The organism is Anabaena sp. WFMT, assembly GCF_051781005.1.
Lineage (GTDB): Bacteria > Cyanobacteriota > Cyanobacteriia > Cyanobacteriales > Nostocaceae > Anabaena.
Genome location: NZ_JBPWOA010000006.1, coordinates 1 through 57,671 on the forward strand (window position 1 = coordinate 1; position 57,671 = coordinate 57,671).

A 57,671-nucleotide genomic window follows, 5' to 3' on the forward strand; every position below is an offset into this window, starting at 1 on the left:
TGTCATCCCGTCAGCTAATAACTAGTTAAATAAGCAAGATAAAAATATGGATTCCGAACTTTATAAACAATCAATACAATACGAAAAATTAACTCAAATTGTCTACCAACAAATCTTAAAAAAAGAAGGTGTAAATACCGTAGAAGTAGAACATAATATAAATCTTATTGGACGTTCAGGTGTTGAGCATCAAATTGATATACTTTGGAGATTTAAACAGGCAGGAATTGAGCATAAAGTCTTAATAGAGTGTAAAAATTATGCTTCCGCTATTAGCCTAGAAAAAGTGAGAAACTTTTTCGCAGTTATGCATGACATTGGTAACTGTGTTGGTCTAATGGTTACGAAAAGTGGTTATCAAAGTGGTACAGTACAATTCGCTAAGTTTTATGGTATTGAGTTAAAACTTCTGAACAAGCCAAATGATAATGACTGGAAAGGCAGAATCAAGGATATAGAGACAATTCCTACCATGAAATTCATAGTTAACACACCAGAACAACCAATAAAGTTGGAACTCTATATAGAACCCATTTGACATCTTATAAGGTTCTGAATTAAGGTACTCCTGAGCATCTACAATTCAATGCTAATGGCGTATTCCAGCAACCTCACTGATGCAGAATGGGAAATTTTTGAACCCTTACTGCTTGAAATATTACCGACTAAGAAGCAGACTCGACCGAGCAACTGGACAAAGCGAGAGATATTCAATGGAATTCTCTATCAAATGAAAAATGGGTGCAATTGGCAAGACTTACCCAAAGACTTCCCACCTTATTCCACCGTCTATTGGCACTACAAAGAGTGGCGAGCGGCTGGGGTATTTGAGGAATTGATGAGTGTCTTACATGGAAAAGTGCGTGAACAGGTAAAAAAAAACCGCAGTGGACGACGTTGATCATCATTGACTCCCAAGCAGTGAAAAATACCTGCAATGCCAGTGTAGAGTCGAAAGGTTTTTGTTTCTACAAAGCTACCAACGGTATTAAAAGGCATCTGGCTATTGACACCCTTGGGTTTCCCTTTTTTACCCACTGCACTCGCGCCAATGTCTCGGATGATGCCGGATTAATTGAGATGTTTACTCTCAACATCAACTACTTCAAGTCAAAACCTCTCGATATTCCCAAGATCACTATCCTCCTAGATCATGGGTATCACCCAGAATATTTGACTCAGGAACTAGAGCGGATTTACCCAGAGATCATGACCAAAATCCAGTTTCAACTTTCTACGAAACCCTCAAAACAAGAGAAAGCAGCACAAGGGAAATCTGGAGAGAGTTCCCGCAATCGCCAGATGGGTGATCGAACGCTCCAATGCTTGGATGGAGCGTTGTAAAATTCTGGTTAAGAACTTTGAACGAACCCTCGCTGGTGCCGCTGCCAAACTTAACCTCTGCTTTATCAGGTTAATGATTAAGAGGCTTGCAGTCCCTTCCTAAGATGTCAAATGGGTTCTATAAACCAATACCTTAGCCAAAAAAAGAGTATGAAGAGAGAGGGCTGATGTAGTAGAGTTATTGTCTTCCACAACGACAACTCAAAAGCCACATACAGCCCATGTTCGACATCCTAACACTGTTGCAATGCCTGCTACCAGAAATAAAAGTGACGACAATGCGTCAGTTGAGTCAGATCATCATGGCCATGTTAGCCATGAGCGGGCGAGTCACAATGTTGGGAATATCCCGTTGGGCAGGAACTGGTGGTAGTTATCGGACGGTGATAAGATTTTTTCAGACAGTCATACCCTGGGCAACAGTATTCTGGGTATTTTTTCGTCGGCATTTGTTTTGTCCAAAAGATGTTTATCTGTTGGCAGGAGATGAAGTAGTAATAAGCAAAGCCGGGAAAAAAACATATGGATTAGATAGGTTCTTTTCCAGTCTAGTGAGCAAACCGATATCTGGACTATCTTTTTTTACTTTATCATTAGTAAGTGTGGAAAAAAGACAGTCATTTCCAATTCAGATAGAACAGGTAATAAAGAGCAATGTAGAAAAAAGTAGTGTATCACCAAGCCCAGAAATAAAATCTCCAGAAAAACGGGGAAGAGGACGACCAAAAGGGAGTAAGAATAAAAACAAAAAAGAGGTAATTTTCACATCTGAATTACTAAGAATTAAGAAGATGATTAATGAGCTATTCAAGTTAATAGCTAACTTTATTCCCCTCACTTACTTAGTATTAGATGGTCATTTTGGAAACAATAATGCCTTGCAAATGGCGCGGCAGGTTAACTTGCACATAATTTCCAAGTTACGCCATGATACAGCATTATATATACCTTACCACAATCCTGACCCTAATCATCGTTCACGTCGTAAATACGGAGAGAAGTTGGACTGGCGTAATATTCCTGGGGCATATTTGCTTCAAAGTAGTCTTGAAGAAGATATTAAAACCGATACTTATCAAGTGACTCTACTGCACAAAGAGTTTGCTCAGTCCCTAAACGTAGTTATTTTGGTAAAAACTAATATCAAGACCAATGCTCGTAGTCATATGATTCTATTTTCTAGTGACCTAGATTTGTCGTATGAGAAGATAATTGACTACTACAAACTGCGTTTTCAAATCGAGTTTAATTTTCGTGATGCCAAGCAATTTTGGGGATTAGAAGATTTTATGAATCAAAGTCAAATTACGGTGACTAATGCGGCTAATCTTTCTTTTTTCATGGTCAACTTATCCCATTATCTTTTAGCTCAGTTCCGTCAAGATAATCCTGGTTCTGGCATTGTTGATTTGAAGGCTTACTACCGTGGTTTTCGTTATGTTCGTGAAATGTTAAAAATGCTTCCAGAATAACCAGAGCCTATTTTATTAGCCCAGATTTTTGCCCAGCTTACTTCTCTTGGTCGTATTCACAATACTTCTACAGCCGTTGAACCCTCGTAATTTGGCTAAGGTATTGATAAACCCAACTGATGAGCAAAATAAACGTCTAGATGTACTTGAAAAGTCAGATTTATTGCACATACCATCAGATTCAAATTTCTGTCTTCTAGACAAAGATGGAGCAGTATGTACAGAACAAATGCAATGGTGGCTACCCAAAAATTTGGATTTGCTAGAGAAAGAGGATGGTCGTATTTATGAAGAAATCATCCCCTTAAAAGAGAAATATGTTTTAGTTAATGGACAAGAGCTAGTTAAGATTAATGAAATCAAAGTTTCTTATTATGTTCACTCATTAAGTGACGAAATAATAATACATGGAAAAGAAGTGATAGAGGCTGTATTAAAAGATTTTGGCACAGATGAAGCTGAATACTTTAAGCGTATAGATGATTAATGCTATCTCTCATTTCAGTAGTCTAGGTTAGCCTTAATAACACAGCAAAAATTTAATTTTTAAACTTGTGAGGTGATTAAAATAAATAATCTTCCCAAACGTACAAAGATAACAACCTATTTGAAGAAAAATCTAATTTTTTAGTCTTAACAGTTATAAAACAACCACTGCCTCAAATTTCCTTGCCTATCAACGATGTGTAAACGCTTTTTTCTCTGTTAGTGCCTTTCCTAAAATGGCAGCAGCTTCAAAAGAATCATATAAGCCTTAACTTGCTACTTTGTTATGAGTATCTAATGGGACTAAACCTGATTTCTTCAAAAATTCAGATACTATAAAATCTAGTAGTAATAGTTGGTCAGAATGAGATAATTCCTTAAGCAAGGGGACAGATTCAGTAAGCGGCATAAATGTAGAGGTTTAATGAATTTGAGTTACATCTATTTTAAATTATGCGTAATTCCTAACTCAACAATAAAAATATGGAACTATACTTAATTCGTCATGGTATCGCCGAAGAGCATCAATTAGGGCTAAAAGATGAAGAGCGTAAGCTAACCAAGGAAGGAAGACAAAAAACTGAAAAAGTAGCCCAAAGATTAGTAAAACTAGATTTACACTTTGATTTAATCCTTAGCAGTCCCCTCGTCCGCGCCCAGCAAACCGCAGAAATCCTCATTACGGCTGGACTGAGTTCACAGTTAGAAGAATCGCACCACCTCAGCCCAGAAGGTAACATTAACAATTGGCTAAAAGAATGGTTTGAACCGAGAAATTATACTCACTCAACCCGACTAGCATTGGTGGGACATGAGCCTAATTTGAGCAATTGGGCAGAAAATCTGCTTTGGGGAGAAGCAAAAGAGCGCCTCGTCCTGAAAAAAGCAGGTATGATTGGGATAAAACTACCAGAAATAGGATCTCCTCTGGGTTGTAGTCAGTTGTTCTTGTTGATACCACCCAAGTACCTGCCATAACAGTTTTTCAACCTTTCGCATAGAATAGTTGTTAGATCGGCAACTGTTACGGTGAAAATAACCTCTGGTAAGTTAGCGTGATCAGATATTTCACAAAGCAAATGGTGTTGCCATGACGGTGTGCGAATACAAGCCTGGTTTAGAAGGTATTCCCGCAGCCCAATCGAGTATCAGTTATGTAGATGGGCAAAAAGGAATACTAGAATATCGTGGCATTCGGATTGAGGAATTAGCAGAAAAAAGTACGTTCATAGAAACTGCTTATCTCTTAATCTGGGGTGAATTGCCAAGCAAAGAAGAATTGGAAGCGTTTGAGCATGAAATTCGCTACCACAGACGAATTAAATATCGCATTCGGGACATGATGAAATGCTTTCCTGAAAGCGGTCATCCAATGGATGCGTTGCAAGCTTCTGCTGCTGCATTAGGGTTATTTTATTCTCGACGTGACTTACATAATCCAGTTTACATTCGAGATGCTGTAGTGCGCTTAATGGCAACTATTCCCACAATGGTAGCAGCGTTCCAGTTAATGCGACAAGGTAATGATCCAGTTAAGCCTCGCGATGACTTGGATTATTCTGCCAACTTCTTGTATATGCTCAATGAGAAAGAGCCAGATCCTTTAGCTGCAAGGATTTTTGACATCTGCTTGATTCTGCACGTCGAGCATACAATGAATGCTTCTACCTTCAGTGCCAGGGTGACAGCTTCTACCTTAACTGACCCCTATGCGGTGGTTGCTAGTGCGGTGGGTACTTTAGGCGGCCCCCTGCATGGTGGAGCTAACGAAGAAGTAATTCAGATGTTGGAAGAAATTGGTTGTGTGGATAATGTCCGTCCTTATGTAGATGATCTTCTGCAACGTAAAGCGAAGATTATGGGCTTTGGCCATCGTGTCTACAAAGTGAAAGATCCACGGGCGACAATCTTGCAAAACTTGGCGGAGCAGTTGTTTGATAAATTTGGCTACGACAAGTACTATGAAGTTGCCCAAGAAATGGAACGGGTAATGGCCGAAAAGGTTGGCAGCAAAGGGGTTTATCCCAATGTTGACTTTTATTCTGGTTTGGTGTACCGAAAAATGGGGATTCCTACGGACTTGTTTACACCTGTTTTTGCGATTGCACGTGTGGCTGGTTGGTTAGCACACTGGAAAGAACAACTCGCAGAAAACCGGATTTTCCGTCCTACTCAAATTTACAACGGTCGTCACGAAGTTCCTTACCTTCCCATGGATCAACGTTAACTAAGAAACCAATTTTAGATTTTGGATTTGGGATTCATGCCAATAGATGGACAGATTCATAACTGTCATCTGTCTTATCTATTAGGCTTGCAGTCAAAAATCTCAAATCGAGAATCTTAAATTGGCATTGTCATCACATCCCCCAGTGATGGAAAATCAGACAATTTCCATAGATTAGAAACCCGTTACCAAAAGGGAAGCGGCTAATTTGTATTGTCTGGGGAGGCAGGTGACAGGGAATAGGGAACAGCAAAATGGCAAGAAGAACAGAAATCTTAATCCCAGTCCTCAATTCCTAGTATTAGCCAAATTCAATCCCAACCATAAGTAGAAGTTGTCTCTTGGTTCACAGGGCAAAAACCATCCAAGGATATACTAAACATGGGAATTGGCAACAAATCTACAATCAGGCATCATCTCAACAGAGATTATCAACCAGTGAATCTAGAGTTATTAACTCAACTAATAGTTAAAATTCACCGTGACTTGACGACTTAAAGAGTAGCAAAAATGAATGCAGGAATTGACCTCCAAGGAACTTTTATTCAATCTGTCCGGGATTTAGGAATACCACCAGGGGCGGCCAAAGCGATTTGGATGCCGTTACCAATGATCCTGATGCTGATTGGTGCAACAGTAGGAGTACTGGTTGCTACCTGGTTAGAACGGAAAATTTCTGCTGCTGCACAGCAACGGATTGGCCCAGAATTCCAAGGGCCTTTTGGGTTGCTTGTACCTGTAGCGGATGGTCTGAAGCTAATCTTTAAAGAAGATATCGTCCCCGCCAAAGCAGACCGCTGGCTGTTTACCCTCGGACCGATAATTGTAGTAATTCCGGTATTTTTGTCATTTCTGATTGTTCCCTTTGGGGAAAATATCGTCATTACCAACGTGGGAATGGGGGTATTTTTGTGGATTGCTTTGTCTAGTATTCAGCCCATTGGCTTATTAATGGCTGGCTACGCATCTAATAATAAATACTCCCTATTGGGGGGTTTGCGGGCAGCAGCGCAGTCAATCAGTTATGAAATTCCTTTGGCGTTGAGTGTATTAGCGATCGCAATGATGTCTAATAGCCTCAGCACAGTTGATATCGTCAACCAGCAATCTCATTTTGGCATTTTGGGTTGGAACATTTGGCGACAACCACTTGGTTTCATCATCTTTTGGATTGCAGCCCTAGCTGAATGTGAACGCTTACCCTTTGACTTACCCGAAGCAGAAGAAGAACTAGTAGCAGGGTATCAGACTGAATACTCCGGGATGAAATTCGGTCTATTTTACTTAGGTTCTTACATTAACTTGATACTTTCTTCCCTCCTAGTAGCAATTTTGTATCTAGGTGGTTGGCATTTTCCTATTCCCGTCAGCCTCATAGGTGATTGGCTGGGAGTCAGTGACACAAACCCTGTTTTACAGGTAGTAACTGCCTCTTTAGGTATCACTATGACCGTACTCAAAGCTTACTTCCTGGTATTTATCGCCATCCTCATCCGTTGGACACTACCACGGGTACGGATTGACCAATTGTTAGATTTAGGATGGAAATTCTTGCTGCCAGTTGGTTTGGTTAATCTCCTATTAACCGCCGCCCTGAAATTAGCCTTTCCTGTCGCCTTCGGTGGATAAGGAAATTTTAGATTTTAGATTTTGGATTGAATCTTAAATCTAAAATCCAAAATCCAAAATTGAAAAGAGTGAGAGACACAAACAATGCTAAAGTTCCTCAAACAAGTTGGTGATTACGCCAAAGAAGCAGTACAATCGGCTCGTTATATTGGTCAGGGGCTTTCTGTCACCTTTGACCACATGCAGCGCCGTCCAGTCACCGTCCAGTATCCCTACGAAAAATTGATTCCAGGGGAAAGGTTTCGCGGTAGAATTCACTACGAATTTGACAAGTGTATCGCTTGTGAAGTTTGTGTTCGCGTCTGTCCCATTAACCTTCCTGTAGTCGATTGGGAATTTGACAAAGCTACCAAGAAGAAAAAGCTCAATCACTACAGTATTGACTTTGGAGTTTGTATCTTCTGCGGTAACTGTGTGGAATACTGCCCAACAAACTGTTTATCCATGACAGAAGAATATGAACTTGCTACGTATGATCGCCACGAATTAAACTATGACAGCGTAGCATTAGGACGACTGCCTTACAAAGTTACAGACGATCCAATGGTGACACCACTGCGCGAACTAGTTTACCTACCTAAAGGCGTTATGGAACCCCACGGTGTACCCGCAGATGCACCTCGTGCTGGTTCTCGTCCAGAAGACCTTGTAGAAAATGGTAATGGGTAATAGGTAATAGGTAATGGGTAATCAAGATTTTTTCCAATTACCTGTTACCAGTGAGCATTTATCAAACATCAAAAGGATCAAAAAAAGTGAATCTAGCGGAAGGAGTACAGGTTGTTTCATTTGGCATACTGGCTGTGATGATGATTGGTGCAGCACTAGGTGTAGTGCTGTTTTCTAACATCGTCTATTCTGCCTTTTTGCTGGGGGGTGTATTCATCAGTATGTCAGGACTCTATCTGTTGCTAAATGGTGATTTTGTAGCATCAGCACAGATTCTGATTTATGTTGGTGCGATTAACGTGCTGATTTTGTTTGCCATTATGTTGGTTAACAAACGCCAAGATTTCTCACCTTTACCCAGTGCTGGGTTGCGGAAAGTAGTCACAGGTATTGTAAGTATAGGATTATTTGCCCTATTGAGTACGATGGTACTGGCAACTCCTTGGGCTTATTCCTCTGTTCCTGTGGCTGGTGAAAGTTCTATAGTTGTGATTGGTGAACATTTTTTCACTGACTTTTTGCTACCCTTTGAGTTGGCTTCTATTTTGTTGTTAATGGCAATGGTAGGAGCAATTATTTTGGCACGTCGGGAATATTTACCAGACGAATCAGACTCTTCTCAACTACAACAATCTATCTTAACTTTGCCAGAACGCCCCAGAGAACTGGTATCAACCAGTACTGGAACTGAGGACTAGGGATTGGGGACTGGGGACTGGGGACTGGGAAGATGAATGACCCATAACCCATAACCCATAACCCATAACCCATTACCAATCACCAATTACCAATTACCAATCACCAATCATGCAACTTCAGTACTTTTTATTACTAGCAGCAGCTTTATTTTGCATTGGCATCTATGGCTTAATTACTAGCCGTAACGCGGTGCGGGTGCTGATGTCAATAGAGTTGTTGCTGAATGCTGTTAATTTGAATTTAATGGCATTTTCCAACTTTCTCGACTCAACATTAATTAAAGGTCAGGTTTTCACAGTTTTTGTGATTACCGTGGCAGCTGCTGAAGCGGCGGTTGGTTTAGCGATCGTGCTGGCCATTTATCGCAACCGTGATACCGTCGATATGGAGCAGTTTAATCTCCTGAAGTGGTAACAGTGCGTGCAACTCAAGCAGGTAATCATTGCTTATAAAGCGCGAGACTCCCAGAGTAAACGCTGGGCAGAACTCTGTGCTAAACAACTAGAGGAACGTCAGTGCCAAGTATTGGTAGGGCCTAGCGGACCAAAAGATAACCCCTATCCGGTATTCTTAGCATCCGCCACTCAACCAATAGACCTAGCTTTAGTACTTGGTGGTGACGGTACTGTTTTAACAAGTGCTAGACATTTAGCCCCAGCTGGCATCCCCATTCTGGGAGTGAATGTCGGAGGTCATTTGGGGTTTTTAACTGAGTCTGTGGAAGAATTTCAAGAACCAGAACGAGTGTGGGATCGTCTGTTTGAGGATCGCTATGCTATCCAGCGGCGGATGATGTTGCAAGCGGCAGTATATGAAGGTCATCGGACAAATTTAGAACCAGTGACTGAACATTACCTGGCTTTGAACGAGTTTTGTGTAAAACCTGCTTCTGCTGACAGAATGATCACTTCTATTCTGGAAATGGAAATTGACGGGGAGGTTGTTGATCAATATGTAGGAGATGGGTTAATTGTTTCTACTCCCACTGGTTCTACTGGTTACACAGTTTCTGCCAGTGGACCGATCATGCATGATGGGATGGAGGCAATTACGATCACACCCATTTGTCCAATGAGTCTTTCTAGTCGTCCCCTAATTTTACCGCCTGGTTCTGTGGTCAGTATTTGGCCGTTGGGGGATTACGATTTAAGTACTAAATTGTGGATGGATGGAGTGTTATCTACTTCAATTTGGCCAGGCCATCGTGTTGATGTGCGGATGGCTGATTGTCTAGCTAAATTTATTGTTTTACGGGATAATAATTCATATTATCAGACGCTGCGGGAAAAGTTACTTTGGGCAGGTACTAGAGTTCGCTACAACAATAATCACCGCAATTGATTGCAATGTTTTTCCCCAAGAATTTTATCGCAGTTTACTGGTAAATTATTCTAGCCCTTGGATGCATTCAGGGGCTTTTTGAGATTATCGTGACTTTCTGAACATAATTACTATTGACAGAAAATTTAAATTGTGAATTAGATAAATGTGTATCTTATTGCCAGATTTTATTTATAAAAATGTCCATAATAAAAGAAATCTATCTCTCATCATCTAGGACTTACTCACAGGAAACGAAAAGTCAACCACGTATCTCTAAAGTGTTCACATAATGTGCCGTAGGCATAAGCTCGACTAACGCATAGCATCCCGCAGGAATAGACGTAAAGGACACGAACAAAAGAGGGGTTTAGTAATTTATTAGTTTTTCAAAATATTCGCCATATTTTGTTAGTAATAAAATCTTCAAACCTTTATCAAATCTGGATTTCAAAATTAGGGAATTATTTTTTTGATTCCCAGTTTGATGGAATAGGGTTATTGAGTATGCTCTAAATTCTAGTGGAATATTCCGCAAATATAAGTAGGAAAACAGATGTAAATGTATTACCATCACATCAATTCTCTATTGCATCCTCCTGAGTTTCCCGTTTTGCAAAATGAAAAGTATATCCTACGACTTGCTTCAACTGAAGAAGAATTAGAATCTATTTTCCGCTTACGTTTTGAGGTTTTTAATCTAGAACTAGGTTTGGGATTTTCTGGTTCTAACACTACCCAAATGGATCAAGATAAGTTTGATCAGGTTTGTCATCATTTGATACTTATTGCTAAACATACTGGTAAAACAATTGGTACATATCGAATGCAAACCTATACAATGGCTGGTAAAGGGTTAGGTTTCGATTCTGCTGACATATTTAATCTCCATAAAATTCCTGATTTTATGCTTCAGGAATCTGTAGAAGTTGGACGTGCTTGTATAGCTAAAGAATACCGCAATAGTCATACACTGTTATTACTTTGGGAAGGACTAGCCAATTATCTGCTTGGGAGTGGAAAGCAATATTTTTTTGGCTGTGCATCATTGCTAACACAATGTCCTAGACAAGCGACTTGTGCTTATAATTATTTTCAGCATAATGATTGGATGCATCCAAGTATCCTGGTTCACCCTAATTCAGAATACTCTATAGAAATGACTCCACACTGTCCAGATATATATAATGTAGAAATTCCAAAAATTTTACAAGCATATTTGAGTATTGGCGCTAAAATATGCAGCCTACCTGCTATTGATAAGCAGTTTAAAACTATTGATTTTTTAATAATATCTAATATTGCAGATTTTGCCAGATGCTGTTACTCAAATGAAGTCAAATTAGAGTCTGAACATTAATAAATATTAAACTAATTCTCATGTTAAATTAATTTTTTTGATGGTTAGAGGCTTTAAATTATCCTTAAAGACAAATTTTAAGGAGGTTCAAGTATGAAGTTAAAATATTTAGCTATTTTTGGTCTTGTAGCAATTGTAACTGTAGGTTGTACCAAGGAAGTAAGCTCGACTCCCATAAATAATCAGCCTGAGTCTGTGGCTAATGTCAATGCTTCAGTAGTACAGTCTGAAAGCTTTAAGACTTTAGAACATAAAACTCAAGGGAAAGTGAGTATTGTTACTGAAAATGGCAACCGCTACTTAGAATTAGGTAATAATTTCAAAACGGATCATGGCCCCGACTTACTTGTAATTTTGTATCGTGGTGATAAACCGCCAAATTATAATATTAAAAAGAAAGATTATATAAGTATTGCTTCTTTAAAAAAGACTAGAGGTTCTCAACGTTATGCTCTACCTAAAAATGTGAAATTATCGGATTTTGGTTCTGTAGGTATTTGGTGTCGCCGCTTTAATGTTAGCTTTGGTTATGCTGGTTTGTCTAAGTAGTTACAGTAGGAGTGGTGATGGAAATTATGCTGTTTTCACTCCTTATCATTATTCTTGAATAAGTAGTTAAAATTTAGCAGTTAAAAGTTTCAAATAAAATTTTCCTGACATCAAATTCAACAGTATTAAAGTGAAACAAATCAGCAGGGTTTGGCAAAAAATTGATATATTTTCCTTACGGTTACGTCTGACTATTGGCATTGCTCTAGTTTCAGCTTTGGGATTAGGAGGACTTGCTAGTTGGACAACTTGGAAGATGCAGCAAATTTTAATTAATAGTCATAAATATAAGATTGTCCAAATTGCTGATCGCTTGCCGCAGGATGTGCAACTTTATAGTGAAATGTATTCTGTTGAAACTAGTTTGCAAAAAGCAATAAATAACTTAACAACCACTGATACATTTTTATGGATTAAAGGTGCTGATAATAAAATTATAGGTAAATCTAGTAATTGGAATCTGCTTCCAGAGATAACATCTGCTGAGTTGATGTCTTTAACTGAGATGTCGGTTCAACCCGAATTAAGAAAAGTTAGTCAACGCTATTTTATTTTATGTGGCGGTGCATTACCACTCAAGGGTAAGGCTTTGGGTAATTTATTTTTAGTACAAGATGTAACTCGTGAACAGACAATGTTTATGGCAATGGTTAGAAGTTTGGCTATTGTGAGTATTTTGGTAATTATAGTTATTTCGATAGCGATTGCATTTTACATTCAGCGGTCTCTACAACCGTTACGCCAGTTAAATCAAATGACTGCTGTTATATCTCTAGCAGATTTAGGACAAGCTCAATTATATCTTGAATACGCACCGAGTGAGGTCAAAGAATTAACACAAACTTTCAATATGATGTTAGCTCGTCTTGCCCAATCTTGGGAACAAGAGAGGCAATTTGTTAGTAATGTTTCCCACGAATTACGCACACCATTAACAATTGTTAATGGTTATTTACAAAGTGTTTTGCGACGGCAAAATAATTTAACATCAGCACAACAGGAAGCCTTAGAAACTGCTGCAACAGAAACTGAACACACTATCCGTCTTTTGCAAGATTTACTTGATTTAGCAAGGGCTGATAGTGGTTATTTGCATTTGCGGCGGGAATTGTGTTTACTCAATGACTTGGTAGCAGAAGTTGTGAGTATGGCAGAAAAATATAGCGATCGCATAATCAAAATTGAGTCAATTAATCAGCTAATTGAGGCGAAAATAGACTATAATCGTTTAAAACAAGTATTACTAAATTTAATTGATAATGCTGTGAAGTATTCGCCAGCAGAAACACCTATATTTATTAAGTTAAATCTGCAAGGTGAAGAAGCGGCTATTCAAGTTTGTGACCAAGGTTATGGCATTCCTTTACAACACCAATCACGAATTTTTGAGCGTTTTTACCGTGTAGATGAAGCTCGTACTTCTTCGACTGGAGGCTGCGGTTTAGGGTTGTCGATTGTTAAAACTCTTGTAGAGAGTATGGGTGGGAATGTAAGTGTACGATCGCGCCTGGGTGAAGGAAGTACCTTTACAATTACTATACCAGCCTCATCATCGCAGTAAAAAAGATGATCACAGAGGATATTTTTGATGATTTACTTTAAACTTCTTAATGATTAAGTGAGTGATTATTACTATATTTATTGATTTTAATTTACAGTTTGATATATAAATATAGTGAAGCTGTTGAAGCTGATTGCTAATAGCTGGTTAAACATGAAACTGATACAAGACCTGTAGGTAATTGCGGATTTACTATTGTTACTTATTCAGCTTTATACTAAGCTAAATTATATCTATGAGATGTCTAGTTATTGAGTATTTAATATATTCTCAATAGTTATCATTCTGTGTATAATTACCATCCCTGCTGAAATCCTGAATATTATTATGACACACATCTTACTGGTTGAAGATGAAGTCAAATTAGCTCGATTTATAGAGTTAGAATTGAGTTATGAAGGCTATCAAGTTAGTGTAGCCTATGATGGACTTACCGCACTGACCGCAGCAAGAGAGTTAAATCTAGATTTAATAATCTTAGACTGGATGCTACCTGGTGTAACGGGGTTAGAAATTTGTCGTCGCTTACGGAGTACGGGTGATAAAGTACCGATAATTTTATTAACCGCTAAAGATGAAGTGAGCGATCGCGTTGCTGGTTTAGATGCTGGTGCTGATGATTACGTAGTCAAACCATTCAGTGTCGAAGAATTATTAGCCAGAGTCCGCGCCCACCTGAGACGAAACCGGGAAACGGATACCGCAGATATCTTAGCATTTGATGACCTGAGTTTAAATCGCCGCACGCGGGAAGTCTATCGAGGAAAGCGATTAGTAGAGTTAACTGCGAAGGAATTTGATTTGCTAGACTATCTACTCGCCCATCCGCGCCAGGTAATTACGCGCGATCGCATTTTAGAAGAAGTCTGGGGTTATGACTTCATGGGTGATTCCAACATAATTGAAGTTTATATTCGCTACTTACGCTTGAAACTGGAAGCCAACAATGAAAAGCGTCTCGTTCAAACTGTGCGTGGTGTCGGCTATGTATTGCGCGAATAAATTAATGAACTCTCAGCGAAAACTCATTAAATTCCCACTCCAATATATTAATATCCACAATTGATATATACAAAGTTAATTCCATACAGCAACAATGACTTATTTAGAAACCGCAGCACAATTTTACAGCGAAGTTGCTCAAACACCAGAAGTAGGACTGTGTTGTGTTCAAAGCACACCCCTGCAATTACCAGGATTGAAAATTCCTTTACCAATGCAGGAAATGAATTATGGTTGTGGTACAACAGTTCACCCCACCGAACTCGCAAATCAACCCACAGTCCTTTATGTTGGTGTTGGTGGTGGTTTAGAAGCATTACAATTTGCTTACTTTTCCCGTCGTCCTGGTGCCGTCATTGCTGTTGAACCAGTAGCAGCCATGCGCGAAGCTGCCACACGTAACTTAGAACTGGCTGCTCAACAAAATCCTTGGTTTGATACCAGTTTTATCGAAATTCGCCCCGGAGATGCTTTTAATTTACCAGTTGATGATGCTGCTGTGAATGTATTAGCACAGAATTGTCTTTTCAACATTTTTGAACCAGCAGATTTAACCCGTGCTTTAAAAGAAGCTTATCGGGTATTAAAACCCGGTGGAAGATTGCAAATGAGTGACCCCATTGCTACCAGTCCCATTCCCACCCATTTACAACAAGATGAACGATTACGTGCCATTTGTTTATCAGGCGCACTCACATATCAAGAGTATACCCAACTAATTATAAATGCTGGTTTTGGGCAAATAGAAATTCGCGCCCGTCGTCCTTATAGATTATTAGATAAGCAAACTTATCAACTAGAAGAAAATCTTTTGTTAGAAAGCCTCGATTCTGTCTCTTTTAAAGTTGATATTTCTGAAGATGGTGCTTGTATATTCACCGGCAAAACCGCAATTTATGCAGGGAAAGAAGCATTTTTTGATGATCAAGCAGGTCATATTTTACAACGTGGCATTCCTGCGGCAGTCTGTGATAAAACAGCCGCTAAACTCGGAGCTTTAAAGCCAGCAGAAATCATGGTAACAGATTCCACTTGGCACTATGATGGCGGAGGTTGCTGTTAGATTTTAGTTTTGAATTAATTCTGGGGGTTTAAGTAAAGAACAACTAACTAGCAACAAGTTTTGTAGCAGGGTACTGCTTAGAAAATCTTTGTTACAAAACTTAATCACGAATTATATTATTAATGATTGTTTTAATCAGTCTGTTTTTGGCTACACTATTTTTAGCTTACTCTAATGGAGCAAATGACAACTTCAAAGGTGTAGCCACATTATTTGGTAGTCAAACTACCAGTTACAAAATAGCAATTTGGTGGGCAACTTTGACGACTTTTGCCGGTGCAGTTGCTTCGACTTTTATGGCAGATCAACTCATTAAAAACTTTTCTGGTAAAGGACTAGTACCCGATGCGATCGCCAATACACCGGAATTTCGTATAGCGGTAGCAGTTGGTGCTGCTTTGACTGTCATCATCGCTACCCTAACTGGATTTCCGATTTCTACCACTCACGGCTTAACAGGAGCGCTGGTTGGTGCTGGATTAATCGCTTACGGTTTCCAAGTTAATGTTTCAGCTTTGGGAAAATCATTTGTTTTACCCCTCTTGTTCAGTCCACTTATTGCTATACCTTTAGGCGCTGTAATTTACAAATTATACGATTACATTAGCCTTAGCTTAAACCTAGAAAACAAGCATAAAATTATTGACATTAGTCATTTTATTAGTGCTGGTATAGTAAGCTTTGCCAGAGGATTGAATGACACTCCCAAGATTGTTTCACTCATTCTGATTATTAAAGCATTTTCCATTCAAGGAGGAATGATAGCTATAGCCATAGCAATGTCTTTAGGCGGTTTATTAAACGCCAAAAAAGTTGCCGAAACAATGAGTAAAAAAATTACTTTGCTTAATCATACCCAGGGTTTATCCGCCAATATTGTCACAGGATTTCTTGTTATTAGCGCTAGTAATTTTGGACTGCCAGTGTCTACAACTCATGTTTCAGTCGGGTCAATTTTTGGAGTGGGATTGATTAATAAAAATGCCAATTTTGGTATTTTCTACCAGATTCTACTATCTTGGGTATTAACTTTACCTACTGCGGCTATTATTAGTGGCATAACCTATAAATTGCTGCAACAATAAATAAGAAAAATTTTGTCATGTTTCGGGATTATTAAGCAATGCAGAATACATCAAACACACAATTCAAATATAAATTAACTTCACCTTTAACAAAAAAGGAAATAAATGTTTTACAGATTAATTTAGGTAAACGCTGTAACCTTAGCTGTAATCATTGCCACGTTGAAGCCAGTCCCAAAAGAACAGAAGAACTAAACCTAGAAATTAGCCTAGAGTTAATTGAATTCATCTTTAAATTTCCAGAAATCAAAATCGTAGATTTAACTGGTGGCGCTCCAGAAATGAATTATGGTTTTAAGCCACTAGTAGAAGCTGCAAGTTTAGCAGGTAAACAAGTAATTGTCCGGTCAAATTTGACAATCTATTATGTTGATGAATTTAGAGATTTACCAGATTTTTTCGCTAAACACCAAGTGAGAATTGTCGCTTCCCTACCTTGTTACATTGCAGATAACGTAGATAAGATGCGTGGTAATGGTGTCTTTAATGACTCTATTCGCGCTTTGCAATGGTTAAATCAACTTGGGTATGGAAAAGACCCGAATTTAATTTTAGATTTAGTGTATAATCCACCCTTACCCACCAGTGAAAAATTTTCGGTAACTCCTGAGCAGACAAACCTGGAACTAGCTTATAAAACCTTCTTACAGGAACATTTTGGTATTGTGTTTAACAACCTCTTCACCATCACTAATTTACCTGTGGGTAGAACAAAGTTATATTTAGAACGAAAACAGCTTTATTCGGGCTATTTGCAGTTTTTAGAAGCGAATTTCAACCCCGATACAGTTGAAAATTTAATGTGTCGTGATCAAATTTCAGTTGATTATTTAGGTAATATCTATGATTGCGACTTCAACCAAATGATGAATTTACCTGCGAAAACTTTCACTGGTACAACCCTAACCATTAGCAAATTGTTAGCATCTGGTAGTTTAGATATGATTAGGGAAGTACAAACTGCTGATTATTGCTATGGTTGTACTGCTGGATGTGGTTCTAGCTGTGGTGGTGCTTTGGTTTAAATGTACAGGTCTGGAGATTGAAAATTTAATTATTAAGTAATGTATCTATGTCATCAAACAACAATCATGTAACAAAAGTTATGAGGATTGAGTTATCAATAGTGAAATAGCTTATAATGACATTTAAGTTAAATCTCCTCACACCACAACAAAGACCGTGGATTGATTGAAATCTCCACGGTTTTTATTTTTTAATCACAGATAAAAATTGGATATATTTATATCTTGTATATAAAGCTTTAACAATTGAAAGTCACATCAACATCAATAAACTCTATCTGCGCGGACAATTGTATTCAAGTTCCTCATTAGCGCTGAAGCGAACAAAGCAATCATTCAACAATTTTCATTCTGAAAAATTTCTGTTACCAAAACTGTTACAACCACCTTATTCCTAAGTGGGTAGTCTTATGATGATATTAGTTAAACTCCTCACACCACACCAAAAGCCGTGAAACAATCTGGTTCACGGTTTTTTTTGTCCATAATTATCTAGAACTAGGCAATTACACAAGACCTTTTCAAGGTCAGTCCTATTATTTATCATCAATGACACATTTAAATCTGCTCATATCAAGATGACTTATTTACCTAAAGATTGCCAATTCAACACTTCTTTCTACCTTCCTTGAATTAAATCTTATTTTATCCACTTTCACCATTTAGCTACATTGCAATCCTTTTAACCTCTGTATCAACTTACTTTCATCTAATTTTAATGACATTCAGATATCAACCATATACTTTAAGCTTTTTAAAGCAGTATTAGCATTGCTATCGCCTTAATGATCATGCTTATAGCGCATCTAGTAGGTATAATTTATTTTAAATAAATATGAGATTTCCCTGAAAATATTCGTAAAATCTCGTGTTATATTCTATGAATTATTAAGTGCAGTTATTAACTACGTATACTTAGATTCAGGCAAAATAATGACTACTATTTCAAAATACAAAATTACAGAAAAAATTGCAGATAGCTTAGAAACAGTTGTTTATAGAGCAATCTGCCTTCATGATCAAAAGTCAATTATCCTTAAAGTTCTTAAATCAGAATACTCTACCCTTGAAAATATTACAGAATTTAAACATGAATATGAAATTACTAAATCCCTAGATTTACCGGGAGTTATTAAAGTTTATGAATTAGATGATTATCAAAATTGTCTGGCTTTAGTTTTGGAAGATATTGGCGGACAAGGACTTAAACAATTTCTGGATAATAACAAACTCAATATAATTGATTTTTTAAAGCTAGGCATTCAAATATCTGAAATTATTACAGTTTTGCATGAGAACCATATTATTCATAAGGATATTAAACCACAAAATATAATTATTAATCCGAAGACAATGCAGCTAAAAATTACAGATTTTAGTATTGCATCACGGTTATCAAAAGAAACCGCAACTACTAGCAACCCCAATATCTTCAAGGGAACATTCGCCTATGTATCTCCAGAGCAAACGGGTCGAATGAACAGATTAATTGACTACCGTACAGACTTTTACTCTTTAGGCGTAACTTTTTATGAAATGCTGACTGGTCAGTTGCCATTTAATGCTACTGATCCCCTAGAAATTATTCACTCTCATATTGCTAAACAGCCAATAGCTCCTACTCAGATTAATCCACAAATTCCAGATGCAGTATCTAGCATCGTCATGAAATTATTATCTAAAACTGCTGAAGAAAGATATCAAAGTGGCTTAGGATTAAAGTCAGATTTAGAAATTTGTTTAGATCAGCTATCAAATAGCAGAAAAATTGAAAACTTCACTCCTGGAAAATTGGATGAATTTTCTCAATTTATCATCCCGCAAAAACTCTATGGACGTGAGATAGAAATAGCATCTCTAATGTCAGCTTTTGAGAGAATAAGCTCTGGAAAAAGTGAAATAATCTTAGTTTCTGGTTATGCAGGAATCGGCAAATCTTGTTTAGTGAATGAAATTAATAAACCTATTCTCCAGCAACGGGGATATTTTATTTCTGGTAAATTTGATCAATTTAAGCGAAATATTCCTTATGCATCTTTAATTGAATCATTCCAAGAGTTGATCCAACAACTATTAACAGAAAGTCATGAAAAACTAGCTATCTGGAAACAGAAATTTTTAGATGTATTTGGAGATGTTGGTCAAATTCTTATTGATGTGATACCTGACATTGAAAAAATTGTTGGACAACAACCCAGTGTCCCAACAATGGGGACAACTGAATCCCAAAATCGGTTTAATCGAGTATTCCAAAACTTCATTCGCTTATTTACTCAAGAAGAACACCCTCTTGTTCTTTTTTTCGATGATTTACAATGGGCCGATTCAGCATCCCTAAAATTAATTCAGATGTTGATGGTTGAGCCTAATAGTCAATTTCTATTGATTATTGGAGCATACAGAGATAATGAGGTTAGCCCTGCTCATCCATTGATTCAGACCTTGAATGAGATTAAAAAATCAGGAATAAACATAAATAATATTACACTCAAGCATCTGAATATTAACGATGTTAGTGAATTAATAGTTGACACCATACATACCACACCAGAAAAATCAAAATCTCTAGTTGAGTTAGTTTTTAATAAAACTCAGGGTAATCCTTTTTTTCTAACTCAGTTACTCCAGACAATGTATCAGGAAAAATTATTAAATTTTGACTTTAATAGAGGAATATGGCAGTGGGAAATCAGCCAAATTCAGGCTATTGGTATTATAGATTACAATGCTGTAGAGTTGATTGCCAGAAATATTAAAAAGCTACCATTACAGACACAGCACGTCTTAAAACTAGCTGCTTGTATTGGAAATCGCTTTAATCTAGATATTCTGGCAATCGTCAACGAAAAATCTCAGTCGGAAACAGCATTGCAATTATGGGCAGCACTTCAAGCTGGTTTGATTTTGCCACTGAGTGACAACTACAAAATCCCGTTATTTTTCGATGAAAATACCTCGGTTTTATCAACAAATAATAAATTAAAAATTTCCTATAGTTTTTTACATGATCGAGTGCAGCAAGCAGCTTATTTACTAATTCCAGAATCACATAAAAAGCAAACTCACTTTAAGTTTGGACAGCTATTATTAACACATTCATCAACCGAAGAAATCAAAGATAATATTTTCGATATTGTCAATCAATTAAATTTTGGTACAGAGTTGATCTCAGATCAAAATCAAAAATATAAGTTAGCTGAATTGAATTTGATGGCTGCTCAAAAAGCAAAAGCAGCATCAGCGTATCAAGATGCTCTCAGGTATTCAAATATAGGACTGGGATTGCTAACAATATTAAGTTGGGAAAGTAACTACAATCTCACTCTGTCACTTCATCTAGAAGCTTTAGAAACAGAATACTTAAATACTAACTTTCAACGAGCAGCCATCCTAGCTGAAACGATCCTGCAACAAGCTACTAATTTACTAGATCAAATAAAAGCTTATCAACTACAAATTCAGTTTTATATGGCTCAAAATCAGATGTTTAAAGCCATCAATACTGGATTAGAAGTGATTGAAAAATTGGAAGTTACTTTGTTAAATGCACCTAACAAACAAACTACCGTACTCAATTTACCTCAGATTGAAGATTTAGAAAAATTTCCTATCCTCACAGATCCATATAAACTTGCTGCTTTACAAACTCTTGTAACTATTGCAGGGCCTGCTTTTATTAGCAACCCAACACTTTTTTCTCAGATAATCTTTACTGTTGTAAATCTCTGTATTGAATATGGTCATTCAGATATGGCTGCTCACGGATATGCTTATTACGGTATGCTACTGTGTGGAGAGTTAGAAAATATTGATGCTGGATATCACTCTGGTCAAATAGGTTGGTGTTTATTAGAGCAATTCCGAGCTAGTGAAATAAAAAGTAAAGTATATGCGCCATTTTATGGTTTTATTCTCCATTGGAAAAAACATATCAGAGAAACTCTTGATCCATTAAAAGAAGGCATTCAGAGTGCATTAGAAATTGGAGATTTAGAATATGTTGGCTACTGCTCTGTTCATTATTGTGGACATATATTTTTTAGTGGAGAGCAACTCGAATTAGTATCTCAACAGCAACTATCGTATATTGATTTGCTGCAAAAATTTAAACTTGATTTTCCGATAAACTACATTAAAATCTGGCATCAGTTGACATTAAATCTGCAAGGTTTAGCGCAAGAAAAATGTTGCTTGATTGGTGATAGCTTTGATGAAGTAACAATGCTGCCATATCTGCAAGCCACTAAAAATGTGACTTCTCTAGTTCCGGCTTATGTTGCCAAAATGATTCTCCTTTACTTATTTAGAGATTATGCTCAAGCAGTAGAAAATGCTCAATTAGCTTCAGAATATATTGGTGGTGTGATGGGGATGATGACGGTTGGTATCCATAATTTTTATCATTCTCTAGCCCTAATTGGCTTATATCCCCATGCTGAAACTAGCTTGCAAACAGAATATATGAATGTTATTAATGCTAATCAGCAAAAAATGCAGTTATGGGCTGGTCATGCTCCTGTTAATTATCAGCATAAATATGATCTCGTTGAGGCAGAAAAGGCACGATTACTGGGGCAAACTTTTGTAGCTATGGATTTTTACGAACGAGCTATTCAAGGAGCAAATGAACAAGGATATATTCAAGAAGAAGCACTAGCTAATGAATTAGCAGCAGATTTTTACTTTTCTCGTGGTAGAGATAAACAGGCTATTGTTTATCTGAAAGAATCCTATCACACCTACCTGCGTTGGGGGGCTAGAGCGAAAGTCAGTGATTTAGAAGCAAAATATCCTGATTATTTTTTCTCTAGATTAAATCAAGATGTAACAAATTTGCATACTAATCTGCCAACTACCTCGAATAAACTAGATACTTTAGCATCACTTGATTTGAGTACAATTTTCAAAGCATCGCAAGCTATTTCTAGTGAAATTATGCTTGATAGTCTGCTAGAAAAGCTAATGAAAATAGTGATGGAAAATGCTGGTGCAGAAACTAGTTGTCTCATTTTAGAAAAAAATGGACAAATGATTGTAGAAGCTGCTGTGAGAATGTATAAAAATGAGATAATTTTAGAGACACCTACGCTTTTAGAATATAGTTTGTATCTGCCAGTATCTGTACTCAACTATGTCATAAGAACTAAAAAGAATGTAGTTCTTAGTGATGCTAAAAATGAAGGAATATTCACTAGAGATCCTTATATCGTCAAAAATAATACCAAGTCTCTTTTGTGTATTCCCATAATTTACCAAGGTCAAATTATTGGTGTTTTATATCTGCAAAATAATTTAATAACTAATGCTTTTACTACCGAACGTTTAGAAGTTTTGAAAATTCTTTCCTCTCAAGCAGCTATTTCCATTGAAAATGCCAAGCTGTATGCTAATTTATCTAACCTAACTGATAATCTGCAACAGGCTAACAATGAATTAGCAAATTACAGCAAAACTTTGGAGTTAAAGGTTGAAGAAAGAACACAGGAACTACATGAAAATAATTTGCGTCTGCAAGACCAAACGAAGCAGCTAGAATTTACTTTAGAGAAACTACAGACTACACAGTTGCAGATGGTTCAGAAGGAAAAAATGTCTAGTCTAGGTCAGTTGGTTGCTGGTATAGCTCATGAAATTAATAACCCAATTAATTTTATACATGGTAATATTATTCATGTTAATGAATATATTGATAATCTGCTGCATTTAATTAATGTTTATGAACAGAAATCACCTGATATGACACCTCAAATACTTGCAGAGCAAGAGGATATAGACTTAGAATTTTTACTGGAAGACCTACCTAAATTATTATCATCAATGCAGGTTGGATCTGAGCGTATCCGTCAGATAGTTCTAGGCTTACGGAATTTCTCCCGTTTAGATGAAGCAGAAATGAAACCAGTTGATATTCATGAAGGTATTGATAGCACCTTGATGATATTGCAGCATCGACTCAAATCTAAATCAGAATATCCTAGAATTCAAATTATAAAAAATTATGCAAATTTACCATTAATAGATTGTTATCCAGGTCAACTTAATCAAGTATTTATGAATTTGCTGGCTAATGCTATTGATTCTTTAGAAGAGAATAAATTTCATAGTTCATTAAAAGAAGATAAGTCTAATCCAGCGCAGATCAGAATTACTACTGAGATATGCGAGCAAAATCTAATTATCCGCATTGCTGATAATGGTTTCGGTATGAGTGAAGATTTATTATCTCAAATATTCAATCCTTTCTTTACTACTAAACCTGTTGGTAAAGGTACGGGTTTAGGATTATCTATTAGCTATAAAATTATTGTGGAAAAACATGGAGGTGAAATAAAATGCATCTCAACACCAGGACAAGGATCTGAATTTGTTATTAAGCTGCCAATATCTAAGAGAAATTCTAAATAAGTTAGGACTAAAGCTATGTCAGACATACAAATTGGTTAATATTAACAGATTTTTGACATCTGATGTACCCTACTCATCTGCTAGTCTAGCTGCCTAAGTCCTGTCAGTAAAGTAAACAATTTCAAATGGGTTAATAGTCATGGTTAATAATTTTTCAGATGCAGATATTTCTGATATCTCAGTTTCGGAAGTATTTATGGCTATAGTCTCAGGAACAGCACTAGATGAGCCTTATGAATCTTCAAGAATTGGAAAAATTTCACGGTTAACTACGACACAAAGAGATTTATATCTGGATCATATACTTCATCCAGATAGCACGGTTTTTAGTTTAGGGTTATCGGTAAAGTTACCACAAGATTTAGATGAATTAATCTGGAAACAGGCAATTGAAAGAGTATGTCAAAAAGATGACGCTATTAAAACTAGATTTGTTTTTTATAAAGGCGAACCTTTTCAGTTTGTAGATCAAAATACCCAGATTGATTTTGAATTCATAGAGTTAGATAATAGTTGTTTCTCTACTTTAAATGAATTTATTCAAGAGAAGATTAAAAAAAAGATAGAATTACATAAGGGAAATTTATTTAAAAATATTTTAATCAAAGATTATGAGGGTAACTATACTGCTATTTTAGGTGCGCCTCACATCCTCTTTGATGCTTATTCTGGTAAAGTCTTTTTTGAAAGAGTGGGAAAACTTTACCTAGAGTTAAAAACTGGTAAATCTAATCAAGAGTTTGATGCTAATTCTTTTCATGATTTTGTTGAGGAAAATATTAGCCAATTTGATACTCCAGAAATTCAAGATTACTGGCGGGAAGCTTTAAGTAAAGTTATTCCTATTACGCTACATATAGGAATCAAAAAGGAAAATCAAGCTAAATCAAAAAAAATACAAGTTACTGGGAATGAACTAGCAGAGATTAAAAAATATTGTCAGTTAAATAAATGCAGTGTTCCGGCATTTTTTAGGGCTGTTTATGGAATTTATTTGAATCAATATTTGCAAGCTCCAGCAGATTTTGTATTTTATGACATTATTGGCAAAAGGGATGATAAATTACTTGATGTTTTAGGTTGTATTTACCAAGTAGTTCCTATTGTTGTACCTCAAAACATTATTGATAAAGAGTTAAGTGTACTTAATTATGTATCGTACATAAGTGGTTATCGCCGCAATCTAGAAAATAAGCAAAATATTTCGGTGCTTTTACAAAAAAAGTCTTTAAAGAATGAACAATTAAAATTTTTCTATAATTTCTATAATTTCAGTGTTATTAATCCTACTCTGGCTGATAAAAATACAAAATTAACCGTTCATAATTCTTTTGCCGAGAATGAAGTCCATCTTGTAATTAACGATTTCAATGATACTTTAGATATTGAAATATTTTATAATGATAAAAATTTTGAATATATAAATTTTTTAGAAAGACTTCTATCTATATCTAATCAAATTATTCAAGGATGCGAGTATTTTTCGCAACTGAATATATTAATAGAGTCTGAGCAAAAAGAAATAGAAAGCTGGAATGATACTAATACAAATTATGATATAAATAAGTGCATTCATCAACTATTTGCAGAACAAGTAGAGTTAACGCCAGATGAGGTAGCAGTAGTCTTTAAAGAGGCAAAGAAACAGGAACAATCTTCACTTACTTACCGAGAGTTAAATCAGCGAGCTAATCAGTTAGCACATTATCTGCAATATCTGGGTGTGAAATCAGATGTGCTGGTGGGGATTTGTGTGGAGAGAACCTTGGATATGGTCATTGGCGTTTTGGCAATTCTCAAAGCTGGTGGCGCTTATGTACCAATAGACCCAGCCTATCCCCAGGAACGTTTAGCCTACATGATTGAGGATACTCAAGTCTCCATATTACTCACTCAACAACACCTCCTAGAAAGACTTCCCGAACACAAATTACGCACAATCTGCCTAGACACAGACTGGGAAAAAATAGATCAATACAGTCAGGAAAATCCCCCTAGCGAAGTCACAGCAGAAAATTTAGCTTATGTGATCTACACCTCTGGTTCTACAGGTAAACCGAAAGGTATTTGTTTAGCTCACCGTCCGTTAGTTAATCTCCTGCAATGGCATCTCAACTCACTGTTAACAGGAGTACACACTCTACAATTTGCCTCCTTGAGCTTTGATGCCAGTTTTCATGAGATGTTTGCAACTTGGTTTTCAGGGGGAACTCTGTTTCTCATCTCCGAAAACTTGCGTTTAGATACTACAGCTTTAGCTGGATTTATTCAGAAGCAAGAGATAGAAAAAGCTATCCTCCCCGTTGTCGTGCTACAGCAAATAGCAGAAATAGCCGTAACTCAGGGGGAATTATTTACCAGCTTGAGAGAAGTTATTACCACCGGGGAACAACTGCAAATTACTTCTGCGATCGCTAAATTCTTCAAATCTCTGCCACAATGTTCATTTCACAATCACTATGGACCATCAGAAACCCATGTGGTGACGGCTTTGACATTAGGACAAGATCCCGATTCTTGGCCGACTTATCCCTCCATTGGTCGTCCCATAGCTAATACCCAAATTTACATTCTCGATGCAGATTTAAAACCAGTGCCTATTGGTGTGCCGGGAGAACTATACATTGGTGGCGATAGTTTAGCTAGAGGTTATCTGAATCGCCCTGATCTTACCAACGAGCGATTTATTCCTAATCCCTATTCAACATCAGAACGTATTTATAAAACTGGTGACTTGGCTTGCTATTTACCCGATGGCAACATTGAATACCTGGGTCGGATAGACCAACAGGTGAAAATTCGTGGTTTTCGTATTGAGTTAGGGGAAGTCGAGGCTACTTTATTGCAGCATCCTGATGTGCGTGAAGCGGCATTGATAGCGCGTGAAGATGTGCCTGGGAATAAATATTTAGTGGCTTATGTTGTTTCTAATTTGAGTGCAGAACCACAAAGCAGAATAAGCGCAAACTTGCGGACATATCTCAAAAAGATACTCCCAGAGTATATGATTCCCTCTTATTTTGTGGTACTAGAAGCATTACCACTGACACCAAATGGAAAAATAGATCGTCGGGGATTACCCGCACCTGATTTAAGTAATAGGAATCTAGAAGCAGATTTTGTCTCACCTCGTACCGCTGTTGAAGAAGCGATCGCAAAAATCTGGGTTGAAGTTCTGAAATTAGAACAGATTAGTGTCCATGATAACTTTTTTGAAATTGGCGGACACTCACTATTAGCGACTCAGGTAATTTCTCGCGTCCGGGATACTTATCAGTTAGATTTACCATTACGGCGGTTATTCGATGCCCCTACAGTGGCAAGTTTAGCTGAGAGTATTGAGACAGAACTGGAAACAAATCAAGAATCGTCAGATCAAACCATCACACCGAGATTACATGACCAAGACTTGTCTCTTTCCTTTGCCCAGCAGCGGTTATGGTTTCTCGAACAGATGCTGCCGGATAATCCTTTTTATAACTTTCCCCAAACTTTTCGCTTGTTTGGTCAATTAAATCTGACAGCTTTAGAGCGAAGTATTAACGAAATTATTCGCCGACACGAAGTTTTACGCACTACTTTTACTTCCGTAAATGGGCAGCCTAGACAAATTATTGCTGATTCTCTAACTGTTCCTCTACATTTAATCAATCTGGAATCCCTATCTCCAGCAGAGAGAGACAAGGAAATCCAACGGTTAAGATTTGCAGAATTCCAACAACCTTTTAATCTTAATTACGGACATTTATTGCGAACTACCTTATTGCAGTTGGGTGAAGAAGAATATGAACTGCTTTTAAGTATTCATCATATTGTGTTTGATGGTTGGTCTGTTGGTGTGTTTTTTCAAGAACTAACAGATATTTATCAGGCATTCATAAAGGGTCGATCTTCTCCCCTATCTGAACTATCCATACAGTATGCAGACTTTGCTGTTTGGCAACGACAATGGTTACAAGGAAAAGTATTATCAGAACAAATTTCCTACTGGAAGAAACAGTTAGCAGATTTGCCGATTTTACAGTTACCAACTGACAGAACTCGACCAATAATGCAAACCTATCGGGGTTCTCGCCAACCTTTTGCATTGTCCAAATCGCTGAGTGAGGAATTATCTCAATTCAGCCAGCAGTCAGGAGTCACTTTATTTATGACTCTGTTAGCAGCCTTCCAAACGCTGCTTTCTCGCTATACAAATAGTGAAGATATTGTAGTCGGTTCATTAATTGCTAACCGTCACCGCCAAGAGATTGAGAGTTTAATTGGCTTTTTTGTTAACACTTTAGTATTACGCGCCAATCTTGCTGATGCTCCTAGTTTCCGTCAGTTACTACAGCAAGTTAGAGAAGTAACTTTAGAAGCTTATGCCCATCAAGACTTACCTTTTGAGAAGTTGGTGGAAGAACTAGAACCTGAACGGGATTTAAGTCGTCATCCTTTGTTTCAAATCTGCTTTGCTTTGCAAAATGTGCCTATGGAAGCTCTAGAATTAGAAGGGCTGATTATTAACCATAGTTTGGTACATAATGGTACTGCTAAATTTGATCTCTTTTTAGAATTATTTGAAACACCAGAGGGAATTAACGGCTGGTTTGAATACAGTACCGACCTATTTGATGCGACTACTATTGCTCGTATAGGGGAAAATTATCAAACTTTACTAACAAGTATTGTTGCTAATCCCGATGCAAAAATATCAGATTTACCGCTATTAACAGATGTTGAACGTCAAAAGTTATTAGTAGAATGGAATCAAACTCAAGCAGATTATCCTGAGCAAAGTTGCATTCATCAACTATTTGCAGCGCAAGTAGAAAAAACACCTGATTCTGTAGCAGTAATATTTGATCAACAGCAATTAACTTATTGTGAATTGAATGCGAAAGCGAATCAATTAGCCCGTTATTTACAAAGTATAGGTGTAGGGGCAGAAGTATTAGTAGGGATTTGTGTAGAGCGATCGCTAGAAATGATTATAGCTCTATTAGCAACTCTCAAAGTAGGTGGAGCTTATGTACCTCTAGATCCAGCCTATCCTCAACAACGTTTATCTTTGGTACTGTCAGACTCTCAACTGTCTGTGCTATTAACTCAAGAAAAATTATTAGCACAACTGCCAGAACATCAAGCGCAAATTATCTGTTTGGATAGAGATTGGCAGGATATTGAGACACAAAGCCAAGATAATTTTGATGTTAATATTCATCCCGATAACTTAGCCTATGTCATCTACACCTCTGGTTCTACAGGTAAACCAAAAGGTGTACAAATTATGCACCGTTCTGTGGTTAATTTCCTCCACTTTATGGGTCAGCATTTACAACTGACAGAGGAAGATAGACTGCTTTCCGTTACTACTTTATCTTTTGATATTGCTGTTTTAGAAATTTTCCTTCCCCTGACTCTTGGTGCAAGTTTAGTATTAGTTAGTCGGGAAGAAACTTTTGATGGTCAAGAATTAATAGCTAAATTAACTAATTACGATATCACCATCATGCAAGCTACTCCAGCCACTTGGCAACTGCTGTTAGATGCAGGTTGGCAGGGTAGTAAGAACCTGAAAATATTGTGTGGTGGAGAAGCTTTACCGAGACAATTGGCTAGTCAGTTGCAACAGCGATGTTCTACTTTATGGAACGTCTATGGACCAACTGAGACTACTATCTGGTCAGCAACTTATGAAGTGGAATCTGACGGTGCTGTACTAATTGGTCGTCCAATAGCCAATACTCAGTTTTATGTCCTAGATTCTCAATTACAACCTGTTCCTGTGGGTGTCCCTGGAGAACTATATATAGGTGGTGCTGGTTTAGCAAGAGGCTATATTAATCGTCCTGATCTTACAGCCGAGCGGTTTATTATCAATCCTTTTAACAGTTCAAAGTGCGATGACCTCCGGTCGGTCGGAGACCATCGCATTTATAAGACTGGGGATCTAGTTCGCTATCTTCCAGATGGCAATATTGAATATCTCAGTCGCATTGATTATCAAGTAAAAATTCGCGGTTTCCGAATTGAGTTAGGAGAGATTGAAGCCGTACTCACACAACATCCGGCTGTGAAGACATCTGTTGTTATAGACAGGGAAGATGTACCTGGACAAAAACGTTTAGTAGCTTATGTTGTGCAGAATCAACAAGATGAGAATAGCGAAGAGTTATTAACTGATTGGCAAACAGAACACCTTTCTCAGTGGCAAACACTCTACAATCAAACCTACCTCCAAACTACTGCTGAACAAAACCCCAACTTCAATACTATTGGCTGGAATAGTAGTTATACAGGGTTGCCTATCCCCAAAGATGAGATGCGAGAATGGGTAGATCATACTGTTGAGCGAATTTTGTCTTTACAACCTACTGAAGTCTTAGAAATAGGTTGCGGTACAGGTTTGTTATTATCTAAAATTATTTCCCGTTGCCGTAAATATTGGGGTACTGATTTTGCACCGGAAGCATTGCAACAAATTAAGCAGTTACAAATGTCTGGTTATGACTGGCCACAACTAAATCTGCTCCAAAGACGGGCTGATAATTTTGAGAATATTGAGACAGATACCTTTGATACGGTAATTATCAATTCGGTAGTTCAATATTTCCCTAGCATTGATTATTTATTGCAAGTTTTAGCTGGAACTATAAATGCTGTTAAGCCAGGTGGTTTTATCTTTGTTGGGGATGTGCGTAGTCTGCCTTTATTAGAGGCTTATCATACTTCTGTCGCATTGTACCAAGCACCAGATTCTCTTTCTACAGTTCAATTACAAGAGCGAATTCACCAACGCTTAAACCAAGAGGAAGAATTAGTAATTCATCCAGCTTTCTTTACAGCATTACAACAGCATTTCCCCAAGATTAGCGATGTCAAAATTCAGATTAAGCATGGTCATTATCACAATGAACTCACGCGTTTCCGTTATGATGTGACTCTCTGTGTGGGAACTGGTACAGAAGCAAAGATTGATTTTCCTTGGTTGGATTGGCAAAAACAAGAGTTAACGCTGTCATCTGTTCGTCACTTGCTTTCTGCAACTCAACCAGAAATTTTGGGAATTAGAAATGTACCCAATGCCAGGGTAATTAAGGAAGTTCAGACTATAGAGTTATTGAATAGTCTAGATGTGCCGAAAACAGTAGGGGAATTGAAATCCCGTCTAGAGCAACTTCCCCAGACTGGCATTGATCCTGAACAACTGTGGAATTGGAGTCGGGATTTACCTTATACCCTGGATATAATTTGGTCGGATTCTAGCGTGTCTGACTGTTATGAGGTAGTTTTCAGACATCAGCAGACTACAATGAGTGCGATCGCTCACTCTCAAAATCCAGTTAGCATTAAACCTTGGAGTCACTATGCTAATCAACCTTTACAAGGCAAGTTTACCCGCAAATTAGCATCGGAACTCCGGCATTTTCTCGAACAAAAGCTACCAGAATATATGATACCTACAGCTTTTGTGAGCCTAGAGAAGTTGCCACTAACACCCAATGGTAAATTAGATCGGCGCGCATTACCTGCTCCAGATCAAAATAGATCCTCTTTAGAAGTAGCATTAATTACACCACGCACTTCTACTGAAGAACAAATGGTCAGTCTCTGGGCTAGGTTACTTTCTCTTGATACTATGGGTATTCGAGATAATTTCTTTGAACTGGGCGGTAATTCTCTCCTGGCTGCACAGTTGATGATATACGTGCGTGATACTTTCCAAGTAGAACTACCAATTAGATGTATTTTTGAACAGCAAACTATTGAAGAATTAAGCCAAGTAATCGACAAATTACAGCAAACAAATAGCCCTATTCTTCACACTACCGTTGATTTCCAAGCTGAAGCCCAACTTGAACCCAGTATCTATCCCCAAGGAGAGTTTACTAAAGATATTAGCCAACCCCAACATATTTTCTTAACGGGAGCAACCGGCTTTCTAGGTGCATTTTTAATCCATGAACTGTTCCAACAAACTCAGGCAAAAATATATTGTCATGTCCGAGCTAAGGATGAAAATGAAGGTTTCCAAAGAATAAAAGAAACCTTAGAAAAATATCAAATTTGGGATGAAAATCAAAGCGCAAGAATTATCCCCGTTATTGGAGAATTATCTCAACCACGTTTAGGTATTTCTGTAGAAAAATTTGAAGAATTAGCAAAGCAGATTGATGTGATTTATCATAGTGGAGCGCAAGTCAATTTTGCTAAACCCTATTCCTTTATTAAATCAGCTAATGTTCTGGGTACTCAAGAGATTTTGAAATTGGCTTGTCTTTATGAACTCAAGCCTATACACTATATTTCCACAGCCGCAGTTTTTAGTACAATTGCTTGTTTAACTGGGACAAAAACCCTGTATGAAGACGATGATATTGATAAGAGTGAACCTTATCTTTATGATGATATTGGCTATACACAAAGTAAATGGGTAGCTGAGAAACTTATCTGGATTGCTAAATCTAGAGGTATACCTATAACAGTCATTAGATCGGGATTTTTAATGGGTCAAGAGCAGACCGGAGTCACTAATACAAATGACTACATCTCTAGACTAATTAAAGGTTGTATTCAAATTGGCAGTTTCCCGGATTTAGTTAATCAAAAACAAGATTTGATTACTATAGATTATGCCAGCAAAGCTATTATACATTTATCCAGAAAACAAGCATCTCTAGGCAAGGCATTCCATATAGTACCTTTACCATCACAAAATATTGATTTAATTGAATTATTTGAGTTGGTATCAGCGTATGGGTATCAACTGAAAAAATTACCATTTTCTCAATGGACACAAGAGTTAATTAATCAAGCTCGCTACTCCCAAGAAAATGCTTTGTTTCCACTTTTACCTCTATTAACTGAAAAGGTATATGAAGGCTTAACTGCATGGGAGCTATATCAAAATACACCTGATTTTGATTGTCGTAATACAATTGATGCAATTTCTGATAGTTCCATCACTTCTCTACCAATAAATGCTGAGTTAATCAATACATATCTCACACATTTTATACGAAGTAGCTTTCTTCATTCTCCTTTTATGTCATGAGTAAGTAAGTTTGCCTAAGTATTATTTTCCGGGAGTAGCTAGAAGTGTAAATAGCAATACCACTAGTATGTTTTTTTTAGAGCATAACAGTACAATTATTTATACTGATCACATCTATGTAAAAATATCAAACCCTTTCTCCCTCTACTTCTTAAATATCTATGGTCTTAATTATCTTAATTATTAGTGTTTGAGCGAGAGCAATATTCTTTTAAAACCCGTAATTATACGATTAAATAAGATAGTAAAAATATAAGTACTTATAACAATGACTTTAAAACTTTAGAAGAGTTAACTTTTAATAAAGCAGTTATACAAAACTTGATTATGCATCTCACAAAAGAGCAGTTTGCAACTTATCAGGATCAAGGCTTCGTTTTATTGCCAGAATATTTTCCCCGTCAAGAAGTGGAAATTATGAAAGCAGAAATACCTGCTTTAGCTATGAAAAATTCACCCACAAAAGTTTTAGAGGGAAATGGAAGCACTGTTCGCTCCCTGCATGGTTCGCATACAACAAATGAAGTTTTTAATCACCTATCACGACATCCATTTATCGTTAAACCTGCTATGCAAATAGTTGGCAGCAAAGTATATATATATCAATTCAAAATTAATATTAAAGCACCATTTGATGGTGATATTTGGAAATGGCACCAAGATTACATTTTTTGGCATAAAGAAGATGGAATGCCAAAGCCGCAAGTAACTAATGCCATGCTGTTATTAGATGATATGAATGAATTTAACGGACCACTATTTGTGATTCCTGGTTCACATAAAGAAGGATTAATTGACCTTACGGCTAAAAATCCGAAAGCAACACAGGAGAATGCTAATAATTCTAGTGATACTCCTGCATGGTTATCAAGTTTTAGTGCTAATCTGAAATATACTCTGAGCCAAGAATTAATTTCTGATTTAGTCTCGAAATATGGGATTTATTCTATCAAAGCTCCAGCAGGTTCTGTGCTATTTTTTAATAGTAATATCGTTCATGCTTCAGCCAATAATATCTCACCATTTGGGCGTAATACTGTAATTATTACTTATAACAGTATTGAAAACATTCCTTTACCAGTTGTTAATTCCCGACCAGATTTTCTGGTTGGTAAAGATTATCGACCAGTTGAGCCGTTGACAGAGAAATACATGGCAAATACATCTAAATTTTGACAACTTAGTACAGAATCTACTCAACCTGTTTTTAGCAAATAAGATGCACTCACCTGAGTTTTTCCTGATTAATTTAAACCCTAACCACCCAATTGAGCTAAAGTTGCAAAAGAGGTGCATTTTTATTTAGGAGAAAAGCCGTGAAAGCAATCTTAATGACAGCAGCAGGAAACCCCGAAGTTCTACAAATCCAAGAAATTCCCAAACCCACACCGGGAAATAGAGAACTTTTAGTCCGCTTAATAGCAGCAGGTGTTAACCCCTTAGATACGAAACTGCGAAAACGAGGCACATTTTACCCTGAACAAATGCCTGCTATCCTGGGATGTGATGGTGCGGGTATTGTCGAAGCTGTCGGTACTGAAGTCCGGAAATTTGTCCCTGGAGATGAGGTCTATTTTTGCTATGGTGGTTTAGGCACAAAGCAGGGTAATTATGCAGAATATACTATTGTTGATGAGCGATTTGTAGCTAATAAACCCAAATCTGTTTCCTTCGCAGTAGCAGCAGCAGCACCTCTAGTATTAATCACCGCTTGGGAAGCTTTATATGAACGAGGAAGACTACAACCAGGAGACAAAGTTTTAATTCATGGGGGTGCTGGTGGTGTTGGTCATGTAGCAATTCAACTAGCTAAACTTAAAGGTGCAGATGTCGTCACTACCGTTAGTTCTCAAGAAAAGGCGAATTTAGTTACCCAATTTGGTGCTGATAAAGTAATTTTTTACAAACAAACCGACTTTGTTCAAGCTACTTTAGATTGGACAAATGGCGAAGGTGTAGACTTAGCTTTTGATACCATTGGCGGTGAAATTTTTGATCAAACCTTTCCCGCAGTGCGAATCTATGGTGATATCGTCACCATTCTCGAACCTAACCCCAACACAGATTGGAAAGTTGCCAGAAACAGAAATCTTCGCATTAGTTTAGAACTAATGTTAACACCAATGATATTAGGAAATGTCGAAAGTATGCAACATCATGGTGAAATTCTTCAACAATGCGCTAATTGGATAGATGAAAATAAGTTAAAAATTCAAGTTACCCATCAATTCCCATTAGAAGAAGCAGCAAAAGCTCATCAATTGCTAGAAAATGGCGCTATAACGGGTAAAATTGTTTTACTAATTAGCGATAACTAGAAAACTTGCATAATTCGTTTTTTAAACGCAGCAACTCGCAAATATTAAACGCAGTAATTCAGAAATTTTCTCTGTGTTACTCTGCGCTTACCTTAGCGTTACTCTGCGTTTTACTCCTTTTTCCTCTCCCAGCTTTTGCAGCACAACCAGAACGCACCCCTTTAACTCTGGAACTATTACAAGAACGACTAAAGACACCCACACTCCGAGAAGGTAATTTAACAGTAGATTTACGGGAAATGGTAATTGATTTACGACCAGAAAACTCCAGTTTCCGGGATAGTTTTTATAAGTTTGTGCGAAAAGAACTACAAAAGACTGGGACAAAACCTGTGGGTTTAGATTTAAGTTATTCTTTAGTTCAAGGAGATTTTATAGGTAGTGACTTGGGTTTAAGAACACCTCTTTATGCACAAGCCATAGCACCAATTTTTACAGCGATAGAACAAGAACAATTAGAACGTCTCCGTTTGGTATGTTTGCAATCATTATCAATAGCTTTCCCTAATTCTAAAGACTGTAAATCACTTTTAGGAACTCTATCAACTACTTCCAGCGAAATTGCTGTTTTTCGTGGTGCTTTGACTTTGGTGGAAACTCGCTTTAATGGTGAAGTACAATTTCCTCATACATTTTTTCTTCAGTCTATAGATGCTGAAAATGCAACTTTTTTCAAAGCTACTAACTGGAATGAAACTAGATTTGGTCGTCCTGTAAGTTTTGATGCTGCTTCTTTTATCCAAGCAAGCAATTTTCAAGGTAGTATTTTTTTTGATAAAGCTAATTTCCGGAAAGCTAAATTTCAAGAATCTGTGGATTTTCAAGGTGATTTCTTTGTTAAAAATGCTAATTTTAATCAAGCAAAGTTTAAACAATTAGTTAAATTTAATAATAGTTTGTGGCAAGAAGATGCTGATTTTTCTGGTGTTAGCTTCGTAAATTCAGCACAATTTAATAAAGCTAATTTTAATCAGTTTGTTTTTTTTAAAGAGGCAACTTTTGAAAAAGATATCATTTTCAGAGAAACCCAATTTAACCAATCTGTAAATTTTCATGGTGCAAGCATTCTTAATCAAGCTGATTTTAGCGATGTGAGATTTGGTAATGCAGCATTTTTAAATATACCTGGTTTGAATTTCAATTCTAATCAAGCAAAAATTTTAGGAAATCCTGGTGAAATTGGTAATAAATTTTCTGTGCCGACATTACAAGGTAATCAAAACATTTTACGAAATTTGGGACAAAATTTCCGTCAACAGCAACAAGTTGCTGATGCTAATCAGTTAGAATACCTAAAACAACGACTAAAATTAATAGAATTAAGTCATAATTTAGTAGCTATAAATATTAATAATGCTTCTATCTCCAGTTTAATTAATTTGGGTTTTTCTCCCACTCAAGGACAAGCAATTAGAGAACGACGTGAGATCAAAGCGTTTCGCAATAGTAGTGAGTTATTAACTTTAGCAGATATTGATTTAGACACCTATGATAAATTAAGCGATCGCTTGCTTGCAAGTGAACCACTCTCTCTGAGTATGTGGCTAATTCAAGCTTTTAACTGGTTGTTATTGAGTGTACTGTTGTTGCTGAGTGGCTATGGGACTAACTTCTGGTTAGTATTTGGTGTGGGAGGATTAGCGATCGCATATTTTGGGTTACTATTTTGGTTAATAGACCGTTACCGTCGGCTGCGTCCTGTACCCATTATTCCTTCATATTACGAAACTATTTCCATACTGACTAGTTTTAGCTGTTTAACTTCCTTAAGCTTATTAGCAGTCTTTCGTAATACTGAACAACCTTGGCTGACATTAGGATGTCTTTTTATGATTATTGTTCCTGTTCCATTAACTTTAATATGGCGACTTTATCAACAGGGGCGTTATCATGATTTAATGAATTTTTCCTATTTTACAGAAGACGGAACTTTACGACAATTAAGATTATTAATTGGACGTTTACCAGTAATACCAAGAAATCCGACATTTCGAGAAAGATATATGCCTTTATTATGGAATCGGCGTTGGAATTGGCTCAACTACTATGACTTTAGTCTGAATAATCTAGTGCGATTAGGATTTAACGATATTCGCCTCAGAGATGAACACCTTCCTGGTATTATTGCCTCACTTGCTTGGTATCAATGGAGTTTAGGTTTACTTTACATTACCTTAGTTTTGTGGACTCTCTCCCGCACAATTCCGGGATTAAATTTGCTAATTTATTTAAAATAATTTCTCAAATAATTTCTGCAACAAGACGCAAAGACATAAAAACCTTTACGCCTTTGCGTGAGGCTTATTGTCGCATTGACAGCTAAACCTTTGCTTCCAAAGATTTAAGCAATTCAGTATTGACACCCGATTCACGAGGTAGAGAAATTTTACCAGTACGGGCTATTTCTCTCAGACCAAATTTTTGCAACACTTGGACGATCGCTACCATTTTACCAGGATCTCCCACAACTTCCAAAGTCAGAGAATCTTCTGCCACATCCACAACCCTAGCTCGGAAAATCTGAGATATTTCAATTACTTCTGCGCGACTGCTGCTAGTAGCATTCACTTTCAAAAGCATCAATTCTCTCTCTACACAAGGAGTTTCGGTAATATCCTGTACTTTGAGGACATTAACCAACTTGTATAATTGTTTGGTAAGTTGCTCGATGACGCGATCGTCTCCAGGTACAACCATTGTAATTCGGGAAACACCTCCCTGTTCAGCAGGGCCAACAGCAAGGCTTTCAATATTAAAGCCACGACGAGCAAATAAACTGGAAATACGGGAGAGAACCCCCGCTTCATCTTCTACAAGAACGGAAAGAGTATGTTTCATTTCGCCAACACAGGCTAGGGGAGATGAGATTAACGCAGACCTGAACTCATGGCTGCGCTAGACTTACTACCACACTGAATTTTCGGTCTAATCCCTGATTGTAACGTATTTTTTGCATCCTGAGATAAAAGTTAGGCAAAAATCATACTCTTAACTCAAAATTGTCTTGAGTACATATCCTATCAACGGTAGATGCAATTTTTTTATTCAAATTCTATACTCGGCTAATATAAAACCCTCAACAAAATAGGAGAAAAGCGTTTATGAGTTGGTTAAAAAGACTTTTTGGCATGGAAAAGCCGGAAAATGCACAAGTAAATCCCACTCCGCAACCAGTACCACAAGCTGCGGCTACTGCAACTCAAACCATCCCTCCAGAACGTCTGGGATTAAGCGGAGAATACGACGAAAGCGGTTTAGCCAAACGGGTAGCATTGGCTTTTGATCAAGATCCCCAACTTGATGACGTTGATACCCTTTGGGTGGCTCAGACGGGAAGTAAAGTGGTACTAAAAGGCAAAGTTCCCAGTCAGGATATTCTTAATAAGATGATGGCTGTGGCTAATTCTGTAAATGGCTCTACATCTGTAGATACTACTCAAGTAGAAGTCGGCTAGTTCAAAAAGCTAAAAAAGATGGGTGAAAGCAGGGGTTTTTGCCAACACTCAAAACTCAGCACTCAACCCAGTTTCGCTCAATCCAATCCAAAATTAATTGGTTCACTTGTTCTGGAGATTCATCTTGGGGACAGTGACCCACATTTTCTAGATGTAACAGTTCTAATTTCTCATTATAGCGAGCGAATTCACTAGCCAATATAGGGGGAACAAATAGATCTTTTTTTCCCCAAATCAATAACATCGGAATTGTCAAGTTTGGTAATATTTTCTTGACACTAGTACTGAAATTCACACCAATTGAAGCTTTGAAGAGGGCGATAAAAGCACGGGTAGAACCCCTGTCTTGAGGAGGCCCTGCCAAAATATCTATAAGTTCGTCCGTGATAGCTTCTGGATTAGCATAAGCAAGACCAGCCCAGCGTCGTAGCACACTTGGTCGCCGTATCAAGTTAAAAAGAGGTTTGAGGAGTAGAGGAGAAGCAATAATACTTTTAATTCCTCTCACAACTGGGTGTAAAAAAACGGGAAGGAGTTCTAATTCCAAAGTCGGATCTGGCAAACTCATCATCACTATACCCTTTACCATATCAGGATGGGCAGCCGCTGCAAATAAGGCAATTAGCGAACCGATGGAATTGCCTACTAATATTACTGGTTGACGGATAAATGATTTCCAAAAATCATAAACCTGTTCTACCCAAAGTTCGACGCTGTAATTAACAGGGGCTTTTTCTGAAGCGCCAAAACCCAGCATATCTAAAGCGTAAACGGTATGATATGCTCCCAAAACTTCTAAATTATGTCGCCAATGACCAATGGAAGCTCCAAAGCCGTGTAACAAAATTAGAGGTGTGCTTTGATGGTTTTGTGCAAGGATACGATTTGTTTCAGATAAGCCTTTTTTCTCTCTATCTGCCTGATCTAATCCGAATTTATTACGTATATAAGTATAGCGAATTTGCCAACCTCGCCAAACCCAATCCCTTTGATTACCAACTCGTTGTTGCCAAGATGCTGTAGTCACATATGCCTCCAAGTTATTTTTATGTGTTACATTAGTTATAATTACTTGTATATTTAACTTGCCTGTGACAAATATGTGTTAATCGCATCAAATGTCAAGACATTGACGAATGATTGTAATAATAGTTAATATTAGCCAAAATTGTGTAATTTAGATTAACTATTGTAGGGAATTTATATCAAAGTGAGTAGAATAACAAATACAACAGAATATGCAACTATTGTATGGATTAGCTACCATAAATATAGAGACTCATTTTTTCAGTTTTGAGTCATCCCCGAACTTTGCCTATTTGGGCATACTAAATAAAACTAAGTAAATCAAGTCCAATCCAAATCCTTAACTAAAGAGCTCCCAAAAATCATAATGCCTGTGATTGAGAAAAAAAGAACTCGCGATCTGCCCCAAATTAACGAACGGATTCGCTTCCCGAAAATTCGGGTCATTGACACCGATGGTGCCCAACTGGGTATTATGCCGCCGCAGGAAGCGCTGCAACTAGCAGAAGACAAAGAGCTAGATTTGGTGCTACTCAGTGACAAAGCTGATCCGCCTGTATGTCGAATCATGGACTATGGGAAATATAAATTTGAGCAGGAAAAAAAGGCGCGGGAAGCCCGGAAGAAGCAGCACACGGCTGACGTGAAGGAAGTGAAGATGCGCTACAAGATAGAAGAACACGACTATCTGGTGCGCGTCAAGCAAGCAGAACGCTTTCTCAAAGATGGTGATAAAGTCAAAGCCACTGTGATGTTCCGGGGTCGAGAAATTCAACACAGTGACTTAGCGGAGACTTTACTTAAGCGTATGGCAACTGACCTAGATGCGTTGGGTGAAGTACAGCAAGCGCCAAAAAAAGAAGGGCGAAATATGATGATGCTGATCTCACCCAAGAAGTAAGCTCAAGAATGGATAGAGGGGATGGGGGTTCTATATAGATACCAAGATGGGAAAAATAGGGTAAGTTTAATCAGTCCCCAGCCCCAAGTCGCCATTCCCCAGTCCCTGCCCTGTAAATTTATCTAAAACCGATAGTCCTGACAGCTGAGTGGGAAAGATAATACTCAGATGTTCAGGACTTTTGCTATTCAGTAACTGTTATCCTGATTACTTGGCTGTTGCGCTGTGATTACCCCAGAAATTAAAACTGCATGGAAGTTAAAAATCATTGGTTGACTACCAATAGAGGCGCTCTGGCAAGATTGCTGAAGTGGGTAAATCTCCGACCTGAGGAAGTTGAACGCACTTGGATGATGTTTGCCTTCTACACCATTGTATCTGTAGGATTGCGGTGGGCTGAAGATAGCACTGTGGCAATGTTTTTAGATGAATATGGTGCGGGAAAACTTCCCTGGATTTATATCGCTAGTGCAGTCACAGGGGCTGGGTTGGTGGTTTTATATTCTTGGTTACAAAAGGTTTTTCCCCTGCGGGCGGTGATTGTGGCGATCGCACCGGGAATGGTCATGCCTTTATTATTATTAGTAGCCTTGCGTTGGGGCATACACATTCCCTATTTGGCAGTAATTATCATCTTTCTGCTGAGGTTATGGGTAGATGCCTGTTACGTAGTCAATGACCTTAACACCTCTATTGTCGCTAATCAACTATTCAACATTCGGGAAATTAAGCGCACTTACCCATTAGTTAGTAGTGGTATATTAGTAGCCGATGTCATTAGTGGCTTTAGTTTGCCTTGGTTACTCAAATTCGCTGACCTCAATACAGTCATTCTCATCGCTTCTATTGTCGTTCTCTTAGGTTCAGGAATTTTATTTTATTTAACTTATAAATATCCCACCTCTTTCCCCCATACCCCACAACGGCATATTACCGAAGAACAAGCCTCTCGACACCGCCGCCTAGAAACTCCACTGAAACGCTATGTTTGGCAGTTATTCGCCTTTTTTGCCCTGCTGCAAGTCATTGGCTTGTTAATAGATTTTCAGTATCTGCGCGAACTCAATTCCAATTTAAGTCAACAAGAACTTGCCGGCTTCTTGGGTGTGTTTGGTGGCATTGTGGGACTATGTGAATTAGTTACCCAGTGGTTTATTTCTAGCCGATTGATTGAAAAAGTGGGTGTGTTTTTCACAGCTGCACTCTTACCAATTACTGTTGGCTTTTTATTACCAGGGATCATCTCTCTGCTGAATTTATTTCCGTCCATTGAACAACCTGGATTTTTCTGGGGTTTAATTAGTCTCAAATTTTGTGATGAACTGCTGCGTTATACCTTTGTGATTAGTAGCGGTCCGGCACTTTACCAACCGATTCCTGAGCGGATTCGCAGCCGGATGCAGGCCTTATCAAGTGGCACAGCCGAAGCGATCGCATCTGGTGTCACAGGATTAGTAATTTTTGGAACCATCTTCATCTCGCAAAAATATATCCCTGAACCACTACAAAAGTGGGTATTAATCGGCGAAACAGTGATTGTCGCTGCCACCTGTTTAAAAGTAGTCTGGGAATTGCGATCGCGCTATGTTGACGTATTAGTCTTAAGTGCAGAACGAGGCGGACTAAGTGCTGCCACCGTGGGCTTGCGAGCCTTCAAACAGGGAATAGTTAAAGCTTTAGTCGAAAAAGGTAGTACAGCCGATAAAAGCTCTTGTTTGGAACTTTTAACCCAAATTGATCTGCCAGGATCAGGAGAAGTTTTAGCACCCTTACTAGTTAAGTTACCCCCAGATTTACAAGCCCAAAGTCTAGAAATCATGCTTCTTGCAGGTGCAAATCCTCTCTATGTCCCTGATGTTCGTTTCTTGTTAGACCAACCCCAAGCAACAGTTGATCCTGAAGTGTTCGCTCTAGCGATGCGTTACGTTTGGCTGGCTGGAGTCAATCCTGATTTAAGCCTATTAGAAGATTACCTGCAACCAAAACACCATGCACTTATCCGCGCCACAGCCGCAGCTTTGCTCTTGCGTCAAGGAACACCTATGCAAAAGCTGGCAGCTACTAAAACCATGCGCCTAATGCTAACTCATAAGCAAGAAAGAGAGCGGGTAAATGGAGTCCGAGCGCTCAGAGAAGCAATCTATTTACAAGCACTGCGGATTCATATCCCCAACTTATTGCAAGATGACTCATTACGGGTACGCTGTGCAGTATTAGAAATGATTACTGCTACTCGTTTAGAAGAGTACTATCCCGCACTCTTAGCAGCACTCTATTACAAATCAACTCGGACGACAGCCATGCAATGCCTAGTAAGCATGGAAAATGAAGCTCTCCCAATGTTGTTGAAACTAGCTACCAATATTTACAAACCGGAAGTAGTGCGAATGTACGCTTGGCGTACCATTGCTCAAATCGGCACCCTCGAAGCCATAGAAACTTTATGGCTACATTTAGAAACATCCTGGGGTACTAATAGGGACTATATCCTCCGCAGCTTACTAAAAATTCACCAACAACCAGGAAAAATCAGTGCTATAGATCAGTTCTATGAAAGTCGCGTCGAAGCTTTAGTTGAGCAAGAAATACGATTTCTTGGGGATATTTATGCCGCTTATCTAGACTTCCAAACACTAGACTCTCTAGAAAATTATCAAGGGAATGAAAGGCTATTGACCATTGGTAATTTACTGCAACGCGCACTCTTAGAATTAGAATTAGATGTCAAAGATAGGTTATTGCTGTTATTGAAGCTGCTTTACCCCGCAGAAAAGATGCAAGCCGCAGCTTTCAACCTCCAATCTCAGTCATTAGTCAATTTAGCACGGGGTTTAGAAATCCTAGATCACACTGTCAATTTGCCTTGTAAATCCCTGTTGTTGAACATTTTAGATCGACGACCAGAAGCAGAAAAGCTTAAGTATCTAGTTGATGCGGGATTTTGGCAATATGAAAATATTTCAGTCTCTGAGCGCCTTTATAAGCTGCTAACCAATGGTCATTTGCTCTCTGACTGGTGTTTAGCTTGCTGTTTTCATTTTTCTCAAGCTGCTTATATCCGACTCACAACTACGGTAATTTTGGCAAATTTGCGCCATCCTACAGGCTTCGTCAGAGAAGCGGTTATTTCATACTTGAGTGTAGTTTCCCGACGTGTTCTTCAAGAAATGCTCCCCCACTTGCAAACAGATCCGCACCCACTTGTGGTGACTCAAGTGAAAGAGTTGATAGCAAAATATCAAGATGGAATTCAGAAGTAGGCAGGAGGCAGGAGGCAGGAGTCAGGAGTCAGGAGTCAGGAGTCAGGAGTCAGGAGTCAGGAGTCAGGAGGCAGGAGGCAGGAGGCAGGAGGCAGGAGGCAGGAGTCAGGAATCAGTGTAGAACTTTACCATATCTTCTTATGATGATTGAATCAGAAATAGGTGAGCAGATTATTGCAGCCAATCTCAAGCAATTTCTTTTGGTACTTTCAGTTTCATTAAGTGTGGCGACTTTACCGCAGATATTTAGTTGGTTTCGCCAAATACCTTATACATTACTATTGGTAATTGTTGGGTTGGGTTTAGCGATCGCTGATGTCCGTCTTGTCACCCTTTCCCCCGGCTTGATTTTGTTCATTTTCTTACCACCACTTTTATTTGAAGCCGCTTGGAATTTGCACTGGAAGGAACTAAAGCAGGATTTTTTCCCAATTTGCTTATATGCAGTCTTCGGAGTAGTCATTTCTATTCTTGGTGTAGCCATCGGCCTCAATCAACTAGCTGGAATTTCCCTCACCACAGCTTTACTAATCGGTGCTAGTCTATCGGCTACTGACCCAGTTTCTGTGACTGCATTGTTTCGAGAACTAGGAGTGGGTAAGCGTCTTGTCACCCTCATGGAAGGAGAAAGCCTCTTCAACGATGGCATGGCTGTAGTTGCTTTTGGTTTTTTGGTAGCCCTACCGCTAGGAAAAGTCCAATTGGGATTGCAACCTATTTTAATCGAGTTAATTACAGTCGTTGGTATCGGTGTAGCAGTCGGTAGTTTAATTGGGTTTGGTATCTCCTACCTTACCCAACGCTTCGATTTACCAATGGTGGAACAGTCGTTAACATTAGTTTCCGCTTATGGAACTTACTTAATTATTGAAGATTTAGGTGGTTCTGGAGTAATTGGAGTTGTCACCACAGGTTTAATTTTAGGTAACTTTGGTTCTCGTATCGGCATGAATCCCCGGACTCGGATTATTGTTTGCGAATTTTGGGAATTTTTGGCTTTCTTTGTCAACTCAATTGTCTTTTTATTGATTGGTGATCAAATTCGCTTTGCTAGTTTGCGAGAAAACTTGGGCATCATTTTTGTCACAGTCATAGCGATGATTATCATGCGGGCATTAGCGATTTATATTCTGAGCTTTGTTAGCGCTAATATTACTAAATCAGAAATTTCTTTACCTGAGCAAACTATACTTTGGTGGGGTGGGTTACGTGGTTCTGTTTCCATTGCCCTGGCTTTAAGTGTACCAACAATTCTGCCAGAACGAGACAAAATCATCGCTACTGTATTTGGCGTAGTTTTGTTTACTTTACTAGCACAGGGATTAACCATCAAACCTTTATTACAAAAGTTGAATTTATTGGGTGATGCTGGCCTCCGTGAGCAATACTTAGAATTATCTGCTCGGAATGTAGCTTTAGAGAGAGTTCTGCAACACCTCCAAGCAGATCAACGTCCGGGAATTGACCCTGAATTTTACCGTTATCAAGAAGCACTGATCAAAGGAGAAATTGATGATTTACAAGGGAAAATAGATCAGTTACAAAATGAATATCCTAATCTCAGGGAATTCTCTACTGAACAATTTCGGGGAGAATTACTCGCAATTGAGGCAGATACTTATGCTGAATTTGTACGGTCTGGACGGTTAAATAAAGAACTTGCACCTATGCTACAAAATATTTTGCAGGCTGGGAAAGCACAGGCAAGTTAAACCCACAAAGGACACTCAAAAGTTAGATTTTTTATTAAGAGTGAACAGGGAATGGGTAAATCTTAACAGGGAAATTCCCATATTTAAAATGTAAAATGTCCTGAACAAAGTGAAGGATATGGGAGTTGTACAAGGTTGTACTTTTCTCCCTTTTGATAAATAAACAATGGTGTTTTAAACCCTGACTATTGAGGCTATTTCTTTGTTCCCAGTTCCCGTCCCGAATTGCTGGTCATTAATTCTTTATTATCGCGAGTTTGCTTAATAACTGGGATCATGTGACGTGACGGAAAATAGGAACCGAGTTAGCTAAAGAATTTATTGGCGGGAAACTTACCTTTTTTAGGACAGTATTCAGAACAATTTATTGCCTCTTCCGTCAGAACGATATCAGGCTTCACCGCACATTTAAGGTAATGGTTATTGGAGAAGAACTTACAATTTTTACAGGGGACTTGATGTACAGAATTGATACTGAAAGCTATTTTGTTATCTAAATTAGAGCGAATTTTCTGTAAAATAAACAAAAAAATAGCCCAAATAAAAACAAAACTCAAGGGACTTAAAGCTATTGCTAGATCGGATATATTTAGAGGTTGCTGTTGTACGTATTCCTGTTTACTTTCACTGTGTGTTAACTGATGAAAGCTTCTTTTATCCGCAACTTTCTGTTGTAATATCTGTTCAACATACATATTATTTACCTTCTCTATAATATGTTTTTCTCAGTAAATTGTGAAAATTAGAGTATTTACCAGATTCCAATTATAGGTTTAACAAAACAAAAATTCAGCTATCTCTGTCGGTAGTTTTGCTTGCCATTATTTGAATGTATATCTAAAGGAAGAAATTTAATCAATAAATTCCAGATTAATGAACTTCAGAGATCCAGGGTGTTAAAATTGCTCTAGAGATAGAGGAATAATTTCAAAACTTGTTTATTGAGAAGTAGATAAATAACGTTAATTTTTATTAATTAAATGTGTTAATTGCAAGATGATCATAGGTCTGGGAAATATGAATATAGTATTTTTCCACAAAGTTCCTGTAAATGCTCTAGTATTACTTTGGTTAGCTTACAATCTTTTGGGTTGGTATCTTGCTGCTCACCAAATCGCTTGGTTAGTGGGAGCTTTTGTCGCAGTACTTGCAATAGCTATAGTCAGAAAAAGTAACTCTTGGTTAGAAAGTCTGTTAGTCTTTGGTTCTCAAACCTTAATTGTGGTCTTATTTTTAAGCGCATCAATCGCTTTAATCGCAATTTGGTCAATCTTGTTCAGTATATTTCTTATACCTCTGGCAACTACGCTGTTGGCTGATTTAGAAATGCGTTTTTCTGGCTTTAACAAAAAAGATTCATTTTGGATATTAACAGTCATTGCTGGCTTAGGTTTAGCCGTTGGTGAGATGATAGATATCCTCATTCTTCCTAGTATTAAATACTAACTTCACTGTGTCTAATCTGACTTTTTCCTCAGAGGTTGTTTTAAAAGTATTTTTGTGAATATCAAAACCTCTCTCCCTGTGGGAAGCCACTCCGCATTGAGATATAGATAATTTGTGCAATATTAGTGTCTATCTATACTAACATAACGTGAGTTCGACAGTGATCAAAAGGTGGAAAGCTTGTTCAGAGAGGATTTGAGAAACTCCAGAGAAAAATCACTAAGATTTATGGAGAAGAGGTGAAAAAATCATAAAAAAACACCGAGACTAAAAATATCAAAGAAAATAGGGAGTCTCGGCTATGTCTACCATCATATCTCACCTTGATATTACGCAAATATTTTGTGATGTAGATGATTTCTGTAACCAATGGGAAAACTTGTGGCAGCAAGTACCACAATTGCCATCCACAAAGGGAGAAAGGCGCAGCTAATCAAGAATGCACCTATCAGAAGTGATGACAATAGTCATTGCTTTTCATGGCAGTGGTTATAGAACCTTTAAGGAATTTTATACCTTGCAGGTACTTCCAGGATGGCGTGGGGCATTTCCGAATTTAGTCAGCTACACAAGATTTGTGGAATTGATGCCTTGGTGTCTAATGTTATTGTGCTGTTTTTTGCATACACGAACCTGAGAAATTACAGGGATTAGTTTTATAGATTCCACACCAATCAATGTTTGCCATAATTGTCATGCCCATACACATAAAGTATTTAAAGGGTTGGTCAAATGGGGTAAAAATTTCGTGGGTTGGCATAACGGAAGTAAACTTCATTTGATTATTAATGACCGAGGAGAACTGCTGGCATTTAAGTTAACTCCTGCCAATGTAGATGACCGCAAACCAGTTCCAGAGATGACTCAAGATTTAATTGGTAAACTTTTTGGGGATAGAGGATATGTTTCCCAAAAATTATTTGAGGAGTTATATGAGCGAGGATTAGAGTTAATTACAAAATCCAAAAAGAACATGAAAAATCGCTTAGTCAAATTGATTGATAAAATTTTATTACGCAAACGAGCCGTTATCGAATCTGTAAATGACTACCTCAAAAATATCTGTCAAATAGAACACTCCCGTCATCGTAGTCCATTGAACTTTTTGGTGAATTTGATAGCGGGTTTGGCTGCTTATACCTATTTACCTAAAAAACCTTCTATTGATATTTACCCAAAAGACTTACCATCTCTACCTCCTGCCATTTTTTAGCTCCGTCGAACTCACGTTATTGTAGGTATGATTAATATGAATCCAGAGTACGAAATCCGCGTTAAGCATTTTGCTGTTTTGAAAGAGAAATATCAAGCAAATCAATATCAAGATTCATCACCTTCTAGTCTTCTATATCTGATTTTGCGAAAAGTTGATTTAGAATTAGAACTCAGTGAATTAGAGTTCAATTGGTTACGAGAAAATCAACTAACACAAACAATTGAAATCATTTGGTTACAGAAATTTAGAAATGGTGAACTCAAAAGGCTAGAAGATGAATTTTCTCAATTACAAGCTAAGTATAAAGTTACTAAATCTTGGGAATCTTCAGTAACTAGTTTTCTATATCCAATTTTGTGGAAACTTGATTCAGAACATAATTTAACTGACTCAGAAATTCAATCATTGCGACATAATATCCCTCTTTTGTCACTTTCCGGGTATTCTGAATAAAAGAATAAAAAAAGAAAACCCTGAAAGGTAAGTGGGGCAATGGATATAGAGTTACAAATCCTGAAACATTTAGCAAGAGATGCTCACCCAACAGTTGCCATCATAGATGAATATTGTACAGAGTATAAAGACTTATTTAAGGAAGTAAGAAATTATGAGTGCTTCAAATATTTACACTTGGGAATCATATCAACGATAAAAAGGAAGTCATTACCAGAGATAGCGAAGGTAGTAAGTATAAACTCAGCCCAGTCATTACATCATTTCCTAGCTAATTCAGATTGGTCAGTAGATGAATTAAAACAACGAAGATTAAATAAAGTTAAGCAAGCATTGAAGGGTCAGGCGATTACAGTAGTAATAGATGAAACCGGAGATAGAAAAAAAGGTAAAAAGACTGATTATGTAGCGAGACAATATTTAGGAAGTGTAGGAAAAGTTGATAATGGAATAGTTTCAGTCAATGCTTATGGAGTTTACTCTAATATAACTTTTCCATTAAGTGTAAAAGTATTCAAACCAAAAGGGACGCTAAAAGAAGGAGATAAATATAAAACTAAAATAGAGTTATCGTCAGAAATAATTACAGAGTTAATTGAAGAGGGTTTTAATATCGAACTGGTACTGGCAGATAGTTTATATGGTGAAAGTAGCCAATTTATTAGAAAATTGGATGAATATAACTTAGCCTATGTGGTAGCAATTAGAAGTAATCATGGAGTCTGGTTACCCGTAGGACAAAGCTTTAGGGCGAATAAGTGGTGTAAATTTGAGAGAACATTTAGCAATCAAAAATCAGAGGCTAGATATATCCGAGAAATAATTTATGGTAAAAAAAGAACCATAACTTACTGGGAAATAACTACTGACCCAGAAACCATGCCAGATAATTCTACTTCTTTCGTCATGACAAATCTTCAAGGGAATTTGAACAAGACTTTAGGTGACTTATATGGATTAAGAACTTGGGTTGAATATGGGTTTCGACAGTGTAAACAGGAACTAGGCTGGACAGATTACCGTTTCACTAATTTCCAACATATTGAGAGATGGTGGGAGATTATTTTTAGTGTTTATACTATGATTAGCTTAAATTCTCCAGTCTTCTTAGGCTTAAATCAATCTGGTCAACTTGAGACTAAGGCAAAAGAAAATAGTGATGTGGATTTTTCTAATCATCCACAATGGAACCATGAATCTGGATGGAAGAATACTTTAAATAATCTGCGTCTCATTATCCAACCACTTTTACTATTTTGGCTAATTTATCCCTGGTTAAGTATTTTCCATAATTCACATTTGTTACTGGGATTCAATCATTTAATTGCCGCAATGAATCAATTTAAACCCTGTTATACTTCTGGATGATTTAGCTTCTTTACTACTTGCTTATTCCGGAAAGTGACAGAAGAGGGATAATCTATTTCAGGTAGTCGAAATAGCTCAAGATATAAAAAATTTTGCTGTTCTAAAACAGAAATATCAAGCTAAGAAATATCAACATTCATTTCCCAATAATATACTCTATGAAATACTCAAAAAATTAGACATAGCTAAACGGCTGGATGATTCTGAATATGAATGGTTGATAGATCACGAATTGTTTGAAACTATAGAGATATTTGAACAACAAGAGTTAGAGAGACAAGAAGAGTTAAAAAGACAAGAAGAGTTAAAAAGACAAGAAGAGTTAAAAAAACAAGGGAAATTTATTCAGTTAAAAGAAAAGTACAAAGCTACTAACCACCCTGATATATCCCCCTCTAGCAAATTATATGAAATACTGCAAAAACTGGAGGAAAATAAAAAGCTAAATTATTTTGATGAAGATTGGTTGGAAAATCGAGGACTAACGGAAACAATTGAGATTGCTAAAGAACTTGAACTAAAAAAAGAATTTACCGCATTGAAAGGAAAATATAAAGCAGAAAAATATACAGATTTCTCAGTTTCTAGTGATTTATATTTTATTCTCAAAAAACTTGAATTAGAGAATAAGTTAGGTAAGGATGATTTAGAATTTCTGCAAAAACATCAATTGACAGATACATTAGTAATCGCTAATAAAAAATATGCTGATAGTTTAAAACACAAAGCAGAATTAGGAGAGTTTTTAAATGATTCAGAAATTGAATGGTTGGAAAATAATGGACATGAAGATGTTATCAATTTGGCTAAACAAAAGCACTTTGCAGCACTAAAAAGAAAGTATGGATTGATAGATCCTTTACTTTCTTTAGAGCCATTTTATACAATTATGGTCAAATTAGAGAAAAAAGAACGGCTAGAGCCTGTGTTGGTTTTTCAGCTTATGGATGAGGAACTTTTATCTAGTGGTGGAAAGATTGCTCTTGCATACTACAGACTAGAAGCTGAGTTTTTATAACAAGAAATTCAACGTACTGGAAACAAAAGGCTTATTCCAAAGGCTAGTAGTTATTGGCGTAAAGCCCATGAACCTGTTCAGGCTTTAAAAATTACTAATTTAGATTTAAGTAAAATTAGAGATGGTGATAATAAATCAGCCATTTCAGTTACTAGAGGTGCAGCTTTCAGAGATATGAGTAACTTAGTTGATGCAGAAAATTGTGCGAGGAAAGCTATTGAGTATCAGCCTGATAGTCATCAACCTTACACCTTAATGGGTGCTATTTCTTATGATAAATATGAGTATGAAGAAGGTGATTATTGGTTTGAGCAAGCAATACAACATGGTGCTGAAACTGAAGATATAGATGCTGAAAGAAAACGAATAATCAAAAGTACAAAAGATGAGCATAAACGACATGAAGCAGCAGAATATCTCTTGAAAAAAGATTCAAAACGCTATGCTTGGGCTAAAGATCATCTAAAAAAAAAGGATAATAAGTAACAGCATTCATCCATTTAGAGACGTTTTATGAAACGTTTCTAAAATTTCATATAATATCAATTAGTGCTAATGGATTTGTTGCTATATTATGATATGATACTTTTTATCAAAACCCATTAAATATGGATTTTATCACCCTTTTAGGATTTGCCGCAGGTTTATTAACAACTATCGCCTTTTTACCGCAAATGTTTCAAACCTGGAAAACAAAATCAGCTAAAGACGTTTCTTTCGTGATGCTGATTACTTTTATGACAGGTTTATTTCTGTGGTTAATCTATGGGATTATTCTTGGTGCTGTACCCATTATTATGGCTAATGGTATAACTTTATTTTTCAATTTTATTATTCTCTGGCTTAAAATTAAATATAGATAACTTTTTTGATAAACCTGTGACATCATCTGTATTTGACTCTGAACGCCTTCTATTCACCCCCGCAAACCCCAATACTGACGCTATACCGCTGATTTTCGCTTTTCCCAATGAGTACACGGTGGGGATTACTAGCCTTGGCTATCAGGTAGTGTGGGCAACTCTAGCCATGCGTGATGATTTGCAGGTAAGTCGCTTATTTACCGATATTCAAGAACAACTTCCTAGACAACCAGAAATACTAGGCTTTTCTATGTCTTGGGAGTTAGATTATGTGAATATTTTTAATTTATTAGAATCTTTAGGAATCCCCCTGCGGGCTAGTTTGCGTAATAAACAACATCCCCTAGTTTTTGGGGGTGGACCAGTTCTCACAGCTAACCCAGAACCTTTTGCTGAATTTTTTGATGTAATTTTATTGGGAGACGGAGAAAATCTGTTAGGGAATTTTATTGATTCTTATAAAGAAGTTAGAAATGCTGATAGAGAAACTCAATTAAACAAATTAGCGCAAGTACCAGGAATTTATATTCCTAGTTTGTATACAGTGGAATATGAAACGAAAGATGGAGAAATAAAATCAATCAATCCTATTTCGACGGAAATTCCCGAAGTTATTCAAAAGCAAACTTACCGAGGAAATACTCTCTCTGCTTCTACTGTGGTTACAGAAAAAGCTGCATGGGAAAATATTTTCATGGTGGAAGTGGTGCGGAGTTGTCCAGAAATGTGCCGCTTTTGTTTAGCGAGTTATTTAACATTACCTTTTAGAACTGCGAGTTTAGAAGGTTCTTTAATTCCTGCTATTGAACGAGGTTTAACAGTTACTAAACGTCTGGGTTTATTGGGTGCTTCAGTTACTCAACATCCTGAATTTACTGAGTTATTAGATTATATTAGTCAGCCAAAATATGATGATGTGCGGTTGAGTGTTGCTTCGGTAAGAACAAATACGGTAACGGTAAAATTAGCTCAAACTTTAGCTAAACGAGATACGCGATCGCTTACCATTGCTATAGAAAGTGGTTCTGACAAATTACGTCAAATCATCAATAAAAAGTTATATAACGATGAAATTATTCAAGCGGCTATAAATGCTAAAGCTGGGGGTTTATCAAGTTTGAAGTTATACGGAATGGCAGGAATTCCTGGGGAAGAAGAGGAAGATTTAGAAGAAACGGTATCAATGATGAAGGCTGTTAAAAAAGCTGCACCTGGTTTGCGGTTAACCCTGGGTTGTAGCACCTTTGTACCCAAATCACACACGCCTTTTCAATGGTTTGGGGTTAATAAGCAAGCGGAGAAACGGTTACAGTTTTTACAAAAACACCTAAAACCCCAAGGGATAGAGTTTCGTCCAGAAAGCTATAATTGGTCAATTATACAGGCTTTGTTATCGAGGGGCGATCGCAGAATTTCCCATCTGCTAGAATTAACTCGTGACTTTGGCGACTCTTTGGGTAGTTATAAACGTGCTTTTAAGCAACTCAAGGGGCAAATTCCCGATTTAGATTTTTACGTCCACGCTAATTGGTCAACTGATCAGATTTTACCTTGGAGTCACTTGCAAGGGCCTCTACCTCAGTCTACACTACAAAAGCATTTGAGTGAAGCTATGGGTCATTTTCGCTCTGGGTTGGAAGTGAAATAAACGCAGAGGTTAACGCAAAGGTACGCAGAGTTATAAAATTGAGATAATATCTAGAGATGCAAAACACATCAGAGTTTTATTGTGCTTATTGTGGTGAACCAAATTTAACTTTTATTGATTTTAGTGCCGGAATGCAACAAAGTTATATAGAAGATTGTCAGGTTTGCTGTCGTCCTAATGTTTTGTATGTCAGGATTGATGAAGATACACTAGATATTGAAATTGATAGTGAATACGAAGGCTAATTTTTAGGTTTTTCTTTCCATGCTGCATTTTAAACATTCCTCAATTATTAACGCACCAGTAGAAGTAGTTTGGAAATTTCATGAAAGATCAGACATCTTACAATTACTAACCCCACCTTGGCAACCAGTTCAAGTAATTCGTCGTGAAGGGGGAATAGACGAAGGTGCAATTACTGAATTTCGCTTGTTTGTTGGGCTTTTACCTTTGACTTGGTTAGCGCGTCACACTGAATTTGAAAAATATAAACTGTTTACTGATAAACAGATATCTGGCCCTTTTGAGTCTTGGGTACATCGTCATGAGTTTGCAGAGGAAAATGGGAAGACTAGGTTAACTGATAATATTTCTTTTTCTCTACCTGGTGGTGATGCTGTGGAATTTGTCAGTGGTTGGTTGGTACAGGTGCAGTTAGAAGCGATGTTTCGTTATCGTCATTTTGTCACAAAAAGGGAGTGTGAGTCATGACATTAAAAGGTTTTATTGGTAAAAAGACAACATTTGTGTAGTATCTAAAGAATCACGATAAACGCATTTAAAATCACTAAAACCGTATTTTTCAGAAATTGTTTGTAAGGTTTGTTGAGTTTCAGGAAAATCGCTAGATGACATATGATTTTCTACCATTGAATATTCTTGAGGAGTTAATAAAGACCAATATTTTTCTACATTTTCTAAATAACGTTTCACATAGTTGTCTCTGCTTTCTTCTTCTTTACGCACAATATCAATGAGAATAAAAATACCACCTGGTATTAGGAGTTTTTTAACCTGCTTAATTAAATTATCTTTTTCCTCAATTTGCAGATGATGGAGAGCAAAAGATATTAAAATCACATTAAATTTATTCTCTTTATTTTTCGCTAATTCAGAAGTTAATTCCCAGCAATCTCCTTTAATAAAATTTGTTTTACATTTAGTTACGGCTAGATTCTTTTCAGCCCCTTTAAGTGCCGGATTTGATAAATCTATACCTGTATATTCAGCAATTTGGGTATTTAGTAAAGCTTGAGAGGTGAAACTAGCATCACCACACCCAATATCAAGCATAGTAAAAGGTTTTTGAAAGTAGTTAAGTAGTAATTCATGTAGCACAACATAAATTTCGTGGTGTCCCATGTAATTCTTATTTAACACTTTTTGATAAAGCTGCCATTGTTCGTTAAAAAATTTTTTGGGGAGAAACGATTCATTTTGATTAATTTCGACTTTTATAGAATCTGGCATATTTTTAATTTTCCTAGTTTGTAGATTTTAAATGCAATTGAATGTATCTATCGTTTTTGAATCACAAAATTTTATCAAGTTGTAGGTGTAAATAATTTTTGTTGTATTCTCTTTTACCCATCTACTGCTTTTAGAGGTGGCCGCACACATAAATAAATCAACGCCCCAAATAGAGGAATTAAAGCAAATAACCAAAATAATTGATTATCTTTCCAACCACGTCGTGTCATATCATCTCCTAATAAGGCCGGAAATAATAGACTCAACATACAAAAGTCTAAACTCATTACATGAATAAAACGGCTAGTTTGCCATTGTTGTAAAAAATTAGCCCAATCTCCTTGGAAACCATAAGCAACTAAAACACCAGCACCTAATGTTAATAAAATGCCAGTTATACGCGAATCGAAGATTTTCAGAAATAAATTTTTTTTGCCTATAAACTCTTGATTTGGTTCTCTTAAAGCTAAATATGGTAAAAGTGCAAATGCACCAACTGCAAAGGAAGCTGTAGCAAACGGCCAAGCTGGTATTTTTTGCCCTCTACCATCTATAAATAATACGGCACTATAGATTAAAGGCCAAATACCCATGATATTAAATAAGGCAATTATTATAGGATTAATACCTTGCCAATTACCTGTAGACAGATTTTTAATTAATTCTAAACTCTCTGGGAAATTATCAGGAGGAGCAAAGAAAAAGGCATAGGAAATAAATCCTAGCCATAACAAACCAAAGGCAATTTTTCTCAACATGATTTAGGCAATTTAACTAAAAGCTTCTGAGAGATAATCTGCTGCTGCGGCTACAACTGCGATCGCACTTTCATAGTCTAAACGAGTTGGTCCCAAAACTCCCACACTCCCTACCGGTATAGAACCCCGACGATAGGTAGAAGAAATTAAAGTACAACCACGAATTGGTTCTAGTGGGTTTTCTGCACCAATACGAACTGTTACCCTTGATTTACCAGTTTCCTCAGTTTCTGGTTCCTCACAGATTAAACGCCACAACTGTTCTTGTTCTTCTTCCAAAAGATGGATGATAGTTTGTACTTGCTGTAATTGGGAAAATTCTGGCTGACGCAAAACTTCCCCTACCCCCCGCACCATAATTTGTGTTGCAGCTGGTGCTAGAGTGCGACGTGTCAACTCTGCAATTGAATTTTTCAAGAATTCACCATAGCGTTGAAACTCTTGGTCTAATTCACTCCAGTCAAGTTTAGCTAACTCCAACAAACTGCGGCCTCGTAAGTGACTATTTAGAAAATTGGATACAATTTGCAACTCATGATCAATTACCTCAGGATCAGGTTTAGTTTCTGACGACGCTGTGAATAAATCCATCACCTTAGAATGCGTCTCATAACCATCTGTCACCACAATCAGCATAATTGTACCAGGTTCAATCTGCACTAATTGCAAATGTCGTAACTGTGCAGTAGTCGGTTGTGGCATAGTAATCAAAGTAATGCAGCCACTCAAAGTTGCTAAAATTTGTGCAGCACCTTGCAATAGAGCTTCCAAACTCCAATCTTCCCAATGTAGACGTTGTTGTAATGCGGCTTCTACCTCTTTAGTTAAAGCTTCTGTTCGTGTACCATCTCGGAAAGAAGGTGTAATTAGTTGATCAACATAAGTGCGATAACCAGAATCAGAAGGTATCCTCCCCGCTGAAGTATGTGGTTGGTAAAGTAAACCAGATTTTTCTAAAACACCCATGACATTGCGAATAGTTGCAGAACTAACACCAAGGTCAAACTCCTCAATTAGAGCTTTAGAGCCAACAGGCTCTGCCGTAGCAATGTAGTGGCGTACAGTTGCCCAAAGTATATGCTGTTGTCGATTTGTCAGCTGAACTTGCATAGGTGATATTTTACTGAAGGCAAATTTTAATCAAAGGTTGAAAAAATATTGTGGCTATAACCGCAAAGCAAAAAAAGGTTAATAATTATTTAATTAAGATAGCAAATTATATACTCGTATGATGGTGATTAACGCAAAAGTTACCCTTAATTCATCATCACAGCGTATTACCTGATACAGCTTGACCATAGCACCAAAAGCTGCGTTTAAGATGAGATTTTCATCTTTTTCTGTATTCTTTCATAAGCTTCTAAGCAATGCTGTATTTTTCGATACTGATTTATTTATTTGATAGACAGGGAATGGAATTGAGGAGGACAAATCAAGTTAAAAATACTAAACTTCTGCCTCCTGCCCCCTGTCTACCAATGTTAATACTGAGGAACTGAAGAATCAACTAATATCGAATAAGCAGAAATACCACCCGTAATATTTTTAACATTTGTAAATCCTTGAGCAACTAACCATTGACACATCTGAGCAGAGCGCACACCATGATGACACAGGACAAGGGTTTCTGCATGGGGATCAAAGCGGGTGGGGACTTGCTCACCCCATTCGGCAAATTCACTCAGGGGCAGGTTGACAAACCCTTCCAGGCTTGCTATTTCAACTTCTTGGGGTTCGCGCACATCCATTAGCTGCAAACTAGAATCACCTGCTGCAAGACGTTGTGCTAGTTCTTCTACGCTAATTGAGGCAAAGGGTTGAAC

At 37.4% G+C, this 57,671-nt stretch carries 43 protein-coding genes and 2 pseudogenes (1 of these 45 running past the window's edge); 38 read left to right on the forward strand and 7 right to left on the reverse strand.

Annotation, left to right across the window (positions count from 1 at the left end):
- The first annotated feature begins 46 nt into the window (after nt 1–46).
- The 24 genes and pseudogenes from ACSQ6I_RS04825 (at nt 47) to ACSQ6I_RS04940 (ending at nt 37,491) form a co-directional block, all read left to right on the forward strand.
- Nucleotides 47–538: a restriction endonuclease gene (locus ACSQ6I_RS04825; RefSeq protein ID WP_438889229.1), complete on the forward strand. Its 492-nt coding sequence runs from the start codon at nt 47–49 to the stop codon at nt 536–538.
- Between the two features lie 54 nt (nt 539–592).
- Nucleotides 593–901 (forward strand): transposase, encoded by a 309-nt coding sequence (locus ACSQ6I_RS04830; protein WP_438889230.1) that lies wholly within the window; start codon nt 593–595, stop codon nt 899–901.
- Nucleotides 898–1,344 (forward strand): transposase, encoded by a 447-nt coding sequence (locus ACSQ6I_RS04835; protein ID WP_438889231.1) that lies wholly within the window; start codon nt 898–900, stop codon nt 1,342–1,344. Before ACSQ6I_RS04830 ends, ACSQ6I_RS04835 begins: the two co-directional genes overlap by 4 nt.
- A 221-nt stretch (nt 1,345–1,565) precedes the next feature.
- Nucleotides 1,566–2,906, forward strand: a pseudogene (locus ACSQ6I_RS04840) (transposase).
- 1 nt (nt 2,907) lies between these two features.
- On the forward strand, nt 2,908–3,303 hold the full coding sequence (locus tag ACSQ6I_RS04845; protein ID WP_438889232.1) for a hypothetical protein: 396 nt from the start codon (nt 2,908–2,910) through the stop codon (nt 3,301–3,303).
- A 482-nt stretch (nt 3,304–3,785) separates the two neighbouring features.
- Entirely contained in the window at nt 3,786–4,280 is a 495-nt protein-coding gene (gene sixA, locus ACSQ6I_RS04850; RefSeq protein ID WP_438889233.1) for a phosphohistidine phosphatase SixA, read from the forward strand.
- A gap of 112 nt (nt 4,281–4,392) precedes the next feature.
- Nucleotides 4,393–5,529 (forward strand): citrate synthase, encoded by a 1,137-nt coding sequence (locus ACSQ6I_RS04855; RefSeq protein WP_438889234.1) that lies wholly within the window; start codon nt 4,393–4,395, stop codon nt 5,527–5,529.
- Between the two features lie 510 nt (nt 5,530–6,039).
- Nucleotides 6,040–7,158 (forward strand): NADH-quinone oxidoreductase subunit NuoH, encoded by a 1,119-nt coding sequence (gene nuoH, locus ACSQ6I_RS04860; RefSeq protein ID WP_438889235.1) that lies wholly within the window; start codon nt 6,040–6,042, stop codon nt 7,156–7,158.
- Between the two features lie 84 nt (nt 7,159–7,242).
- Nucleotides 7,243–7,827 (forward strand): NAD(P)H-quinone oxidoreductase subunit I, encoded by a 585-nt coding sequence (ndhI, locus tag ACSQ6I_RS04865; RefSeq protein WP_015212762.1) that lies wholly within the window; start codon nt 7,243–7,245, stop codon nt 7,825–7,827.
- Between the two features lie 86 nt (nt 7,828–7,913).
- On the forward strand, nt 7,914–8,525 hold the full coding sequence (locus ACSQ6I_RS04870; RefSeq protein WP_438889236.1) for an NADH-quinone oxidoreductase subunit J: 612 nt from the start codon (nt 7,914–7,916) through the stop codon (nt 8,523–8,525).
- A 109-nt stretch (nt 8,526–8,634) separates the two neighbouring features.
- Nucleotides 8,635–8,940: an NADH-quinone oxidoreductase subunit NuoK gene (gene nuoK, locus ACSQ6I_RS04875; protein ID WP_006199065.1), complete on the forward strand. Its 306-nt coding sequence runs from the start codon at nt 8,635–8,637 to the stop codon at nt 8,938–8,940.
- Nucleotides 8,941–8,946: 6 nt separating this feature from the next.
- Entirely contained in the window at nt 8,947–9,867 is a 921-nt protein-coding gene (locus ACSQ6I_RS04880) for an NAD(+) kinase (RefSeq protein WP_438889237.1), read from the forward strand.
- Nucleotides 9,868–10,408: 541 nt separating this feature from the next.
- Nucleotides 10,409–11,206 carry a GNAT family N-acetyltransferase gene (locus ACSQ6I_RS04885; RefSeq protein WP_438889238.1) on the forward strand — a complete coding sequence of 266 codons (798 nt, stop codon included), beginning with the start codon at nt 10,409–10,411 and terminating at the stop codon, nt 11,204–11,206.
- A 93-nt stretch (nt 11,207–11,299) separates the two neighbouring features.
- Entirely contained in the window at nt 11,300–11,755 is a 456-nt protein-coding gene (locus ACSQ6I_RS04890; protein ID WP_438889239.1) for a DM13 domain-containing protein, read from the forward strand.
- A gap of 130 nt (nt 11,756–11,885) precedes the next feature.
- Entirely contained in the window at nt 11,886–13,316 is a 1,431-nt protein-coding gene (locus ACSQ6I_RS04895) for a sensor histidine kinase (protein WP_438889240.1), read from the forward strand.
- 327 nt (nt 13,317–13,643) lie between these two features.
- Complete coding sequence (locus tag ACSQ6I_RS04900) at nt 13,644–14,318, forward strand: response regulator transcription factor (protein ID WP_438889241.1); 675 nt, start codon at nt 13,644–13,646, stop codon at nt 14,316–14,318.
- 94 nt (nt 14,319–14,412) lie between these two features.
- Nucleotides 14,413–15,381 carry an arsenosugar biosynthesis arsenite methyltransferase ArsM gene (arsM, locus tag ACSQ6I_RS04905; RefSeq protein ID WP_438889242.1) on the forward strand — a complete coding sequence of 323 codons (969 nt, stop codon included), beginning with the start codon at nt 14,413–14,415 and terminating at the stop codon, nt 15,379–15,381.
- Between the two features lie 122 nt (nt 15,382–15,503).
- Entirely contained in the window at nt 15,504–16,466 is a 963-nt protein-coding gene (locus ACSQ6I_RS04910; RefSeq protein WP_438889243.1) for an inorganic phosphate transporter, read from the forward strand.
- A 38-nt stretch (nt 16,467–16,504) separates the two neighbouring features.
- Nucleotides 16,505–17,491: an arsenosugar biosynthesis radical SAM (seleno)protein ArsS gene (gene arsS / locus ACSQ6I_RS04915; RefSeq protein WP_438889244.1), complete on the forward strand. Its 987-nt coding sequence runs from the start codon at nt 16,505–16,507 to the stop codon at nt 17,489–17,491.
- 933 nt (nt 17,492–18,424) lie between these two features.
- Complete coding sequence (locus ACSQ6I_RS04920; protein WP_438889245.1) at nt 18,425–23,896, forward strand: ATP-binding sensor histidine kinase; 5,472 nt, start codon at nt 18,425–18,427, stop codon at nt 23,894–23,896.
- Nucleotides 23,897–24,035: 139 nt separating this feature from the next.
- Nucleotides 24,036–32,936 (forward strand): amino acid adenylation domain-containing protein, encoded by an 8,901-nt coding sequence (locus ACSQ6I_RS04925; protein WP_438889246.1) that lies wholly within the window; start codon nt 24,036–24,038, stop codon nt 32,934–32,936.
- A 327-nt stretch (nt 32,937–33,263) separates the two neighbouring features.
- Complete coding sequence (locus ACSQ6I_RS04930) at nt 33,264–34,112, forward strand: phytanoyl-CoA dioxygenase family protein (RefSeq protein WP_438889247.1); 849 nt, start codon at nt 33,264–33,266, stop codon at nt 34,110–34,112.
- Between the two features lie 140 nt (nt 34,113–34,252).
- Complete coding sequence (locus ACSQ6I_RS04935; RefSeq protein ID WP_438889248.1) at nt 34,253–35,254, forward strand: zinc-dependent alcohol dehydrogenase family protein; 1,002 nt, start codon at nt 34,253–34,255, stop codon at nt 35,252–35,254.
- A 41-nt stretch (nt 35,255–35,295) separates the two neighbouring features.
- Nucleotides 35,296–37,491: a pentapeptide repeat-containing protein gene (locus ACSQ6I_RS04940; protein ID WP_438889651.1), complete on the forward strand. Its 2,196-nt coding sequence runs from the start codon at nt 35,296–35,298 to the stop codon at nt 37,489–37,491.
- A gap of 82 nt (nt 37,492–37,573) precedes the next feature.
- Here the strand turns inward: ACSQ6I_RS04940 and ilvN are convergent, their stop codons facing one another.
- Nucleotides 37,574–38,092 (reverse strand): acetolactate synthase small subunit, encoded by a 519-nt coding sequence (gene ilvN, locus ACSQ6I_RS04945; protein ID WP_438889249.1) that lies wholly within the window; start codon nt 38,090–38,092, stop codon nt 37,574–37,576.
- A 263-nt stretch (nt 38,093–38,355) separates the two neighbouring features.
- On the opposite strand from ilvN, the gene ACSQ6I_RS04950 reads away from it, so the two are divergent.
- Nucleotides 38,356–38,709 carry a phospholipid-binding protein gene (locus ACSQ6I_RS04950; RefSeq protein WP_438889250.1) on the forward strand — a complete coding sequence of 118 codons (354 nt, stop codon included), beginning with the start codon at nt 38,356–38,358 and terminating at the stop codon, nt 38,707–38,709.
- A 55-nt stretch (nt 38,710–38,764) separates the two neighbouring features.
- Here the strand turns inward: ACSQ6I_RS04950 and ACSQ6I_RS04955 are convergent, their stop codons facing one another.
- Nucleotides 38,765–39,736 carry an alpha/beta fold hydrolase gene (locus ACSQ6I_RS04955; RefSeq protein WP_438889251.1) on the reverse strand — a complete coding sequence of 324 codons (972 nt, stop codon included), beginning with the start codon at nt 39,734–39,736 and terminating at the stop codon, nt 38,765–38,767.
- A 366-nt stretch (nt 39,737–40,102) separates the two neighbouring features.
- Between ACSQ6I_RS04955 and infC the strand changes: the two genes are divergently transcribed.
- The 3 genes from infC to ACSQ6I_RS04970 all read left to right on the forward strand — a co-directional run bounded on the left by infC (nt 40,103) and on the right by ACSQ6I_RS04970 (nt 45,608).
- Nucleotides 40,103–40,636 carry a translation initiation factor IF-3 gene (gene infC / locus ACSQ6I_RS04960; protein ID WP_015213272.1) on the forward strand — a complete coding sequence of 178 codons (534 nt, stop codon included), beginning with the start codon at nt 40,103–40,105 and terminating at the stop codon, nt 40,634–40,636.
- A 251-nt stretch (nt 40,637–40,887) separates the two neighbouring features.
- Nucleotides 40,888–43,896: an MFS transporter gene (locus ACSQ6I_RS04965; RefSeq protein WP_438889252.1), complete on the forward strand. Its 3,009-nt coding sequence runs from the start codon at nt 40,888–40,890 to the stop codon at nt 43,894–43,896.
- A 140-nt stretch (nt 43,897–44,036) separates the two neighbouring features.
- Nucleotides 44,037–45,608: a cation:proton antiporter gene (locus ACSQ6I_RS04970; protein WP_438889253.1), complete on the forward strand. Its 1,572-nt coding sequence runs from the start codon at nt 44,037–44,039 to the stop codon at nt 45,606–45,608.
- Between the two features lie 305 nt (nt 45,609–45,913).
- Here the strand turns inward: ACSQ6I_RS04970 and ACSQ6I_RS04975 are convergent, their stop codons facing one another.
- Nucleotides 45,914–46,303: a hypothetical protein gene (locus tag ACSQ6I_RS04975; protein WP_438889254.1), complete on the reverse strand. Its 390-nt coding sequence runs from the start codon at nt 46,301–46,303 to the stop codon at nt 45,914–45,916.
- Between the two features lie 322 nt (nt 46,304–46,625).
- Here ACSQ6I_RS04975 and ACSQ6I_RS04980 point away from each other — a divergent pair, with 322 nt between their 5' ends.
- From ACSQ6I_RS04980 to ACSQ6I_RS05025, 10 genes and pseudogenes are all read left to right on the forward strand, one after another.
- Complete coding sequence (locus ACSQ6I_RS04980; RefSeq protein WP_438889255.1) at nt 46,626–47,054, forward strand: hypothetical protein; 429 nt, start codon at nt 46,626–46,628, stop codon at nt 47,052–47,054.
- Nucleotides 47,055–47,355: 301 nt separating this feature from the next.
- A pseudogene (locus ACSQ6I_RS04985) lies at nt 47,356–48,267 on the forward strand (IS982 family transposase).
- A 36-nt stretch (nt 48,268–48,303) separates the two neighbouring features.
- Nucleotides 48,304–48,723: a hypothetical protein gene (locus tag ACSQ6I_RS04990; RefSeq protein WP_438889256.1), complete on the forward strand. Its 420-nt coding sequence runs from the start codon at nt 48,304–48,306 to the stop codon at nt 48,721–48,723.
- Nucleotides 48,724–48,762: 39 nt separating this feature from the next.
- Nucleotides 48,763–50,091 (forward strand): IS701 family transposase, encoded by a 1,329-nt coding sequence (locus ACSQ6I_RS04995; protein ID WP_438889258.1) that lies wholly within the window; start codon nt 48,763–48,765, stop codon nt 50,089–50,091.
- 232 nt (nt 50,092–50,323) lie between these two features.
- A complete protein-coding gene (locus ACSQ6I_RS05000; protein WP_438889259.1) occupies nt 50,324–51,109 on the forward strand; it encodes a hypothetical protein in 786 nt (261 codons plus the stop codon).
- Between the two features lie 174 nt (nt 51,110–51,283).
- Nucleotides 51,284–51,595: a hypothetical protein gene (locus ACSQ6I_RS05005; protein WP_438889260.1), complete on the forward strand. Its 312-nt coding sequence runs from the start codon at nt 51,284–51,286 to the stop codon at nt 51,593–51,595.
- A gap of 122 nt (nt 51,596–51,717) precedes the next feature.
- A complete protein-coding gene (locus tag ACSQ6I_RS05010) occupies nt 51,718–51,972 on the forward strand; it encodes a SemiSWEET transporter (RefSeq protein ID WP_438889261.1) in 255 nt (84 codons plus the stop codon).
- Nucleotides 51,973–51,988: 16 nt separating this feature from the next.
- The gene (locus tag ACSQ6I_RS05015; RefSeq protein ID WP_438889262.1) at nt 51,989–53,620 is read left to right on the forward strand and encodes a B12-binding domain-containing radical SAM protein; all 1,632 of its coding nucleotides are present in this window, start codon (nt 51,989–51,991) and stop codon (nt 53,618–53,620) included.
- 56 nt (nt 53,621–53,676) lie between these two features.
- A complete protein-coding gene (locus tag ACSQ6I_RS05020; protein ID WP_015212398.1) occupies nt 53,677–53,865 on the forward strand; it encodes a CPXCG motif-containing cysteine-rich protein in 189 nt (62 codons plus the stop codon).
- A gap of 19 nt (nt 53,866–53,884) precedes the next feature.
- Nucleotides 53,885–54,331 (forward strand): SRPBCC family protein, encoded by a 447-nt coding sequence (locus tag ACSQ6I_RS05025; protein ID WP_438889263.1) that lies wholly within the window; start codon nt 53,885–53,887, stop codon nt 54,329–54,331.
- 12 nt (nt 54,332–54,343) lie between these two features.
- On the opposite strand, the gene ACSQ6I_RS05030 is transcribed toward ACSQ6I_RS05025, so the two are convergent.
- The 4 genes from ACSQ6I_RS05030 to ACSQ6I_RS05045 all read right to left on the reverse strand — a co-directional run.
- Nucleotides 54,344–55,090 (reverse strand): class I SAM-dependent methyltransferase, encoded by a 747-nt coding sequence (locus tag ACSQ6I_RS05030; protein WP_438889265.1) that lies wholly within the window; start codon nt 55,088–55,090, stop codon nt 54,344–54,346.
- A gap of 113 nt (nt 55,091–55,203) precedes the next feature.
- The gene (locus ACSQ6I_RS05035; RefSeq protein WP_438889267.1) at nt 55,204–55,848 is read right to left on the reverse strand and encodes a DUF2834 domain-containing protein; all 645 of its coding nucleotides are present in this window, start codon (nt 55,846–55,848) and stop codon (nt 55,204–55,206) included.
- A gap of 12 nt (nt 55,849–55,860) precedes the next feature.
- On the reverse strand, nt 55,861–56,958 hold the full coding sequence (gene hrcA, locus ACSQ6I_RS05040) for a heat-inducible transcriptional repressor HrcA (RefSeq protein ID WP_438889268.1): 1,098 nt from the start codon (nt 56,956–56,958) through the stop codon (nt 55,861–55,863).
- 371 nt (nt 56,959–57,329) lie between these two features.
- Nucleotides 57,330–57,671: the 3' portion of a rhodanese-like domain-containing protein gene (locus tag ACSQ6I_RS05045; protein WP_438889269.1), read on the reverse strand. 18 nt of this gene lie beyond the right edge of the window; the window shows 342 of its 360 coding nt (coding positions 19–360); its start codon lies off the right edge, out of view; the stop codon is at nt 57,330–57,332.

Excerpts from the sequence above, each read along its gene's own strand:
- ACSQ6I_RS04990 (WP_438889256.1), top strand. The coding sequence starts at position 48,304 with ATGAATCCAGAGTACGAAATCCGCGTTAAGCATTTTGCTGTTTTGAAA.
- arsM (WP_438889242.1), top strand. The coding sequence starts at position 14,413 with ATGACTTATTTAGAAACCGCAGCACAATTTTACAGCGAAGTTGCTCAA.
- ACSQ6I_RS05025 (WP_438889263.1), top strand. The coding sequence starts at position 53,885 with ATGCTGCATTTTAAACATTCCTCAATTATTAACGCACCAGTAGAAGTA.
- ACSQ6I_RS04925 (WP_438889246.1), top strand. The coding sequence starts at position 24,036 with ATGGTTAATAATTTTTCAGATGCAGATATTTCTGATATCTCAGTTTCG.
- ACSQ6I_RS05020 (WP_015212398.1), top strand. The coding sequence starts at position 53,677 with ATGCAAAACACATCAGAGTTTTATTGTGCTTATTGTGGTGAACCAAAT.
- ndhI (WP_015212762.1), top strand. The coding sequence starts at position 7,243 with ATGCTAAAGTTCCTCAAACAAGTTGGTGATTACGCCAAAGAAGCAGTA.
- ACSQ6I_RS05035 (WP_438889267.1), bottom strand. The coding sequence starts at position 55,848 with ATGTTGAGAAAAATTGCCTTTGGTTTGTTATGGCTAGGATTTATTTCC.
- ACSQ6I_RS05010 (WP_438889261.1), top strand. The coding sequence starts at position 51,718 with ATGGATTTTATCACCCTTTTAGGATTTGCCGCAGGTTTATTAACAACT.
- nuoH (WP_438889235.1), top strand. The coding sequence starts at position 6,040 with ATGAATGCAGGAATTGACCTCCAAGGAACTTTTATTCAATCTGTCCGG.
- ACSQ6I_RS04900 (WP_438889241.1), top strand. The coding sequence starts at position 13,644 with ATGACACACATCTTACTGGTTGAAGATGAAGTCAAATTAGCTCGATTT.
- ACSQ6I_RS04980 (WP_438889255.1), top strand. The coding sequence starts at position 46,626 with ATGAATATAGTATTTTTCCACAAAGTTCCTGTAAATGCTCTAGTATTA.
- ACSQ6I_RS05030 (WP_438889265.1), bottom strand. The coding sequence starts at position 55,090 with ATGCCAGATTCTATAAAAGTCGAAATTAATCAAAATGAATCGTTTCTC.
- ACSQ6I_RS04910 (WP_438889243.1), top strand. The coding sequence starts at position 15,504 with ATGATTGTTTTAATCAGTCTGTTTTTGGCTACACTATTTTTAGCTTAC.
- ACSQ6I_RS04885 (WP_438889238.1), top strand. The coding sequence starts at position 10,409 with ATGTATTACCATCACATCAATTCTCTATTGCATCCTCCTGAGTTTCCC.
- sixA (WP_438889233.1), top strand. The coding sequence starts at position 3,786 with ATGGAACTATACTTAATTCGTCATGGTATCGCCGAAGAGCATCAATTA.
- hrcA (WP_438889268.1), bottom strand. The coding sequence starts at position 56,958 with ATGCAAGTTCAGCTGACAAATCGACAACAGCATATACTTTGGGCAACT.
- ACSQ6I_RS04995 (WP_438889258.1), top strand. The coding sequence starts at position 48,763 with ATGGATATAGAGTTACAAATCCTGAAACATTTAGCAAGAGATGCTCAC.
- nuoK (WP_006199065.1), top strand. The coding sequence starts at position 8,635 with ATGCAACTTCAGTACTTTTTATTACTAGCAGCAGCTTTATTTTGCATT.
- ACSQ6I_RS04970 (WP_438889253.1), top strand. The coding sequence starts at position 44,037 with ATGATGATTGAATCAGAAATAGGTGAGCAGATTATTGCAGCCAATCTC.
- ACSQ6I_RS04890 (WP_438889239.1), top strand. The coding sequence starts at position 11,300 with ATGAAGTTAAAATATTTAGCTATTTTTGGTCTTGTAGCAATTGTAACT.
- ACSQ6I_RS04855 (WP_438889234.1), top strand. The coding sequence starts at position 4,393 with ATGACGGTGTGCGAATACAAGCCTGGTTTAGAAGGTATTCCCGCAGCC.
- ACSQ6I_RS04920 (WP_438889245.1), top strand. The coding sequence starts at position 18,425 with ATGACTACTATTTCAAAATACAAAATTACAGAAAAAATTGCAGATAGC.
- ACSQ6I_RS04825 (WP_438889229.1), top strand. The coding sequence starts at position 47 with ATGGATTCCGAACTTTATAAACAATCAATACAATACGAAAAATTAACT.
- ilvN (WP_438889249.1), bottom strand. The coding sequence starts at position 38,092 with ATGAAACATACTCTTTCCGTTCTTGTAGAAGATGAAGCGGGGGTTCTC.
- ACSQ6I_RS04930 (WP_438889247.1), top strand. The coding sequence starts at position 33,264 with ATGCATCTCACAAAAGAGCAGTTTGCAACTTATCAGGATCAAGGCTTC.
- ACSQ6I_RS04975 (WP_438889254.1), bottom strand. The coding sequence starts at position 46,303 with ATGTATGTTGAACAGATATTACAACAGAAAGTTGCGGATAAAAGAAGC.
- arsS (WP_438889244.1), top strand. The coding sequence starts at position 16,505 with ATGCAGAATACATCAAACACACAATTCAAATATAAATTAACTTCACCT.
- infC (WP_015213272.1), top strand. The coding sequence starts at position 40,103 with ATGCCTGTGATTGAGAAAAAAAGAACTCGCGATCTGCCCCAAATTAAC.
- ACSQ6I_RS04830 (WP_438889230.1), top strand. The coding sequence starts at position 593 with ATGGCGTATTCCAGCAACCTCACTGATGCAGAATGGGAAATTTTTGAA.
- ACSQ6I_RS04950 (WP_438889250.1), top strand. The coding sequence starts at position 38,356 with ATGAGTTGGTTAAAAAGACTTTTTGGCATGGAAAAGCCGGAAAATGCA.
- ACSQ6I_RS05005 (WP_438889260.1), top strand. The coding sequence starts at position 51,284 with ATGAGTAACTTAGTTGATGCAGAAAATTGTGCGAGGAAAGCTATTGAG.
- ACSQ6I_RS04965 (WP_438889252.1), top strand. The coding sequence starts at position 40,888 with ATGGAAGTTAAAAATCATTGGTTGACTACCAATAGAGGCGCTCTGGCA.